General features: G+C 72.5%; 54 protein-coding genes and 2 riboswitches (1 of these 56 cut by a window edge). Of the genes, 33 read left to right on the plus strand and 21 right to left on the minus strand.

What is annotated here, in order from left to right; genetic code table 11:
• Positions 1-163: 163 nt before the first annotated feature.
• From clsA to ABD236_RS03940, 10 genes are all read left to right on the plus strand, one after another.
• Positions 164-772: a cardiolipin synthase ClsA gene (clsA, locus tag ABD236_RS03895; protein WP_067155476.1), complete on the plus strand. Its 609-nt coding sequence runs from the start codon at positions 164-166 to the stop codon at positions 770-772.
• Positions 773-883: 111 nt separating this feature from the next.
• On the plus strand, positions 884-3379 hold the full coding sequence (locus tag ABD236_RS03900) for a sugar phosphate nucleotidyltransferase (RefSeq protein ID WP_344070125.1): 2496 nt from the start codon (positions 884-886) through the stop codon (positions 3377-3379).
• A gap of 97 nt (positions 3380-3476) precedes the next feature.
• Positions 3477-4400 carry a DUF881 domain-containing protein gene (locus ABD236_RS03905; protein WP_344070129.1) on the plus strand — a complete coding sequence of 308 codons (924 nt, stop codon included), beginning with the start codon at positions 3477-3479 and terminating at the stop codon, positions 4398-4400.
• The gene (locus ABD236_RS03910; protein ID WP_003970459.1) at positions 4397-4729 is read left to right on the plus strand and encodes a small basic family protein; all 333 of its coding nucleotides are present in this window, start codon (positions 4397-4399) and stop codon (positions 4727-4729) included. Before ABD236_RS03905 ends, ABD236_RS03910 begins: the two co-directional genes overlap by 4 nt.
• A 5-nt stretch (positions 4730-4734) precedes the next feature.
• Positions 4735-5655 carry a DUF881 domain-containing protein gene (locus ABD236_RS03915; RefSeq protein WP_425543813.1) on the plus strand — a complete coding sequence of 307 codons (921 nt, stop codon included), beginning with the start codon at positions 4735-4737 and terminating at the stop codon, positions 5653-5655.
• Between the two features lie 82 nt (positions 5656-5737).
• Positions 5738-6679: an FHA domain-containing protein gene (locus tag ABD236_RS03920; protein WP_344071179.1), complete on the plus strand. Its 942-nt coding sequence runs from the start codon at positions 5738-5740 to the stop codon at positions 6677-6679.
• Between the two features lie 59 nt (positions 6680-6738).
• Positions 6739-7479, plus strand: coding sequence for a transcriptional regulator FtsR (gene ftsR, locus ABD236_RS03925; RefSeq protein ID WP_344070132.1), 741 nt, complete (start codon positions 6739-6741; stop codon positions 7477-7479).
• 53 nt (positions 7480-7532) lie between these two features.
• Entirely contained in the window at positions 7533-8006 is a 474-nt protein-coding gene (locus tag ABD236_RS03930) for a bifunctional nuclease family protein (RefSeq protein ID WP_006123076.1), read from the plus strand.
• Positions 8007-8190: 184 nt separating this feature from the next.
• Positions 8191-8820: a MerR family transcriptional regulator gene (locus ABD236_RS03935; RefSeq protein WP_344070135.1), complete on the plus strand. Its 630-nt coding sequence runs from the start codon at positions 8191-8193 to the stop codon at positions 8818-8820.
• A gap of 69 nt (positions 8821-8889) precedes the next feature.
• Positions 8890-10443, plus strand: coding sequence for a DNA polymerase IV (locus ABD236_RS03940; RefSeq protein WP_344070137.1), 1554 nt, complete (start codon positions 8890-8892; stop codon positions 10441-10443).
• On the opposite strand, the gene ABD236_RS03945 is transcribed toward ABD236_RS03940, so the two are convergent.
• A complete protein-coding gene (locus ABD236_RS03945; protein WP_344070139.1) occupies positions 10356-10736 on the minus strand; it encodes a PRC-barrel domain-containing protein in 381 nt (126 codons plus the stop codon). The genes ABD236_RS03940 and ABD236_RS03945 overlap by 88 nt on opposite strands.
• A gap of 111 nt (positions 10737-10847) precedes the next feature.
• A riboswitch (glycine riboswitch) is annotated at positions 10848-10945 on the plus strand.
• Positions 10946-11080, plus strand: a riboswitch (glycine riboswitch).
• A 60-nt stretch (positions 11081-11140) separates the two neighbouring features.
• Between ABD236_RS03945 and gcvP the strand changes: the two genes are divergently transcribed.
• On the plus strand, positions 11141-14026 hold the full coding sequence (gene gcvP / locus ABD236_RS03950) for an aminomethyl-transferring glycine dehydrogenase (protein ID WP_344070141.1): 2886 nt from the start codon (positions 11141-11143) through the stop codon (positions 14024-14026).
• A 107-nt stretch (positions 14027-14133) separates the two neighbouring features.
• On the opposite strand, the gene ABD236_RS03955 is transcribed toward gcvP, so the two are convergent.
• Both ABD236_RS03955 and ABD236_RS03960 read right to left on the minus strand, forming a co-directional pair.
• The gene (locus ABD236_RS03955; RefSeq protein WP_067155431.1) at positions 14134-14340 is read right to left on the minus strand and encodes a DUF5999 family protein; all 207 of its coding nucleotides are present in this window, start codon (positions 14338-14340) and stop codon (positions 14134-14136) included.
• Positions 14341-14675: 335 nt separating this feature from the next.
• Positions 14676-15263, minus strand: coding sequence for a hypothetical protein (locus tag ABD236_RS03960; protein ID WP_344070144.1), 588 nt, complete (start codon positions 15261-15263; stop codon positions 14676-14678).
• Positions 15264-15752: 489 nt separating this feature from the next.
• Here ABD236_RS03960 and ABD236_RS03965 point away from each other — a divergent pair, with 489 nt between their 5' ends.
• A complete protein-coding gene (locus tag ABD236_RS03965) occupies positions 15753-17261 on the plus strand; it encodes a glutamate-cysteine ligase family protein (protein WP_344070146.1) in 1509 nt (502 codons plus the stop codon).
• 49 nt (positions 17262-17310) lie between these two features.
• On the opposite strand, the gene ABD236_RS03970 is transcribed toward ABD236_RS03965, so the two are convergent.
• Positions 17311-19098, minus strand: coding sequence for a substrate-binding domain-containing protein (locus ABD236_RS03970; RefSeq protein ID WP_344070148.1), 1788 nt, complete (start codon positions 19096-19098; stop codon positions 17311-17313).
• Between the two features lie 163 nt (positions 19099-19261).
• On the opposite strand from ABD236_RS03970, the gene ABD236_RS03975 reads away from it, so the two are divergent.
• Entirely contained in the window at positions 19262-20065 is an 804-nt protein-coding gene (locus tag ABD236_RS03975) for a CPBP family intramembrane glutamic endopeptidase (RefSeq protein ID WP_344070150.1), read from the plus strand.
• Positions 20066-20164: 99 nt separating this feature from the next.
• Here the strand turns inward: ABD236_RS03975 and ABD236_RS03980 are convergent, their stop codons facing one another.
• Positions 20165-20980: a PhzF family phenazine biosynthesis protein gene (locus ABD236_RS03980; protein ID WP_344070152.1), complete on the minus strand. Its 816-nt coding sequence runs from the start codon at positions 20978-20980 to the stop codon at positions 20165-20167.
• A gap of 179 nt (positions 20981-21159) precedes the next feature.
• Between ABD236_RS03980 and ABD236_RS03985 the strand changes: the two genes are divergently transcribed.
• The gene (locus ABD236_RS03985; RefSeq protein ID WP_344070154.1) at positions 21160-21756 is read left to right on the plus strand and encodes a PadR family transcriptional regulator; all 597 of its coding nucleotides are present in this window, start codon (positions 21160-21162) and stop codon (positions 21754-21756) included.
• 101 nt (positions 21757-21857) lie between these two features.
• On the opposite strand, the gene ABD236_RS03990 is transcribed toward ABD236_RS03985, so the two are convergent.
• Together ABD236_RS03990 and ABD236_RS03995 are read right to left on the minus strand one after the other, a co-directional pair.
• Positions 21858-22286: a type II toxin-antitoxin system Rv0910 family toxin gene (locus ABD236_RS03990; RefSeq protein ID WP_344070156.1), complete on the minus strand. Its 429-nt coding sequence runs from the start codon at positions 22284-22286 to the stop codon at positions 21858-21860.
• A gap of 113 nt (positions 22287-22399) precedes the next feature.
• On the minus strand, positions 22400-22600 hold the full coding sequence (locus ABD236_RS03995; protein ID WP_344070158.1) for a hypothetical protein: 201 nt from the start codon (positions 22598-22600) through the stop codon (positions 22400-22402).
• 234 nt (positions 22601-22834) lie between these two features.
• Between ABD236_RS03995 and ABD236_RS04000 the strand changes: the two genes are divergently transcribed.
• The 3 genes from ABD236_RS04000 to ABD236_RS04010 all read left to right on the plus strand — a co-directional run bounded on the left by ABD236_RS04000 (position 22835) and on the right by ABD236_RS04010 (position 25562).
• Complete coding sequence (locus ABD236_RS04000; RefSeq protein ID WP_344070160.1) at positions 22835-23377, plus strand: Clp protease N-terminal domain-containing protein; 543 nt, start codon at positions 22835-22837, stop codon at positions 23375-23377.
• 31 nt (positions 23378-23408) lie between these two features.
• A complete protein-coding gene (locus ABD236_RS04005; RefSeq protein WP_344070162.1) occupies positions 23409-24440 on the plus strand; it encodes an EamA family transporter in 1032 nt (343 codons plus the stop codon).
• Between the two features lie 162 nt (positions 24441-24602).
• Complete coding sequence (locus ABD236_RS04010; RefSeq protein WP_344070164.1) at positions 24603-25562, plus strand: DMT family transporter; 960 nt, start codon at positions 24603-24605, stop codon at positions 25560-25562.
• Between the two features lie 51 nt (positions 25563-25613).
• Here the strand turns inward: ABD236_RS04010 and ABD236_RS04015 are convergent, their stop codons facing one another.
• On the minus strand, positions 25614-26276 hold the full coding sequence (locus tag ABD236_RS04015) for a pyridoxamine 5'-phosphate oxidase family protein (RefSeq protein WP_344070166.1): 663 nt from the start codon (positions 26274-26276) through the stop codon (positions 25614-25616).
• A gap of 36 nt (positions 26277-26312) precedes the next feature.
• On the opposite strand from ABD236_RS04015, the gene ABD236_RS04020 reads away from it, so the two are divergent.
• Complete coding sequence (locus ABD236_RS04020) at positions 26313-27653, plus strand: aminotransferase class I/II-fold pyridoxal phosphate-dependent enzyme (RefSeq protein WP_344070168.1); 1341 nt, start codon at positions 26313-26315, stop codon at positions 27651-27653.
• A 110-nt stretch (positions 27654-27763) separates the two neighbouring features.
• On the opposite strand, the gene ABD236_RS04025 is transcribed toward ABD236_RS04020, so the two are convergent.
• Entirely contained in the window at positions 27764-28708 is a 945-nt protein-coding gene (locus ABD236_RS04025) for a DMT family transporter (RefSeq protein ID WP_344070170.1), read from the minus strand.
• Positions 28709-28782: 74 nt separating this feature from the next.
• On the opposite strand from ABD236_RS04025, the gene ABD236_RS04030 reads away from it, so the two are divergent.
• A complete protein-coding gene (locus tag ABD236_RS04030; RefSeq protein ID WP_344070172.1) occupies positions 28783-29688 on the plus strand; it encodes a LysR family transcriptional regulator in 906 nt (301 codons plus the stop codon).
• A gap of 22 nt (positions 29689-29710) precedes the next feature.
• Here ABD236_RS04030 and ABD236_RS04035 read toward each other — a convergent pair whose 3' ends face one another.
• A complete protein-coding gene (locus ABD236_RS04035) occupies positions 29711-30193 on the minus strand; it encodes a pyridoxamine 5'-phosphate oxidase family protein (RefSeq protein WP_344070174.1) in 483 nt (160 codons plus the stop codon).
• A 121-nt stretch (positions 30194-30314) separates the two neighbouring features.
• On the opposite strand from ABD236_RS04035, the gene ABD236_RS04040 reads away from it, so the two are divergent.
• Positions 30315-30998 carry a cysteine hydrolase family protein gene (locus ABD236_RS04040; protein ID WP_344070176.1) on the plus strand — a complete coding sequence of 228 codons (684 nt, stop codon included), beginning with the start codon at positions 30315-30317 and terminating at the stop codon, positions 30996-30998.
• A gap of 18 nt (positions 30999-31016) precedes the next feature.
• Here ABD236_RS04040 and ABD236_RS04045 read toward each other — a convergent pair whose 3' ends face one another.
• Positions 31017-31505: a Rieske (2Fe-2S) protein gene (locus ABD236_RS04045; RefSeq protein ID WP_344070178.1), complete on the minus strand. Its 489-nt coding sequence runs from the start codon at positions 31503-31505 to the stop codon at positions 31017-31019.
• Between the two features lie 68 nt (positions 31506-31573).
• A complete protein-coding gene (locus ABD236_RS04050; protein WP_344070180.1) occupies positions 31574-33667 on the minus strand; it encodes a S9 family peptidase in 2094 nt (697 codons plus the stop codon).
• Between the two features lie 64 nt (positions 33668-33731).
• Between ABD236_RS04050 and ABD236_RS04055 the strand changes: the two genes are divergently transcribed.
• From ABD236_RS04055 to ung, 6 genes are all read left to right on the plus strand, one after another.
• Positions 33732-34601 (plus strand): HipA family kinase, encoded by an 870-nt coding sequence (locus ABD236_RS04055; RefSeq protein WP_344070182.1) that lies wholly within the window; start codon positions 33732-33734, stop codon positions 34599-34601.
• Positions 34598-34981: a DUF3037 domain-containing protein gene (locus ABD236_RS04060; protein ID WP_344070184.1), complete on the plus strand. Its 384-nt coding sequence runs from the start codon at positions 34598-34600 to the stop codon at positions 34979-34981. Before ABD236_RS04055 ends, ABD236_RS04060 begins: the two co-directional genes overlap by 4 nt.
• 150 nt (positions 34982-35131) lie before the next feature.
• Positions 35132-35893 (plus strand): 3-oxoacyl-ACP reductase FabG, encoded by a 762-nt coding sequence (gene fabG, locus ABD236_RS04065; protein WP_344070188.1) that lies wholly within the window; start codon positions 35132-35134, stop codon positions 35891-35893.
• 17 nt (positions 35894-35910) lie between these two features.
• Complete coding sequence (locus tag ABD236_RS04070) at positions 35911-36678, plus strand: SDR family oxidoreductase (protein WP_344070190.1); 768 nt, start codon at positions 35911-35913, stop codon at positions 36676-36678.
• 233 nt (positions 36679-36911) lie between these two features.
• Positions 36912-38456 carry an ABC transporter substrate-binding protein gene (locus tag ABD236_RS04075; RefSeq protein ID WP_344071181.1) on the plus strand — a complete coding sequence of 515 codons (1545 nt, stop codon included), beginning with the start codon at positions 36912-36914 and terminating at the stop codon, positions 38454-38456.
• 108 nt (positions 38457-38564) lie between these two features.
• Positions 38565-39248 (plus strand): uracil-DNA glycosylase, encoded by a 684-nt coding sequence (gene ung / locus ABD236_RS04080; protein WP_344070192.1) that lies wholly within the window; start codon positions 38565-38567, stop codon positions 39246-39248.
• Positions 39249-39320: 72 nt separating this feature from the next.
• On the opposite strand, the gene ABD236_RS04085 is transcribed toward ung, so the two are convergent.
• The 3 genes from ABD236_RS04085 to ABD236_RS04095 form a co-directional block, all read right to left on the minus strand.
• Positions 39321-39803, minus strand: coding sequence for a hypothetical protein (locus ABD236_RS04085; RefSeq protein WP_344070194.1), 483 nt, complete (start codon positions 39801-39803; stop codon positions 39321-39323).
• Between the two features lie 102 nt (positions 39804-39905).
• Positions 39906-40355 carry a hypothetical protein gene (locus ABD236_RS04090; protein ID WP_344070196.1) on the minus strand — a complete coding sequence of 150 codons (450 nt, stop codon included), beginning with the start codon at positions 40353-40355 and terminating at the stop codon, positions 39906-39908.
• A gap of 99 nt (positions 40356-40454) precedes the next feature.
• Entirely contained in the window at positions 40455-40976 is a 522-nt protein-coding gene (locus ABD236_RS04095; RefSeq protein ID WP_425543814.1) for a DinB family protein, read from the minus strand.
• Positions 40977-41120: 144 nt separating this feature from the next.
• Between ABD236_RS04095 and ABD236_RS04100 the strand changes: the two genes are divergently transcribed.
• Entirely contained in the window at positions 41121-42026 is a 906-nt protein-coding gene (locus tag ABD236_RS04100; protein ID WP_344070198.1) for a Gfo/Idh/MocA family protein, read from the plus strand.
• On the opposite strand, the gene lnt is transcribed toward ABD236_RS04100, so the two are convergent.
• On the minus strand, positions 41950-43554 hold the full coding sequence (lnt, locus tag ABD236_RS04105; RefSeq protein WP_344070200.1) for an apolipoprotein N-acyltransferase: 1605 nt from the start codon (positions 43552-43554) through the stop codon (positions 41950-41952). The two genes, ABD236_RS04100 and lnt, sit on opposite strands and share 77 nt — an antisense overlap.
• Positions 43555-43705: 151 nt before the next feature.
• Positions 43706-44188 carry a nuclear transport factor 2 family protein gene (locus tag ABD236_RS04110; protein ID WP_344070202.1) on the minus strand — a complete coding sequence of 161 codons (483 nt, stop codon included), beginning with the start codon at positions 44186-44188 and terminating at the stop codon, positions 43706-43708.
• A 110-nt stretch (positions 44189-44298) separates the two neighbouring features.
• Here ABD236_RS04110 and ABD236_RS04115 point away from each other — a divergent pair, with 110 nt between their 5' ends.
• Positions 44299-45087: a crotonase/enoyl-CoA hydratase family protein gene (locus ABD236_RS04115; protein WP_344070204.1), complete on the plus strand. Its 789-nt coding sequence runs from the start codon at positions 44299-44301 to the stop codon at positions 45085-45087.
• Positions 45088-45128: 41 nt separating this feature from the next.
• On the opposite strand, the gene ABD236_RS04120 is transcribed toward ABD236_RS04115, so the two are convergent.
• Positions 45129-46007, minus strand: coding sequence for an undecaprenyl-diphosphate phosphatase (locus tag ABD236_RS04120; RefSeq protein ID WP_344070206.1), 879 nt, complete (start codon positions 46005-46007; stop codon positions 45129-45131).
• A 120-nt stretch (positions 46008-46127) separates the two neighbouring features.
• A complete protein-coding gene (locus tag ABD236_RS04125; RefSeq protein WP_344070208.1) occupies positions 46128-46895 on the minus strand; it encodes a TVP38/TMEM64 family protein in 768 nt (255 codons plus the stop codon).
• 380 nt (positions 46896-47275) lie between these two features.
• On the opposite strand from ABD236_RS04125, the gene tuf reads away from it, so the two are divergent.
• The 3 genes from tuf (at position 47276) to ABD236_RS04140 (ending at position 50329) form a co-directional block, all read left to right on the plus strand.
• Entirely contained in the window at positions 47276-48445 is a 1170-nt protein-coding gene (tuf, locus tag ABD236_RS04130) for an elongation factor Tu (protein WP_344070210.1), read from the plus strand.
• Between the two features lie 75 nt (positions 48446-48520).
• Entirely contained in the window at positions 48521-49360 is an 840-nt protein-coding gene (locus ABD236_RS04135) for a patatin-like phospholipase family protein (RefSeq protein ID WP_344070212.1), read from the plus strand.
• Between the two features lie 123 nt (positions 49361-49483).
• The gene (locus tag ABD236_RS04140) at positions 49484-50329 is read left to right on the plus strand and encodes a spermidine synthase (RefSeq protein WP_344070214.1); all 846 of its coding nucleotides are present in this window, start codon (positions 49484-49486) and stop codon (positions 50327-50329) included.
• Here the strand turns inward: ABD236_RS04140 and ABD236_RS04145 are convergent.
• Together ABD236_RS04145 and ABD236_RS04150 are read right to left on the minus strand one after the other, a co-directional pair.
• Positions 50291-51604, minus strand: a complete 1314-nt coding sequence (locus ABD236_RS04145) for an MFS transporter (RefSeq protein WP_344070216.1) — start codon at positions 51602-51604, stop codon at positions 50291-50293. The two genes, ABD236_RS04140 and ABD236_RS04145, sit on opposite strands and share 39 nt — an antisense overlap.
• 91 nt (positions 51605-51695) lie before the next feature.
• Positions 51696-52763, minus strand: coding sequence for a DUF8017 domain-containing protein (locus ABD236_RS04150; protein WP_344070218.1), 1068 nt, complete (start codon positions 52761-52763; stop codon positions 51696-51698).
• Between the two features lie 110 nt (positions 52764-52873).
• Here ABD236_RS04150 and ABD236_RS04155 point away from each other — a divergent pair, with 110 nt between their 5' ends.
• Entirely contained in the window at positions 52874-53311 is a 438-nt protein-coding gene (locus ABD236_RS04155; protein WP_344071186.1) for a DUF4442 domain-containing protein, read from the plus strand.
• A gap of 231 nt (positions 53312-53542) precedes the next feature.
• A protein-coding gene (locus ABD236_RS04160; RefSeq protein WP_344070220.1) for a beta-glucosidase family protein crosses the window boundary here: on the plus strand, positions 53543-55462 show its 5' portion. The gene runs 564 nt beyond the window's last position; 1920 of the gene's 2484 nt are visible here — the first part of the coding sequence; it begins with the start codon at positions 53543-53545; the stop codon falls past the right edge of the window.

Raw genomic sequence — 55462 nt, forward strand, 5'->3', positions numbered from 1 at the left:
ACAATTTTTAGCCTCAACCCCCGTGCCCTTTTGGGCCGGGGGTTGAGGCATTTTTGCGTTCAGGACTCCTACCCCCGTGCACTCGTCACCCCTGTGCACTCGTCCCCGTGCGCTGCCGGTAAGGTCAGGGGGCATCGTTGGCACGTTCACAGGAGGCCCCCGGGTGGAGGTCCAGGAGACCCGCGTTCAGACGGACCGGGTGCTCACCATCCCCAACATCCTCAGCATGGCGCGCCTCGTCGGCGTACCCGTGTTCCTGTGGCTGATCCTCCGGCCCGAGTTCGGCGGGCCCAAGAGCGATGGCTGGGCATTGCTCGTACTGGCGCTGAGTGGTGTCAGTGACTACCTGGACGGGAAGCTCGCCCGGCGCTGGAACCAGATCAGCAGTCTCGGCCGGCTCCTCGACCCGGCGGCTGACCGGCTGTACATCCTTTCCACGCTTGTCGGCCTCACCTGGCGGGAGATTCTGCCGGTTTGGCTGACCGCTGCCCTTTTGGCCCGGGAGCTGATGCTTCTGGTGATGGTGGGAATCCTCCGCAGGCACGGCTATCCGCCGCCGCAGGTGAACTTCCTCGGTAAGGCGGCGACGTTCAACCTCATGTACGCCTTCCCGTTGCTTCTGCTGAGCGACGGAAGCGGATGGCTCGCCGACCTGGCGGCGATTTTCGGATGGGCGTTCGCCGGATGGGGTACAACTCTGTATTGGTGGGCAGGGATCCTGTATGTGGTTCAGGTCCGCCGGCTGGTCAAGGCGGACTCAGCGGCCGATTGAGCTCGTCGGCGGTTCTTCGGAGCAGAGGGATCCGCGGCTTGATGCCCGGGGGCCCACCCGGACGGGTGCAGTCGGCTAGACCGTTGTCTCGTCAAGGAGGACGCTTCCGACATGAAGGCCGTCGTGATGGCCGGTGGCGAAGGAACACGCCTTCGCCCCATGACCTCGAGCATGCCCAAGCCGCTCCTGCCGGTTGCCAACCGGCCGATCATGGAGCATGTGCTACGGCTGCTCAAGCGGCATGGGCTCCATGAGACCGTCGTAACCGTGCAGTTCCTGGCCTCTCTGGTCAAGAACTATTTCGGCGACGGTGAAGAGCTCGGGATGGAGCTCACCTATGCCAATGAGGAGAAGCCGCTCGGCACCGCGGGCAGCGTCAAGAACGCCGAGGAGGCACTCAAGGACGACGCCTTTCTCGTCATCTCGGGTGACGCCCTCACCGACTTCGATCTGACGGATCTCATCAACTTCCACAAGGAGAAGGGCGCACTGGTCACGGTGTGTCTGACCCGGGTGCCCAATCCGCTGGAATTCGGCATCACCATCGTGGACGAAGAGGGAAAGGTCGAGCGCTTCCTGGAGAAGCCGACCTGGGGCCAGGTCTTCTCGGACACGGTGAACACCGGAATCTATGTGATGGAGCCGGAGGTCTTCGACTACGTCGAGGCCGATGTGCCCGTCGACTGGTCCGGTGATGTCTTCCCTCAGCTGATGAAGGAGGGCAAGCCCATCTACGGCTATGTCGCGGAGGGCTACTGGGAGGACGTCGGTACGCACGAGAGCTATGTGAAGGCGCAGGCCGACGTGCTCGAGGGCAAGGTCGACGTCGACATCGACGGCTTCGAGATCTCGCCCGGTGTGTGGGTGGCGGAGGGCGCCGAGGTCCATCCGGACGCGGTGCTGCGCGGTCCGCTCTACATCGGCGACTACGCCAAGGTCGAAGCCGGTGCGGAGATCCGTGAGCACACGGTCATCGGGTCGAACGTCGTCGTCAAGGCGGGAGCCTTCCTCCACAAGGCCGTCGTCCACGACAACGTCTACCTCGGCCAGCACAGCAATCTCCGCGGCTGTGTGATCGGCAGGAACACCGACATCATGCGGGCGGCCCGGATCGAGGACGGCGCTGTCATCGGGGACGAGTGCCTGGTCGGTGAGGAATCGATCATTCAGGGCAACGTCCGGGTCTACCCGTTCAAGACCATCGAGGCGGGCGCGTTCGTCAACACCTCGGTGATCTGGGAGTCGCGGGGCCAGGCGCATCTCTTCGGGGCGCGCGGGGTCTCCGGCATCCTGAACGTGGAGATCACGCCGGAGCTGGCGGTACGGCTGGCCGGTGCGTACGCCACGACCCTGAAGAAGGGGGCGACGGTCACCACGGCCCGCGACCACTCACGTGGCGCGCGTGCCCTGAAGCGGGCGGTGATCTCGGCCCTCCAGGCCAGCGCCATCGACGTACGGGATCTGGAGAACGTACCGCTGCCGGTGGCCAGACAGCAGACGGCGCGGGGCAGCGCCGGCGGGATCATGATCCGGACCTCGCTGGGTGTGCCGGACTCCGTGGACATCATGTTCTTCGACGAGCGCGGCGCGGACCTCTCGCAGGCCGGGCAGCGCAAGCTGGACCGGGTCTACGCACGTCAGGAGTACCGGCGGGCGTTCCCCGGGGAGATCGGCGACCTCCAGTTCCCGAACAGCGTCTTCGACTCGTACACCGGGTCGCTGCTGCGCAAGGTCGATACGACCGGGGTCGCGGAGGCCGGGCTGAAGGTCGTGGTGGACGCGTCCAACGGCAGTGCGGGGCTGGTTCTGCCCAGTCTGCTCGGGCGGCTCCAGGTGGACTCGCTCACCATCAACCCGGGCCTCGACGAGTCGCGGCCGACCGAGACCGCCGACGCGCGGCGGGCCGGTCTGGTGCGGCTCGGGGAGATCGTGGCGTCGGCGCGGGCCGCGTTCGGCGTGCGGTTCGACCCGGTCGGCGAGAAGCTGTCGCTGGTCGACGAGCGCGGGCGGATCGTCGAGGACGACCGGGCGCTCCTGGTGATGCTGGACCTGGTGGCGGCCGAGCGGCGCAGCGGGCGGGTGGCGCTGCCGGTGACCACGACCCGTATCGCCGAGCAGGTCGCCGCGTACCACGGGACGCAGGTGGACTGGACGACCACCTCGCCCGACGACCTCACCCGGGTGGGCCGGGAGGAGTCGACGATCTTCGGTGGCGACGGGCGCGGCGGGTTCATCATTCCCGAGGTCAGCAGCGTCTTCGACGGCGCCGCCGCGTTCGTCCGGCTGATCGGCCTGGTGGCGCGTACGCAGCTGACGCTCAGCCAGATCGATGCGCGGATACCGCGTGCCCATGTGCTGCGGCGTGATCTCGCGACCCCGTGGGCCGTCAAGGGCATGGTCATGCGGCGGGTGGTGGAGGCGGCCGGGGACCGGTCGGTGGACACCACTGACGGCGTACGGGTCGTGGAGGCCGACGGGCGTTGGGTGATGGTGCTGCCCGACCCGGCCGAGGCGGTCACCCATCTGTGGGCCGAGGGGCCCGACGACGCCTCCGCGCAGGCGCTGCTCGACGAGTGGTCGGCGATCGTGGACAGCGCAGGTCACTGAGGTCGTCCCAGGGTGCCGGGCGGGGTCGTGGGACGCCGCCCGGCACACCGGTGGGGCCATTCGGCGGCAGGGGCGCCGACGTGCGACGATGTGCGGCATGTCGCAGCAGCCCCCCGTTCGGAGCACACCTTCTCCGCCGTCCCGCCCGGACGCGTCCATGTCGCTGCTGACCAATGTGATGGACCACGCGCTCGACGACGGGTACGCGGAGGCGACGGCCCGGCGCAAGGCCGAGGGCAAGGAGGGCCTGCCCCGTACCCTGAGCGCGAAGCTGGGGCTGGCCGCCGGTCTGGTGCTGGCGGCCGTGGTGGTGACGATCGGGGCCGCGCAGGCGCGGATAACGGCACCGGTGGTCGCCAAGGAGCGCCAGGAGCTGATCGGGCGCGTGGAGGCCGAGACGAAGGCGGCCGACGACCTTCAGAAGAAGGTCGACTCGTTGCGCCGTGAGGTCGGCGACCGCCAGCGCAAGGCGCTCGAGAAACACGGCGGTGACCAGGGCGAACTGGTCGCGCTGCTGTCCGGGGCCACCGAGGTGCGCGGCCCCGGGGTGAAGCTGGTCGTCGACGACGCCAAGAACACCGAGTCGGGCGGGGGCGGCGGTCCGCGCGAGAACACCAGCTTCGCGGACACCGGCCGGGTGCGCGACCGGGACATGCAGCGCATCGTCAACGGGCTCTGGCAGTCGGGCGCGGAGGCCGTCGCCATCAACGGGCAGCGGCTGACCGCCCTTTCGGCGATCAGGGCGGCGGGCGACGCCATACTGGTCGACAACAGGCCGCTGGTGCCGCCGTACACGGTGCTCGCGGTCGGGGACGGGAAGAAGCTCAGCACCGCCTTCCAGGACAGTGCCGACGGCCAGTACCTCCATGTGCTCCAGGAGAACTACGGCATCCGCTCCAGCATTTCGGACCAGTCCCAGGTGCGCCTGCCGGCCGCGCCGAGCCTGATCGTACGTACAGCACAGCCGCAGGCCACGGGCGCCGGCAGGGGCGCGGCCGCCAGAGGGAAAGGTACATCGTGATCGCCGTACTTGGCCTCGTCGTGGGAGTCGTGGTCGGACTTTTGGTCCGGCCCGAGGTGCCCGCGGTGGTCGAGCCGTATCTGCCCATCGCCGTCGTCGCCGCGCTGGACGCGGTCTTCGGCGGTCTGCGGGCCATGCTCGACGGCATCTTCGTCGACAAGGTCTTCGTGGTGTCCTTCCTGTCGAACGTCGTGGTGGCGGCGCTGATCGTGTTCCTCGGTGACAAGCTGGGCGTGGGCGCGCAGCTGTCGACCGGTGTGGTGGTCGTCCTCGGCATCCGGATCTTCTCCAACGCCGCGGCCATCCGTCGCCATGTCTTCCGGGCGTGAGGCCGATGAGCAGCGAAGACACACCTGAGCAGGGTCCGGGGCGCACTCCGGGGCCCGGCGCCGGAAGCACTCCTTCCACGCCGGAGCCCGCGGGGCCCGCCGGGGCCGACACGCCGAGGGCGGCCGGGCTGCCCCCAGCGCCCGAACCGTCTGCCCCGGAGTCCGGGACATCTGCCCCCGCGGCTGCGGAACCCTCGCCTGTCCAGGTGACGGGCCGGCAGCGGCTGGCGGCCGGGCTGTGGCCGCCTCGGGTGACCCGGGCCCAACTGATCGTCGCCGTGCTGCTGTTCGTGCTGGGTCTGGGGCTGGCCATCCAGGTCCGTTCGAACAGCGACAACAGCGCGCTGCGCGGGGCGCGCCAGGAGGACCTGGTGCGCATCCTGGACGAGCTCGACTCCCGTACCAAGCGGCTGGAGGACGAGAAGACGCGTCTGGAGGGGCAGCGCACCGAGCTGGAGACCAGCTCCAACCAGGCGGCGGAGGCGCGCAAGCAGACCCTGGAGAAGGAGCGCCAGCTGGGCATCCTGGCCGGTACGGTCGCGGCGCAGGGGCCGGGGATCACGCTGACCATCACCGACTCCAAGAAGGCGGTCGAGGCGGACAAACTGCTCGACACCATCCAGGAGCTGCGTGCGGCGGGCGCGGAGGCGATCCAGGTGAACGACGTCCGGGTGGTCGCCAACACGTACTTCTCGGACGCGGACGGGGGAATCGAGATCGACGGCCACAAGACCACGGCCCCCTACGTCTTCAAGGTGATCGGGAAGCCACAGGATCTCGAACCCGCGCTCAACATCCCCGGCGGCGTGGTGCAGACTCTGGAGAAGGAGCAGGCCACGGCCACTGTGGTCCGTTCCGAGAAGATCGTCGTGGATGCCTTGCGACCGGCGAAGCGGCCTGACTACGCTCGGTCGTCCTCGCGGTGACGCGGGGCCGCATGCCAGCGACCGCACAAGGGCATGAGCTTGCGGGGGGTCGACGCACCCAACTCGTGGTGCGTGGTGGAAACTGTTTGGCGGATACGGACGTTGTGAGGATGTCCGGGTCGGCCGGTGTGTTGATTCTGGGTTCGTCCTGCCCCACGGGCGGGTCTGTTTCGGTCAAGGGGAATCGCCCGTGAAGTTGTTTGCGAAGTTGTTCGGCAAGAGCGCACGTGAGGACGGTGCCAGTGGCTCCGCCCGGCACCGTGCCCGAGGCCGTGGACAGGCGGAGGAGCAGGGCGGCGAGCGCCCGCTGTTCCGCGATGAGGTGAGCCGCCCCGGGGGTGACATTCCGGGCGGTCCGGGCGCGTCTTCTGTTGACCCTGCCGGTCCCGGCCGCATAGGTTTCGGGAACCCTTCGCGTACGGAGGGTGGCCACACGCCCGATCCGTACGCGACCAGCGCCCACGCGGTCCAGCCCGGGCAGGAGGATCCGTCCATGCCGGTGTGTACGAGGTGCGGGCACAGCAACGCGGCGGCGAGCCGCTTCTGTTCCAACTGCGGCGCCCCGCTGCGCCCGGGCGCGGTCCCGGAGCGGGCCGCGGAGACCACGTCGACGATCTCGATCTCCGGCCTGGAGGCGTACGACTCCGAGGTGACGGGCCAGACGGCGCTGCCGTCGCTGTCTCCGGAGGCGCAGGCCGCGGTCGACGCGCTGCCGCTGGGCTCCGCCCTGCTGGTGGTGCGCCGCGGGCCCAACTCGGGCAGCCGCTTCCTGCTGGACGGCGAGCTGACCACGGCGGGCCGGCATCCGCAGAGCGACATCTTCCTCGACGACGTGACCGTGTCGCGCCGTCATGTGGAGTTCCGCCGCAACCCGGACGGCCGTTTCACCGTCTCGGACGTCGGCAGCCTCAACGGCACGTATGTGAACCGGGAGCGGATCGACTCGATCGACCTGTCCAACGGCGACGAGGTGCAGATCGGGAAGTACCGGCTGGTGTTCTACGCGAGCCAGCACGGCGTCTGACCCTCTCCCAGATCCGTTCGGGGGGTCCCTCAGGGGGAAGACCCATCCAGGGAAGGCCCATGCTGCACACACCGACGGGCGGTGCCGGAAACGGCACCGCCACCGCGGGCGACCGGCTGATGAGCATCGGCACCGTGCTCAACCAGCTGCGCGAGGAGTTTCCCGAAGTCACCATCTCCAAGATCCGCTTCCTGGAGTCCGAAGGCCTGGTGGAGCCGCGGCGCACGCCGTCGGGGTACCGCAAGTTCAGCCCCGAGGACGTGGAGCGGCTCGCCCAGGTCCTGCGGATGCAGCGGGACCACTATCTGCCGCTGAAGGTCATCCGCGAGCATCTGGACGCGCTGAGCCGGGGAGAGCAGCCCGTGCTGCCCGCCGCGGGCACCGGGCGCGATCTGGCGGACGGCGGCGAGGACGGCCAGGAGCGCCCCACGGCGTCCCGTGTGGGGCGTACGGAGCTTCTCGTGGCCGCCGAGGTCACCGAGGCGGAGCTGACCGAGTGGGAGTCGTACGGGCTGATCTCGGCCGGTCCCGAGGGCGGGTACGACGCGGAGTCGGTGAATGTGGCACGTCTTGTGGCGGACCTGGGCCGATTCGGTCTGGAACCGCGTCATCTTCGCGCCATGAAGGCGGCCGCCGACCGCGAGGCCGGTCTCGTCGAACAGGTGGTCGCACCCCTGCGGCTGCACCGCAACCCGCAGACCAGGGCGCATGCGGAGGCGACCGTCAAGGAGCTCGCGGCGCTGTCCGTACGGCTCCACGCGGCCCTGGTCCAGACCGCTCTCGGGGTCCGGCTGCACTGACCTCGGGGGTCCCCGACTACCCAAACCGGCCGGGCACGTCCTAGGGTTGCTGTGTGAACGAGCTCGACGTCGTGGGTGTCCGGGTGGAAATGCCCTCCAACCAACCGATCGTGCTCCTGCGTGAAGTGGGAGGCGATCGGTACCTCCCCATCTGGATCGGTCCAGGGGAGGCGACCGCGATCGCCTTCGCCCAGCAGGGGATGGCTCCGGCGCGGCCGCTGACGCACGACCTTTTCAAGGACGTGCTGGAGGCCGTGGGTCAGGAGCTGACCGAGGTCCGCATCACGGACCTGCGCGAAGGGGTCTTCTACGCGGAGCTGGTCTTCGCCAGTGGTGTCGAGGTGAGCGCGCGTCCGTCCGACGCCATAGCGCTCGCCCTGCGCACCGGAACGCCGATCTACGGCAGTGACGGGGTGCTCGACGACGCGGGGATCGCGATCCCGGACGAGCAGGAGGACGAGGTGGAGAAGTTCCGCGAGTTCCTCGACCAGATCTCGCCCGAGGACTTCGGCACCAACAGCCAGTGAGCCGCCGCCGGGAGCCCCCGCACACCGGGCGGCTCCGGCGCATTCGAGTAGCCTTTCCCCGAAGAGGGGTACGCGAAACCACTCTCAGGGTGATTATCACTCGGCGTGCCGAGTGTGGCGATCGTTGACGCACCCCGAGTGACTGCCTACCGTCGTGAGGGCAGTTCTAGGACGGAGGGTCGGCGTGAGAAGCAGCGGCGACAGTACGGCAGGGGAGGCCCCCGGACGTCCGGGGGAGAGCGGGCCGTACCCGCCTGTGAACTCCCGGCCGGTTTCGAGCAGTGGGTTCCCCCTTCACGACAGCGCGGCCGACTCCGGCGCGGACACCGTCGGCTACCGGGGGCCGACCGCGTGCGCGGCGGCGGGGATCACCTACCGGCAGCTCGACTACTGGGCGCGCACCGGTCTGGTCGAGCCGAGCGTGCGTCCGGCGTACGGATCGGGCACCCAGCGGCTGTACAGCTTCAAGGACGTCGTCGTCCTCAAGATCGTCAAGCGTTTCCTGGACACCGGGGTCGCCCTCCAGAACATCCGCACCGCCGTCCAGCACCTGCGGGAGCGGGGCTTTCGCGATCTGGAGCGGATGACGCTGATGAGCGACGGGGCCACCGTCTACGAGTGCTCCTCGCCCGACGAGGTGGTCGACCTCCTCCAGGGCGGCCAGGGCGTCTTCGGCATCGCGGTCGGCGTGGTGTGGCGTGACGTCGAGGCGGCCCTGTCGCAGTTGCACGGCGAGCGGGTCGACACCGGCGAGACGCTGGTCGGGCACAACCCCGCCGACGAGCTCGCCCGGCGCCGCAACCGCGCGGTCTGAACGGCCCCGGCAAGGGGCCGCCGGTCCGCCGGGGGCCGATTGTCAGTGGCGTGAGGCAGCATCGGTGATGTGAGAGCCGCGCCGACCATTCTGCATCTGGACATGGATGCCTTCTTCGCCGCCGCAGAGCAGGCGTCGAAGCCGAGCCTGCGCGGAAAGCCCGTGATCGTGGGCGGTCTCGGACCGCGCGGTGTGGTGGCCACCGCGTCGTACGAGGCTCGGCGCTTCGGTGCGCGCTCCGCGATGCCGATGGCCCAGGCGAGACGGCTGTGTCCCAATGGCGCCTATCTTGTCCCGCGCTTTGGCTTCTACCGCTCGATCAGCGAGCAGGTGATGGAGTTGCTGGGGCGGCTGTCGCCCCTGGTGGAGCCTCTGAGCCTCGACGAGGCCTTCGTGGACCTGGAGGCCGGGGGAGTCGCGTGGGACGCGCAGACGGCCCGTGAGGCCGGTCAGAAGCTGCGTGCGGACATCTTGGCCACCACGGGTCTGACGGGGTCCGTGGGGCTGGCCGGGTCCAAGATGCTGGCGAAGATCGCCTCGGAGGAGGCCAAGCCCGACGGACTGGTGCTCATCGACCCCGGCACCGAGCGCGAGCTGCTGGCCCCGATGCCGGTCAGGACGCTGCCGGGGGTGGGGCCGGCGACCGGGGAGCATCTGCGCCGGGCCGGGATGACCACGGTCGCGGATCTGGCCGAGGCGGGCGAGGACGAGCTCGTACGGCTGCTGGGCAAGGCTCACGGCGCCTCGCTGCACAGGATGGCGCTCGGGCTCGACGACCGGCCGGTGGTGGCCGAGCGGGACACCAAGTCGGTGTCGGTGGAGGACACCTTCGACGTGGACCTGCACGACAGGGTGCGGGTGACGAACGAGGTGGGGCGGCTCGCCGACCGGTGTGTGCAGCGGCTCCGGGCGTCCGGGCACTCGGGCCGCACGATCGTCCTGAAGGTCCGCAGATACGACTTCTCGACGCTGACCCGGTCGGAGACGCTCCGGGGCCCCACCGACGACCCGGCGGTGGTGCGTGAGGCGGCCGGCCGGCTGCTCGACTCCGTGGACACCACGGGCGGCGTGCGCCTGCTGGGCGTCGGGGTCAGCGGCCTCGCCGACTTCACCCAGGAGGACCTGTTCGCCCAGGCGGCGGCCGGTGAGCAGGGCGCGGCCGAGGAGGCGGCGGCCGAGGCGGAGGCGGATCCGGCCGCTCCCGAGCAGCCCTCGGCGGTCGACCCGGCCGAGCGGCGCTGGCTGGCCGGGCACGATGTGCACCACCGCGAGTTCGGCCCCGGCTGGGTGCAGGGCAGCGGGGTGGGGCGGGTCACCGTCCGGTTCGAGACGCCGCTGTCCGCCGTGCCCGGGCGGGTGCGGACCTTCCGGATGGACGACCCCGACCTCGAGCCGTCCGAGCCGCTGCCGCTGGTGGCCGGGCCGGAGGAGCCGCAGGGCCCCTCCGAGCCGCTGCCGCCGCTGGTGGCCGGGCCCGGGGAGACCGAAGGAGGGGGGACGGGGACCGGGCCCGGGGCGACGACCGGCGCGGTGGATCAGGCGTCGTCCTCCTCGCCCGCGAGCCGCCCGAAGTCCCGGTCGGCGCCGGGCAGGGGATCGGGGGCGGCGATGTCCAGACCGTAGTGGTGGTAGAGCTGGAGCTCCTGTTCGGGGGAGAGGTGGCGGCCGACGCCGAAGTCCGGGGCGTCCTTGATCAGCGCGCGGTCGTAGGGGATGTGCAGGGCCTCGTCGACGAGGCTGCTGGGCTCCAGCGGGACGAAGGCGTCCCGGCTGAACAGGCCGGTGCGCACGGCCGCCCACTCGGGCACTCCGGTGGCGTCGTCGAGGTAGACCTCGTCCACCGTGCCGATCTTGTTGCCGTTGCGGTCGAACGCCTTGCGGCCGATCAGGCTGCGCGGATCGATATCGGTCTGCACGGTCCCTCCAACTGGTCGCAACTGCTCGTAAGACTACGAAAGTGCACAACGCGGGCGTCGGCCACTCGAAGGATCAGGGCCGGGCCGCGCTGGTACGCTGGCGATGGCTGCTGACCCCGTGCGGGAGAGTCCTTCGGAATGATGTCCGAAGGCGCCGAAGGAGCAAATCCTCCCCGGAATCTCTCAGGCCCACGTACCGCGCGGACGAGGTCACTCTGGAAAGCAGGACGGGGGACGTGCGGGCGGACGCCTGTGCGCGCACCCCGTCCTCACCGACGGTGAAAGCCGGGAAGCCCCCACGCGACCCGGTGAAGCTCTCAGGTTGAGATGACAGAGGGGGAGGCCGTCCGGGCACCCGCGCCGTGGTGCCCCTCGCAGGTCGCGCAGACCAGGAGGCCTCCGTAATGACCGCCAACCGCATGCCGCTCACCGAGCTCGAGCGGGGCATTCCCTTCGAGCAGCGCCACATCGGGCCCGACGCCGAGGCCCAGGCGAAGATGCTCGCGCAGGTCGGCTACGGCTCGCTCGACGATCTGACCGCCGCGGCGGTGCCGGACGTGATCAAGAGCGCCGAGGCGCTGGGTCTGCCCGGCGCCCGCACCGAGGCCGAGGTCCTGGCCGAGCTGCGCTCGCTCGCCGACCGCAACAAGGTCCTGGCCCCGATGATCGGCCTGGGCTACTACGGCACCTTCACCCCGCCGGTGATCCTGCGCAACGTCATGGAGAACCCCGCGTGGTACACGGCCTACACGCCGTACCAGCCGGAGATCTCGCAGGGCCGGCTGGAGGCGCTGCTCAACTTCCAGACGGTCGTCGCCGACCTCACCGGGCTGCCCACCTCCGGCGCCTCGCTGCTCGACGAGGGCACCGCGGCGGCCGAGGCCCTCGCGCTCTCCTGCCGGGTCGGCAAGGTCAAGGGCGGGGTCTTCCTCGTCGACGCCGACACCCTGCCGCAGACGGTCGCCGTCATAGAGACGCGTGCCGAGCCGACCGGTGTCGAGGTGGTCGTCGCCGACCTGAGCCACGGCATCCCGGCCGAGGTGGCCGAGCGCGGTGTCTTCGGTGTGCTGCTCCAGTACCCGGGCGCCTCCGGTGAGGTCCGCGACCTCAAGCCGGTCATCGACGAGGCCCACGAGCTGGGCGCGGTCGTCACCGTCGCCGCCGATCTGCTCGCCCTGACCCTGCTGACCTCGCCCGGCGAGCTCGGCGCGGACATCGCGGTGGGCACCACCCAGCGCTTCGGCGTCCCGATGGGCTTCGGCGGCCCGCACGCCGGCTACATGGCGGTCCAGGAGAAGTTCGCCCGCAGCCTGCCCGGCCGACTGGTCGGCGTCTCCGTGGACGCGGACGGCAACAAGGCGTACCGCCTGGCCCTGCAGACCCGTGAGCAGCACATCCGCCGCGAGAAGGCCACCAGCAACATCTGTACGGCGCAGGTCCTGCTCGCCGTCATGGCGGGGATGTACGCGGTCTACCACGGCCCCGACGGCCTGCGGCAGATCGCCCGGCGCACCCACCGCTACGCGGTGATCCTCGCCGAGGGGCTGCGCGCCGCCGGTGTGGAGGTCGTGCACGGCTCGTACTTCGACACGCTGACCGTCCGGGTGCCGGGCAAGGCCGCCGACGCCGTCGCCGCCGCCCGGGACGGCGGGGTCAACCTGCACCTGGTCGACGCCGACACCGTCTCGATCGCCTGTGACGAGACCACCGACCGCGACCGCGTCGCCGCCGTCTGGGCCGCCTTCGGCGCCGAGGGCGACATCGAGGCGCTGGACGCCACGGCTGCGGACACGCTGCCGGGCGCGCTGCTGCGCTCGGACGAGTTCCTCACCCACCCGGTCTTCCACCAGCACCGCTCCGAGACCGCGATGCTGCGCTATCTGCGCAAGCTCGCCGACCGCGACTACGCGCTGGACCGCGGCATGATCCCGCTCGGCTCCTGCACCATGAAGCTGAACGCGACCACCGAGATGGAGCCGGTGACCTGGCCCGAGTTCGGGCAGATGCACCCCTTCGCGCCCGTCGAGCAGGCCGGGGGCTACCTCACGCTCATCCACGAGCTGGAGGAGCGCCTCGCCGAGGTCACCGGGTACGACGCGGTGTCCATCCAGCCCAACGCCGGTTCGCAGGGCGAGCTCGCGGGTCTGCTCGCGGTGCGCGCCTACCACCGCGCCAACGGCGACGAGCAGCGCACGGTCTGTCTGATCCCGTCCTCGGCGCACGGCACCAACGCCGCCAGCGCCGTGATGGCCGGGATGAAGGTCGTCGTGGTGAAGACCGCCGACGACGGCGAGGTCGACATCGCGGACCTGCGCGCCAAGATCGAGCAGTACCGCGACGAGCTCTCGGTGCTGATGATCACCTACCCGTCCACCCACGGGGTGTTCGAGGAGCACGTCGCCGACATCTGCGGCGAGGTGCACGACGCGGGCGGCCAGGTCTACGTCGACGGCGCCAACCTCAACGCGCTGGTGGGCCTCGCCAAGCCGGGCAAGTTCGGCGGCGACGTCTCGCACCTGAACCTGCACAAGACGTTCTGCATCCCGCACGGCGGCGGTGGCCCCGGTGTCGGCCCGGTCGGTGTGCGCGCGCACCTCGCGCCGTACCTGCCCAACCACCCGCTCCAGCCGACCGCCGGTCCCGAGACGGGCGTCGGCCCGATCTCGGCCGCCCCGTGGGGCTCGGCCGGCATCCTGCCGATCTCGTGGGCGTACGTCCGGCTGATGGGCGGCGAGGGCCTCAAGCGCGCCACCCAGGTGGCGGTGCTGGCCGCCAACTACATCGCCAAGCGCCTGGAGCCGCACTACCCGGTGCTCTACACCGGCCCCAACGGGCTGGTCGCGCACGAGTGCATCGTGGACCTGCGCCCGCTGTCGAAGTCGACCGGCGTCAGCGTCGACGACATCGCCAAGCGTCTGATCGACTACGGGTTCCACGCGCCCACGATGTCGTTCCCGGTGGCCGGCACGCTGATGATCGAGCCGACCGAGTCCGAGGACCTGATCGAGATCGACCGGTTCTGCGAGACGATGATCGCGATCCGTGCCGAGATCGAGAAGGTCGCCTCGGGCGAGTGGCCCGCCGACGACAACCCGCTGGCCAACGCCCCGCACACGGCGGCCGCGCTCGGCGGCGAGTGGAACCACGCGTACAGCCGCGAGGAGGCGGTCTTCCCGGCCGGTGTCTCGGCCGCCGACAAGTACTGGCCGCCGGTGCGCCGGATCGACGGTGCCTTCGGCGACCGCAACCTGGTCTGCTCCTGCCCTCCGCTGGACGAGTACGACAACTGATGTAGGTCCGTCCACGGCTGACATGCGTCGGGGCCGGTTCGGGGGTTCCTCCCCGGGCCGGCCCCTTCTTTGTTGTGGTGCTGTGCGGTCTGTGCCCGCGAGGCCGGCTAGGCGGCCTTCGCCACCTGTCCGGCTGTCAGCGCCCGGTGCGGGGCGATGATCCGCCCGTCCGGCAGCAGCTCACCGGTGTCCTCGAAGATCAGGACGCCGTTGCACAGCAGGCTCCAGCCCTGCTCCGGGTGGTGCGCCACGAGCTGCGCGGCCTCCCGGTCGGCGGAGTCGGCTGTCGGGCAGGCTGGCTGGTGCTGGCACATGGATGCGTTCTTTCGCTGCGTCGTAGAGTTGAGTGTCCTGCGGCTCGATGCGGTGTTCATGGCCGCCCCCCGTTGGTAAGTCGGTCGGTCCGCTCCCAGTGTTGCCCTACGGGCGTCAATCCGCAGGGATTTCGCGGCACCACTTCCTACTGCATATTGACGCATCACTCGTGCGGCCGGTTCAACTCAACTGCCCTGCCTCTTCGGGTGGTTCGCGGTGGCCGTTACGGGCTAGCCCGTACGGAGGAGGGCGCGCGCGGGCGCACAGCGCGGCGCCCCGGGCCGGGTGGGCTCCGGGGCGCCGCGGGCGGCTCTCGCGGGTGGGCGGCCGGGTGTCAGACCGGCTGGCTGAGCAGCGGCGCGGGGGTGAGCCGCAGGGTCATCACCGGCAGCAGCTCGGAGACCCGGTGCGGGCGGTGGGCGCAGATGCCGGGCGGCGCGGGCGCCAGCGGCACCAGCAGATCGGCCGGGTCCAGCTCCCCCGAGGCGGGGTCGGCCGTGAGGTCGCGCCGCAGCCACAGGGTGAGCATGTAGAGCTCGGGCACCGAGAGCAGACGGGGCTCGAAGTCCACGGTGAGCGCCTCCGCCTGGCGCAGGGCGTGCTGGGTCGAGGCGAGGTAGGGGCCCTCGAAGAAGTGCGAGAAGGCCCAGCCGTCCGGGGTGAGCACGGTGTCCGCGGCGGCGACCGCGCTTCCCGCGTCGCTGATGAGGAACCGCCAGCCGGCCAGTCGGCTGTGCGGGGCGCGGGCGCTCGGGGTGATCCGGTCCAGCACATGGACGGGCAGCGGGAGTTCGGGAGTCAGCGGGCCCTGCGCGGCTCGCAGGGCGGGGGTGCGCGCCGCGCGGACGGCGGTGGGGGAACCGAGTGCCGCGAGGACGCTGCGCAGGGCGGGCGCGGGAGCCGGGGGAACATGCAGCGGCATGGTGGGTCGCCTCTCACTTCGGAGACACGGTGGTGCGTGGGCGGTGCGGACGGCGCTGTCTGCGGTGACGCGGGGTCAGAGGGGGGCCGGGGGGCAGTGGCCGGGCGCCAACTCTCTGCCTCGTTCGCAAAGTTTATACGACACGTGTTCACGGCGGGTTTCCGCTAGCTGTCGGCAGTATTTCGGGCAAGTCCGAATCAGGTCCTGCTGATGCGGCATTCATCCCGATTCGCGGAACGGGGTACGCGGCCTGCCTGGAAAGGTCCCGCTACGCCGGTCGGCCGAAACCCGTCTGTGTTTTTCACCATTCCCGAAGCGGTGGTATCCGCCGGTTGCTGTATGCCGAATGCATGTGCCCGAGGCCGGTTCGTACCAGCTTACTACGCGGCCCGCCCGGATGGGACGTTATGGATCAGCCAGCCTGGGCATTATCGACCGTGACGCACGCGGCCGGCCGGGCCGGCTGCCCATTCGAGGAGGGACGCTTCGATGGGTGAGAAGGTCGTGGCGGGCGAGTTCGACCTGTCCGATCGGCACGCGTACCGCCAGAAGCTCCAGCAGTGCCTGGAGGGGCTGGGGCGACTCCTTACCGAACGGAGGTTCGATCGCCCGAGGAATCTGATGGGCGTGGAGATCGAGCTGAATCTCGTGGGGTCCGACGGTATGCCGCGCATGATGAACGCGGAGGTTCTGGAGCGGATTGCGAGCAAGGATTTCCAGACCGAACTCGGGATGTTCAACCTCGAGGTGAATATCGCCCCGCACCCGCTCGGCGGCCGGGTTTTCGATCAGCTCTCCGAGGAGCTGCGGACCGGCCTCGGGTACGCCGAGCGCAAAGCCGGCGAAGTCGGCGCCGGGATCCTGATGATCGGAATTCTTCCGACGCTCAGCCAGCAGGACCTGGTATCCGCGAACCTTTCCGACGCCGACCGCTATGTCCTGCTCAACGATCAGATCGTGGCGGCCCGCGGCGAGGATTTCACCCTCGACATCGAAGGCGTCGAACGCCTCGTCTGCACCTCCGGTTCCATCACCCCGGAGGCCGCCTGCACCTCGGTGCAGCTGCACCTCCAGGTCACTCCTGCCCGCTTCGCGGCGGTGTGGAACGCGGCCCAGGCCATCGCCGCCGTACAGATCGCGGTGGGGGCCAACGCGCCCTTCCTGTTCGGCAAGGAGCTGTGGCGCGAGTCGCGTCCGCCGCTGTTCGAGCAGGCCACCGACACCCGGCCGGCGGAGCTGCGCGCCCAGGGCGTGCGCCCGCGCACCTGGTTCGGCGAGCGCTGGGTGAGCTCCGCGTACGAGCTGTTCGAGGAGAACCTGCGCTACTTCCCGCCGCTGCTGCCCATCTGCGACGAGGAGGAGCCGCTGCGGGTGCTGTCCGCGGGCGGGGTCCCCAGCCTCCAGGAACTCGTCCTGCACAACGGGACGATCTACCGCTGGAACCGCCCGGTGTACGGGATCGCGGACGGTGTGCCGCATTTGCGGGTGGAGAACCGGGTGCTGCCGGCCGGGCCCACCATCACCGACGTCATCGCGAACGCGGCCTTCTACTACGGCCTGGTGCGCTCGCTGGCCGAGGACAGCAGGCCGGTGTGGACCCGGCTGCCGTTCGCGGTGGCCGCCGCCAACTTCGAGACGGCCTGCCGCCAGGGCATCGACGCCGAACTGCTGTGGCCGGTGCCGCGCCGGGCGGGCGGCGTCGCGCGCGTACCGGCCGTCAAGCTGGTACGCGACGAGCTCCTGCCGCTGGCCCACGCCGGGCTCGACGCGTGGGGGGTGGAGCCGGCCGACCGGGACCACTACCTCGGCGTGATCGAGGAGCGCTGCCAGCGGCGCGTCAACGGCGCCTCCTGGCAGGTCGACACCTACCACCGCGCCCGCGACGCCGGGCTGACCCGCGAGGCGGCCCTGGCGGCCACCACCCGCCGCTACCGCGATCTCACCCACACGGGCGAGCCGGTGCACACCTGGCCGATGGGGTTCCCCGCGCCCGGATGAGAGGAAGAAGCAGGAGAGGAAGGAGCAGGAGAAAAAGGAGACAGCGGCCTCAGTTCGCCCGGCTGCCCTGACCCACCGTCATGATGGCCTTCAGGATCACCGCCTGGATCTCGGCCGGGTCGGTGACCTGGTACCCCGCGCCGCCGGTGGCGCGGGCGATCTCCCTGACCGACTCGCCGTCCGCGTCCGGGCCGACCGCGATGGCGATCATCGGGACCGGCTTCGCGGGGTCGGCGAGCCGCCGGAGCCTGGTGATCAGCTCGCCGCGCGAGATGCTGCCCGGGTCCTCGTTGGCGCCGTCCGTGAGGATCACCAGCGCGTTGAACCTGCCCGGCCGATAGCTCGCGGTGGCCTGCTTGTACGCGGCGAGCGTCGTGTCGTAGAGGCCGGTCGCCCCGTCCGGCACCGGCTGGAGCGCGCCGAAGGCGGCGGTCAGCCGGTCGCGCTGGGTGCGCCCGCCCTCGACCGGGTCGCCGAGGCGGGCGGTCGGCACCAGCTCGCGGTAGTCGCGCGAGCCGTCCAGGCGGGTGGCGAAGTCCCACAGGCCGATCTCGTCCTCGGGCGTGAACTGCGCCAGCGCCCGCAGCAGTGAGGCCTTGGTGACGTCCATCCGGGACCGGCCGCCCGCGCCGGGCACCGGCGCCGCCATCGACCCCGAGGCGTCCACGACGGTGGTGAGCCGGGCGCTCTGCACGATGATCGTCCACATCCCGAGGGCTTCCTGGAGCTCCTTGGCGGACGGGGTCTCGGCGGTCGAGCCGGCGTAGGGCTGCGGCGAGGCCGCGCCGGCCTTCTTCACGGCCGCCTCGTCCGCCGCCTCGCCCGGGGTGCGAAAGCCGCTCCGGCCCAGCGTCCGCCGGGACTCCGGCTCGCCCAGCAGCGTCAGGAACCGCATCGCGGCGCGGCTGCGGTCGGTGCTCAGCCGGTTCTCGCGGACGATCGTGTACGGGTAGTCGAGCAGCGGCGCCCCGTCCTTCGGGTAGAAGAGGTCGAGCCCCCGCTTCGCGCCCCGGCCGGTGTTGTACGCGTACGCCGCCTGCTCGGAGAGGACGACGGCCTGGTTGCGGCGCGGATCGCCCCTCCCGGCGCCCGAGCCGTCCCGGGCGAGCGTCTCGACGACCTGGGCGTCGGTGTCGGCGGTGCGCTGAGCGAGCGCCTTGGCCAGGGTGGCCGCCCCGGTGCCGCCGTCGGCGCCCTCGTGGGCCGCGGAGCGCCCGACGCTGCTCAGCGCGAGCAGGGCGGCGGCCGAACGGGCCGGGTCGGCCGCGCCCAGGCGCAGCGCGTCCGAGCGGGTGGCGGCCGCGGCGAGCTCCGCCCAGGTGTACGTCCTGGACGGCCAGCCCAGGGACTTGGCGGCGGGCGCCACCAGCGCGAGCGCCACCGGCGAGGCGGCGACATGGCCCGCCGTGGCGACCGGGACGCTCTCGCCGCCCTCCTTGGCGCGGTCCACCCACAGCGCCGAGTCCGGTATCCACACCGCGAAGTCGGGTTCGCGGCCCGCGCCGAGCGCGGCGGCCACCTTGTACGGCTCGCGGGCGGTGACCCGGACGTCGATACAGGAGCCGTCGGAGGTCACCTTGTCGGCGCGCGCCCGCTCGGCGACGGAGCGGACGGCGGGGGCGAGGTCGGGGGAGGCGACGAGATCCAGCCGTACCGCCGAGTCCCGGCACGCGTCGCCGAAGGAGAGCAGTCCGCTGCTCGCGGCGACGGCCGCGCCGCCCGCCACGACGAGCACGAGCAGGGTGGCGACGACGACCGTTCGACGGCGGCCGGCGGCGGCCGGGCCGCCCCGGGTTCCCTCGGTCGCGTGCTCGTCGGGCAAGCTGTGACGTCCCATGGCGGTGGTGCCCTCCTTGAACCCTGAACAAGGAAAAAGGGGGACCGCACCATCGAAATGGCGCTCGCCCCCCGGCCTGTCGCGCACGATCTTCGTACTTTCATTCGAGACCCTAGCGGGGCAGTGGTGGGCTTGGGACGGGTTCGGTCAACTGGAGGCAGGTGTGCAGGTGGAGGCGGGGCGTGTGGCTGATTCTCTTCCCGAACAGGGGGTGTCACCGCGGATCTTGCGGTCCGAGACGGTGCTCGTGCTGGCGCTCTCGCTCGGTGCGAGCGGTGTGTCGGCGCTGATCAGCTTTGTCGGGTCGGTGACCAAGCCGGGCGGCCTCAAGGACCAGGCGGCGAAACTCAACACCTCGTACGCCCCCGGGCGGCCCTGGCTTGATCTCGCCTGGCAGCTCTTCGGTATCGCCACCGCCCTCGTGCCCGTGGCGCTCGTGGCGCACCTGCTGCTGCGGGAGGGGGCGGGGGGACTTCGGGTGCTCGGCTTCGACCGCAGGCGGCCCGCGCCGGACCTCGGGCGGGGCGCGCTGATCGCCGCCGGGATCGGCAGCGCGGGACTCGGTTTCTATCTGCTGGCGCGCGCGGCCGGGGGCAATCTCACGGTCGTCCCCGAGTCGCTGCCGGACGTCTGGTGGAAGTACCCGGTGCTCGTCCTGTCGGCGGTGCAGAACGCCGTACTGGAGGAAGTGATTGTCGTCGGGTATCTGCTGCGGCGGCTAGGCCAGTTGGGGTGGACGCCGCTCGCGGCGCTGGCGGCGAGCTCGGTCCTGCGCGGCTCCTACCACCTCTACCAGGGCATCGGCGGCTTCCTCGGCAACATGGCGATGGGCGTCGTGTTCGTCCTGCTCTACCGGCGCTGGCAGCGGGTGGGACCCCTGGTCGTGGCCCATTCGCTGCTCGACATCGGGGCGTTCGTGGGGTACGCGCTGCTCGCGGGGAAGGTGAGCTGGCTGCCCACGGTGTGAGCGGGCGCGGCGGCGCACGCGCGCGTGGACGAACGGGTAAGGGGCGTACCGCTATTGCGTACGCCCCTTACGCATTCCCTCTCACGCGATCGGCCGACGCTACGGCGCCGTGAGCAGTTCGCCCTCGATGACCGTGACCGCCGTACCGGTCAGCAGGGTGCGCTCGCCGCGCAGGGAGGTGTGCACCAGACCGGTCCGGGTGGAGGCCTGGAGGCCGGTGAGCTCGGTGCGGCCCAGCCGCTCCGACCAGAACGGCGCCAGCGCGGTGTGCGCGCTGCCCGTCACCGGGTCCTCGTCGATGCCGACGCCCGGGAAGAAGCCCCGCGAGACGAAGTCATAGCCCAGGGACGGGTCCTCGGCCGCCGCCGTGGCGATGACACCGCGCTTGGAGTACGCGGCCAGTGCCTTGAAGTCGGGCGTCAGAGCGCGCACGGTCCGCTCGTCCGCGAGCTCGACGACCAGGTCGCCGATGAACTCCGAGGTGTCGTGCACGGACCGGGGGCGCGCCCCGAGCGCCTCGGACACCCCGGCCGGGACCTCCACCGGGGTCAGCGGCGAGGTGGGGAAGTCGAGCGTGATCGATCCGTCCGCGTGCGCGGTGGCCGCGAGGACGCCGCACCGGGCCGCGAACCGGACCGTGCCGGTCGCGGCGCCGGTCGTGTGCAGCACATGGGCGGTGGCCAGAGTGGCATGCCCGCACATGCCGACCTCGGTGGCCGGGGTGAACCACCGCAGCGCCCAGTCGGCCTCGCCGCCCGGCGGCAGCGGATGCGCGAAGGCGGTCTCGGAGAGGTTGACCTCGCGGGCCACGTCCTGAAGCCAGGCGTCCTCCGGGAACGCGTCGAGGAGCAGGACCCCGGCCGGGTTTCCGGCGAACGGGCGGTCGGTGAAGGCGTCGACGATTCGGATCTGCATGGCAGGACGGTACGGGCCGGAGCAGTCCACTGACCAAGGCCAATCCGGGGTTGTTGGCCTCCTCGGTGGCCCTTTTTCCGACGGCCTTCCTCGGAGAGTCATATCGGTGCTTGCTCACCGAACGGTTCCGATATATCGTTGAGCCATCGCGACGGATCAACGATGGAAGGAGCGTAGCGATGCGTTCACATGGACATGGGTACGGACAGCACGGACCCGGCCATCGCGGTCGGGGCGACTTCGAGGGGCGGCGTGCCGCCTTCGGTCCCTTCGGTCCAGGCTTCGGCGGCGGACCGTTCGGGCCCGGCCGAGGCGGCCGGGGCGGTCCGCGGGGCAGGGCGCGGCGCGGGGATGTCCGCGCGTCGATCCTGGCCCTGCTGAAGGACCGGCCGATGCACGGCTACGAGATGATCCAGGAGATCGGCGAGCGCAGCGGCGGGGCCTGGAAGCCCAGCCCCGGCTCGGTCTATCCGACCCTCCAGATGATGGAGGACGAGGGCCTGATCACCAGTGAGAGCGAGGGCGGCAAGAAGCTGTTCACGCTCACCGACGCCGGGCGCGCCGAGGCCGAGTCGGGGTCCGAGGCCCCGTGGGAAGAGGCCGGGCGCGGAGTCGACTGGGAGAGCATGAACGAGATCCGCCAGGCCGGGTTCGGTCTGATGGAGGCGTTCGGTCAGGTCTGGAAGACCGGCACCGCCGAACAGCGCCAGAAGGCGCTCGGGGTCATCAACGACGCCCGTAAGAGGCTGTATCTGATCCTGGCCGACGAGGACTGACCCCGCCGGCCGCCGAGAGCCCCGCGACCACCCGGTCGCGGGGCTCTCCCGTGTCTGCGGGCGGCCGTGGCGGTCAGGCCACCGGGCTCAGGCCACCGGGCTCAGGCCACCAGGCCGCCGAGCTTGCGCAGTGACTCGTTCAGCGCGGCCGTCGCCGAGTCCTTGAGCTTGCCCGCCATCAGCGAGACGGCGGCGCCGGTGAACTCGCCGTCGATCCGGACCACCGTGGCGTTCCCGTCGGGCGTGAGCGTGTAGCGGTTGCCGACGACGACCCCCATCGGACCCTTGCCCCTGACACCGAGCAGCCGGCCCGCCTCGAACTCGTCCACGGTCCACAGGACTTCGGCGGGGAAGCCCATGAGCTTCATGTTCTCGGTGTAGGTCGCGCCGAGCTCCAGCTTCTCGGGGCCGCCCCGCGGGAAGCCGGTGTGGGTGGCGTTCCACTCGCCGTACGCGGTGAAGTCCGTCAGCCGGGCCCAGACCTTCTCCGCCGGAGCCTCCAGACGCGCCTCGGCGCTGACCTCGGCCATACGACCACCCCTTCGAGTCGGGAACGTGTCGCGGAACGTAGCCGGGGTGCCGTGAACATTCAATACTGATGAACCGTCAGACAGTGGGGCGCTTCCCGCACGGCCGGGCCCTGTCAGCTCACCGACGAGCCGGTGACCGGCAGCGCCCATATCTGCGCCGAGTCGAAGAGGTCGCAGGCGCGCGGGCGCGCGGACTCGTCGTGGCAGTGGAAGGCGGCCCAGAACAGATCGCCGCGCAGGGCGTCCCCGGGCGCGTACACGCGGTACACGTACTGCAGCCCGTCCTCGGCCAGCAGGGCGACCATCCAGCACATCGGACCCCCTCCCGCGGTTGCCGGGGCGGCTGTGTCGTACGGGAGGGGACGTGTCGGGCGGCGGTGCGGTTGCGCGCCGGGCGTACGGGCAGGTGGTGCGCGCCCCCGAGGTGTAAACCGTGGAATCTCATCCGGAAGGAGGAGAACCCGGTCATCCGTCCCCACCCCACGTCGGACGCGGAATGCTTCCCGGCGGGGATGCCCGGGGGGCCGGGCCCCTGATGGGGTAGGAGGGTGCACTCCCCGATCCCGCGGGTCCCGGCCGTCCCGGCTCCGGTCCCCGCCGCCCCCGACCTCGAAGCCCGGCTCACCGACGAGATGGCTTCGGTGGTCGCGGGTGCCCGCAGACGGGCGCTGCGCGACGGGGACCGGCAGCTCGACACGGCCCATCTGCTGCACTCGCTGATGGAGAGCGACCCCGAGGTGCGGGCCGCGTTCGACGGCGCTCCGCAGGTGGCGCGGGTGCTCGGCTATCTCGTCCAGCGCTCCATCGGGTACGGGCTGCGCTGGCAGGGGTCGGTGGAGGACTCGGGGGCGCTGCCGCTGCTCGCCCAGCCCGGCTGGTCGCCCGCCGCGGTCACCGCGATGGAGGGCGCGCTCGCCAGGGCGGCCGCCCGCGGCGACGCCCACGCCTGCGGAACCGACCTGCTCGCGGCGCTCGCGGCCGACCCGGAGTGCCGGGCCGTGGAGGTCCTCGACCACGCCGGAGTCGAGTCCCGGGAGCTCTCCGGGCGGCTTGCCGAGCCCCCGCCGTCTCGACAGGTGTCACAGGGGTGACGCTCCTGACTTCTCCTGTCATGATGTGCCGATGCAGGCGTCTCAGGGGAGAAACGTCGGCCTGGGACTGGCCCTGGCCTCGGCGTTCTCATTCGGTGGATCAGGTGTCGCGGCCAAGCCGCTGATCGAGGCGGGCCTCGACCCGCTGCACGTGGTGTGGCTGCGGGTGACGGGCGCCGCGCTCGTCATGCTGCCCGTCGCCTGGCGCCACCGGAGGCTGCTCGTGCGCCGGCCCGCGCTGCTCGCCGGGTTCGGTCTGCTCGCCGTCGCCGGTGTCCAGGCCTGCTACTTCGCCGCGATATCCCGTATCCCGGTCGGCGTCGCCCTGCTCGTCGAATACCTGGCGCCCGCGCTCGTCCTCGGCTGGGTCCGGTTCGTCCAGCGCAGGCCCGTGACCCGGGCCGCGGCCGTCGGCGTGGTGCTCGCCGTCGGCGGCCTCGCCTCCGTCGTCGAGATCTGGTCCGGGCTCAGCTTCGACCTCTTGGGACTGCTGCTCGCCCTCGGCGCCGCCTGCTGCCAGGTCGGTTACTTCGTCCTGTCCGACCAGGGCGGCGACGCGGACGACGCGCCCGACCCGCTCGGCGTCATCGCGTACGGCCTGCTCATCGGCTCCCTCCTGCTCACCGTGGTCGCCCGGCCCTGGGGCATGGACTGGTCGGTGCTCGGCGGCAGCGCCGACATGAACGGCTCGGACGTGCCGGCGGCCCTGCTGCTCGGCTGGATCGTGCTGATCGCGACCGTGATCGCGTACGTCACCGGAGTGATCTCGGTACGCAAGCTCTCCCCGCAGGTCGCCGGTGTCGTCGCGTGCCTGGAGGCGGTCATCGCGACCGTCCTGGCCTGGGTGCTGCTCGGCGAGCACCTCTCCGCGCCGCAGATCGCGGGCGGCGCGGTGGTCCTGGTCGGCGCCTTCATCGCGCAGTCCTCGGCGCCGAAGGACGCCTCCGGGCCGGTGGCGGGCGGGGACGGCCACCCGTTGCCCGTGCGGGAAACGCCCGCCCGGGAAGCACCTGTCCGGGAAGGCTCCGAGGGTGAGTTGTCGGCCGGCCGGACCGCGCCGTAGGGTGGCGATCATGCACGCGACCGTCCTGCCGCCTCCCGCCGCGTAACGCGGGCGGCCGCCACCCCTGACGAAGACCGGGCTCGGGCAGTCCCCGAGCGGCTCGTCGCTGCCCGCGTACTCCAGGCAAGCGACCTTTCCCGTCTTCCTCTCCGGAGTACGTACGTGTCGAACGCACCGACTTCCACAGGCCTGCCCGTCGGGCGCGGCCTGCTCTATCTCGTCTTCGCCGGTGTCGCCTGGGGCACCGCGGGCGGCGCGGCCGCGCTGGTCTTCGACGCCAGCGACCTGGGCCCGCTCGCCCTCTCCTTCTGGCGCTGCGTCGGCGGTCTGGCGCTGCTGCTCGGCGCCCGGGCGCTGCGCCGGCGCCCGGTCGGCAGGCCCGCCGAACCGCTGGGCCGGCGGCTGCTGCGGATCCTCGGCAACGGTGTCGGCCTCGCGGTCTTCCAGAGCGCCTACTTCGCCGCCGTCGCCTCGACCGGGCTCGCCGTCGCGACCGTGGTCACCCTCGGCGCCGGTCCCGTCCTCATCGCGCTCGGCGCCCGGCTCACCCTGGGTGAGCGGATCGGCGGCGCCGGGCTGACCGCCGTGGCCGGGGCGCTCACCGGCCTCGCGGTGCTCGTCCTCGGCAACGGCGGCGGCGCCGTCCGCCCCGCCGGAGTGCTCCTCGCGCTGCTCTCGGCGGCCGGATACGCGGGGATCACCCTGCTCACCCGGTGGCTCGGCCGCGACGGCGAGGCCGCCGACCCCTCCTCGACCACGGCCTGGGCGTTCGCCGTGGCCTCGGTCCTGCTGCTGCCGCTCGCGGGCGCGGAGGGCCTGGTGCCGCACACCGCCGAGCCGGTGCGGGTGGCCGTGCTGCTGCTGTACGTGGCGGCGGTGCCCACGGCGCTGGCGTACGCGCTCTACTTCGCGGGCGCGGCCGTCGTGCGGTCCGCCACCGTCTCCGTGATCATGCTGCTCGAACCGGTGAGCGCGGCGCTGCTGGCGGTCGCGGTGCTCGGTGAGCGGCTGAGCGCCGCCACGGTGGCGGGCACGCTGTTGCTGCTGGTCGCGGTGGTGGGGCTGGCCGGAGCCGAGGCGCGGCTCGCCGCGCGGGCCCGCCGCGAGCCGGTCGCGGTCTGACCCGCCGGGGGCCTGCGGACGCTTGCGCGGGCCCCCGGCAGTGTCCGGCTGTCAGAGCGCGGCCAGGTAGTCGGGCAGCGCCACGGACGGGTCGAGGTCGTCGGCCGGGAGCGGCGTCCCGTACGTCCGGGCCAGCGGGATCACCCCGGTCCAGTGCGGCAGGGCGCTGTCCTCGGGCTCGTCGTTGGGGCCGCCGGTGCGCACCTTCGCCGACACCTCCTCGAGGTCGAGCCGGATGACCGAGGTCGCGGCGAGCTCCTTGGCGTTGGCCTGCCGCGAGTCGTAGGACCGGCCGGGCACGACCTGGTCGACCAGCGCGTCCAGCGCGCTGCGCCGCTCCTCGGGGTCGGTGACCTGGTACGCGAGGCCGTGGACCACGACGGAGCGGTAGTTGAGGGAGTGGTGGAAGGCCGAGCGGGCCAGCACCAGGCCGTCGACGTGGGTGACGGTGAGGCAGACCGGGAGCCCGGGGTCGGCCCGGCCGGCCATCCGCAGCGGCCGCGACCCCGTCGAGCCGTGCACATAGAGCCGCTCGCCGATCCGGCCGTACAGCGTCGGCAGCACCACCGGGGCGCCGTCGCGCACGAAGCCGAGGTGGCACACGTATCCCTCGTCGAGTATTCCGTGCACCAGCTCGCGGTCGTACGAGGCCCGCTCGCGCGAGCGGGTCGGCACGGTGCGCCCGGTGGGCTCGTAGCTGGCGGTCTCGGCCATTTGCCTTCTCCATTGCACTAGTGCATAGTTGTGTTTGTGCTAGGAGAGTATCGGATCGTGGGGCGTCGCGCATCGGAGATCGCCGCCGACGTGGAGCGCGCGGTGGGCGCGGGGGAGCTGGAGCCGGGGCAAGCGCTGCCGCCGCTGCGGGAGTTGGCGAGCGAGCTCGGGGTGAATCCCAATACGGTCGCGGCCGCCTACCGGCTGCTGCGGGACCGGGGGGTCATCGAGACGGGGGGCCGCCGGGGCAGCCGGGTGCGTCCGCGCCCCGCCAGCACGGCCCGCGACGCCCAGCGCATCGACGTGCCCGCCGGGGTGCGCGACATCTCCGACGGCAATCCCGACCCCGCGCTGCTGCCGCCGCTCGGCGAGGCGCTCGCGGCCGCCGCGCGCGACCACGCCGAGCGGCCCTCGCTCTACGGGCAGGACCCGGTGGACCCGGAGCTGGCACGGCTCGCGCGGGCGGCCCTGGACGCCGACGGGGTGCCGCAGGGGCCGGTCGGCGTCCTGTCCGGCTCGCTCGACGCGATCGAGCGGGTGCTCGCCGCGCATCTGCGGCCCGGTGACGCCGTCGCCATCGAGGACCCGGGCTGGGGCGCCCTGCTCGACCTCGTCCCGGCCCTCGGGCTGCGGCCGGTGCCGGTGGCGCTCGACGACGACGGGCCGCTGCCCGAGGCCGTGGAGAGCGCGCTGGCGGGCGGGGCGCGGGCGCTGGTCGTCACCTGCCGGGCGCAGAACCCGACCGGCGCGGCCGTGAGCGCGGAGCGCGCGCGTGCGCTGCGGGAGGTGCTGCGGGCCCACCCCTCGGTCCTGCTGATCGAGGACGACCACGGGCACGGCATGGTCGACGTGCCGCTCGCCCCGCTGTCCCCGGTCGTCGGACACTGGGCTTTCGTACGGTCGGTGGCCAAGGCGTACGGGCCGGATCTGCGGCTCGCCGTGCTCACCGGGGACGCCGTCACGATGGACCGGGTGCGGGGGCGCCAGCGGCTCGGGCCCGGCTGGGTCAGCCGGCTGCTCCAGCGGACCGTCGTCCATCTGTGGACCTCGGGCGTGCTCGACCCGGCCGCCGTGGCCCGCTCCTACGGCGAGCGCCGCGACGCCCTGGTGCGCGCGCTGCGCTCACGGGGGGTCGCGGCGCACGGCCGCAGCGGGTTCAGTGTGTGGGTGCCGGTGCCGGACGAGACGGCGGCGGTGGCGCGGTTGCTGCACGCGGGGTGGGCGGTGGCGCCCGGTGCGCGGTTCCGGATGTCGGCCGCGCCCGGGATCCGGCTCACCGTGTCCCGGCTCGGGCCGGCCGACATCGGCGCTGCGGCCGACGCGGTGGTGGCGGCGACGGGGTCGTTGCCGTCTTCGCCTGGGCGGCGCTACGACTGACTTCGGCGGGTGCGTGGTCGTCTGCGGGCCGGTGGGGGCTGGCCGCGCAGTTCCCCGCGCCGCCCCTGAAGGGTTGCCCCGGGCCGCAGCCGTCGGCCACAAGAGAAGCGCTACAGCGCCTTCTTGGGCGTGCGGCCCTGTGTCAACGCCGCTCCCGCCAGGACTATCGCCGCACCCACCGGGGTGTTCCAGCTCAGGCTCTCGCCCAGGAGCAGGACTCCGGCCGCCGTGGCGATGACCGGGATGAAGTACGTGACCATCTGCGCGGTCGTCGGGCCGACCTCGTTGACCAGGCCGTACTGGACCAGCACCGCGAAGCCGGTGCCGAGGGCGCCGAGCGCGGCGACCGCGAGCAGCGGGAGCGGGTGGAACGCGGTCGGGAAGCCCGCGAACAGCGGCGTGACCAGGGCGAGTTGGAGGGTGGCGACGCCCAGCTGAGAGCCGATCAGCGACAGGTTCGAGTGGCCGCTGCCCGCGAGGTTGCGGCGGACGTAGATCCAGCCGACCGGGTAGCAGAGCGAGGCGAGCAGGGCCATCGCCGTGCCCTTCGGGTCCAGGCCGTCGAAGCCCTGCCAGGCGCCCAGGACCGTGAGCACCCCGAGGAAGCCGAGGCCCAGGCCCGCCACCCGGCGCCGGGTCGGCCGGTCCTCGGAGAGCGCCACCAGGGAGAGCGCCATGCCCCACAGCGGCGAGGTCGCGTTGCAGATCCCCGCGAGGGTCGAGGGGATCGTCAGCTCCGAGTAGGCGAACAGCGAGAACGGCAGGGCGTTCAGGAGCAGGGCGGCCACCGACAGATGGAGCCAGGTGCGGCCGCCGCGCGGCAGCCGCTCCCGCTTGACGGCCATGGCGACGGCGAGCACCGCCGTACCGAAGAAGAGCCGTCCGAAGGTGACCTGGAACGGGGCGTAGCCGTCCGTGCCCACCTTGATCAGGAGGAAGCTGAACCCCCAGACCAGCGAGAGCACCGCGAACCGGACACGCCAGTCCAGGGCCGGGCGGCGGAGGGTGGGGGAGGGGGCCGTGAGGGACGACCGGGGCGGGGTGACGGTGCTCATGGCGGCAAGCCTGGCCTGTTCGATCACGTAGCACAAGCGAGAAAAGGTGGAGGGGATCGGTTAGCATTCCTTATATGTTGAACTTGGAGCGCCTGCGGACCCTCGACGCCTTGGCCCGCCATGGCTCGGTAGGCGGCGCCGCAGACAATCTGCACGTCACGACCTCGGCCGTGTCCCAGCAGCTCGCGAAACTGGAGCGGGAGGCGGGGCAGCCGCTGCTCGCCAAGAACGGGCGGGGCGTGCGCCTCACCGACGCGGGCCGGCTGCTCGCCGAGCACGCCGCACGGATCCTCTCCCAGGTCCAGGTGGCGCAGGCCGATCTGGAGGCCCAGCGCGGCCGGGTCGTGGGCGAGCTGCGGATCGCGGGCTTCGCCACCGCCGCGCGCGGCCTGTTCCCCGCGGCGCTCACCGCGCTGCGGACCGCCCACCCCCAACTGTGCGTGCGGTCGGACGAGTTGGAGGCCGAGGACTCGGTACGGGGCGTGCTCCTCGGCGACCTCGACCTGGCCGTCGTCCTCGACTGGTACAACAAGCCGCTGCCGCTGCCCGACGGGCTGGCCAAGCGGTCGGTCCTGGACGACCAGGCGGACGTGGCGATGCCGGTGGGGCACCCGCTCGCGGGGCGCGAGAGCGTGGACCTGGAGGAGTTCGCCTCGGACGAGTGGGTCACCTGGCCCGAGGGCGAGTTCTGCCACGAGTGGCTGATGTTCACGCTGCGGGGCAAGGGCGTCGAGCCGCGCATCGGGCACGTGGCGCGTGAACACGCCACCCAGCTCGCCCTGGTGGAAGCCGGACTGGGCGTGAGCGTCGCGCCCCGGCTGGGGCGGGGCCCGGTGCCCGAGGGGGTCCGGGTGGTGCCGGTGCGCGACGCGATGCACCGGCATGTGTACGCGGTGTGGCGCGCGGACGCCGACCGGCGCCCCTCGATCCGGGCGGCGGTGGAGGCGTTGGCCTCGGCGGGGCGCGACCTGACCGATTGAGTCCTGAACGGGGCGCTGCCTCTCAGCCGCCGGACGGCCCCGGCAGGCCCAGCTTGCGGAAGTCCCACGACACGATCGTCTCCGGCGTCAGCCGCAGCCAGGCGTGCCGGCCGTCGTGGACCATCTCCTCCAGGCCGAAGTTCTTGCGCGCGAACTCCCGCTCGGGCCCGTCCAGTTCGGCACACGGCTCGCCCGTGCGCGGCACCTCGCCGACCGGGACCGCACTGCCCCGCAGCTCGACGCCGCGCAGCTCGCCGTAGGACTCGCCGGCGTCCACCACCACCGCCGTCCTGGGGTCCTTGAGCAGCTGGGACCAGCGCAGGCTGCGGGTGATCGAGTAGAGCCACAGCGCGCTCCCGTCCCAGACGTACCAGAGCGCGCCCACGTGCGGATGGCCGTCGGGGGAGACGGTGGCGACCCGGCAGGTGCGCTGTTCCGCGAGGAACGCGTCCCGTTCGGCGTCCGTCATCATGATCCGGCGGCCCCGGCGCTGGGTGGCGGTCATCGGGCGGCTCCTCCCGTGGGTCGGCGCGGCCGACGCGTTCCGGCCGAGCCGAGCTGACTGAGTGTCAGGAATCATGGCGCGGCCTTCCCCCCTCGCGCAATGGCCACTAGCCTGCCGCGCCATGGCGACGAACGAGCGAGCGGCACAGCACGACGAGCGGCGGACCGAGCGGCTGGCCGGGCTGTTGGAGCCCGCCTCGACGGTGCTGATGACCGTGGAGTGCCAGCAGGGGGTCGTCGGCCACGACAGCGCGCTGCCCGAACTCGCCAAGGAGGCGCGGTCGTCGGGCGCGCTGCACAACATCGCCCGGCTGGTCGCCGCGGCGCACGAGACGGGCGTCCAGGTCGTGCACGCGGTGGCCGAGCGCAGGCCGGACGGGCGCGGCGCCTCCACCAACGCGCGTCTGTTCCGGGCCGCCGAGCGCCTGCCCGTGCAGCAGTACTCCGGTTCGACGGCGGTACGGATCGTCGAGGGCATCGACGTGGCGGACGAGGACCTGGTGGTGCGCAGGCTGCACGGCCTCTCGCCGATCGCGGGGACGGGCGTCGACCCGCTGCTGCGCAACCTCGGCTGCCGCACCCTGATCGTCAGCGGTGTCTCGGCGAACGTGGCGATCCCCAACGCCGTCTTCGACGCCGTCAACCTCGGCTACACGGCCGTGGTGCCCGTGGACGCCGTTGCGGGGGTGCCCGCCGAGTACACCCCCGCGATGATCCGCCACACGCTGGCGCTGGTGGCCACGGTCGCCACCACCGACGACATCGTGGCGTGCCTCAAGGGGCCGCGCCGGCCCAGGCGGTTCTGAGCGGCACGGCCCCACGGTTCACGCCAGTTTGATCGAATCCCCCTCCACCTTGATCGTCTTGGCCGGGAGCGGCCGCGGCGCCGGGCCCCCGGTGACAGCGCCGGTCGCCGGGTCGTACTTGCTGCCGTGGCAGGGGCAGTTGATGGTGCCGCCGCCGACGTCCTTCACCGTGCAGCCCTGGTGGGTGCAGATGGCCGAGAACGCCTTGAAGGTGCCGGCCGTCGGCTGCGTCACCACCACGCCCTGGTCGGGGAAGACCTTGCCGCCGCCCTGCGGGATGTCGGCGGTCTTCGCCAGCACCGCGCCGCCGGCCGCCCCGGCGCCGCCCCCTCCGGTGGCGCCGCCCGTTCCTCCGGTCCCTCCGTCACCGGAGGACTTGGCGGCGCCGTCGGACGTGTCCGAGTCGCCGCAGGCGGCGAGCGCGGCCGCGAGCCCGACGCCGCCGACCGCCGCGACGACGGTACGGCGGGCCGGGCCCGGCTCGGACGGAAGAGCTTGGGTGCTCATACTGGCGTTCCCTTCACCTTGCTACACGGGGGCTGCGTGAAGGGGTACGGCCCGGCGCGGCCGGTTGTTCAGGCGTTCAGGGATTTCTTCAGAAACTCCAGATTCAGCCACAGCAGTGTGTCGGCCACACCCTCCCTGGTGACCATGTGGCTCTCGCCCACCAGTGGCAGCACGGTGTGCGGCTTGCCCGCCGCGAGCAGCGCCTGTGAGAACCGCAGCGTGTGTGCGGGCACCACATTGTCGTCCGCCATTCCCTGGACGAGCATCAGCGGCCGGGTCAGCTTGTGGGCGTGCGCGACCAGCGAGCAGCGCTCGTAGTTCTCCGGCTGGACGTCCGGGTGGCCGAGATAGCGCTCCTTCCAGTGGGTGTCGTAGAGCGTGAGGTCCGTCGGGGCCGCCCCCGCCACGGCCGCGTGGAACACATCGGGCCGGTGCAGCACGGCCGCCGCCGCCAGATACCCGCCGAACGACCAGCCCCGGATGCCCACCCGGTCCGTGTCCAGGTCCGAAAAGCGCTCGGCGGCCGCCCGCAACGCGTCGACCTGGTCCTCCAGGACCGGGGTGAGCTGGTCGCCGTGGATGCTGACCCGCCAGGCCTCGCCGCGCCCCGGGGTGCCGCGCCCGTCGACGGACAGGACCGCGAACCCCTGCTCGGCGAACCACTGGTTCACCGCGTGGAACCAGGCGCCGGCCCGTACGACGGTCTGCAGGCCCGGACCGCCGTACGAGTGGATCACCACGGGCAGCCGGGCCGCGCCCTCGCGGTGCCAGGACGGCAGATAGAGCGCGGTGCGCAGTTCGCGCTCGCCCAGCGACAGGAACAGCGGTCGCGGCGTCAGCACCGGCCGCTCGCTCAGCACACCGATCCGGCCCGTCGGTTTGCCGCCGCGCAGGACCGTCACCGTGTGCGCGTCCAGGGTGCGGCTCTCGAGGACGAGGGCGTCGCCGCCGACGGTGGCCGTGTGCACCCCGGGCTCCTCGGTGACACGGGTGCAGCCGGAGCCGGGCGCGTACGCCCACACATGGGTCTCGGTGGGCTCGTCGCTCGCCGTGAAGTAGACCGTGTCGCCGGACGAGCCGAGTATCGCGCGCACGTCGAGCCCGGCCGGGGGCCCGTCCCCGAGGGCGTCCCTGAAGCGGGACAGCGGCATGCCGCCCGGGGTGAACTCCAGCCAGTGGTCGTCGTGGTGGCGCTCCAGCACCTCGGTCCCGCCGCTCGCCGGGTCGACGGCGAGCCGGTACGCGGTGCGCTGGTCCCGGGTCTGGACGGTGGCGTACGGGCCCGTGGCGTCCCAGCCACCCTCCACCAGGTACTCGAAGGCCGGGTCGGTCCAGGCGCCGGCCGGGTGCGAGGCGGCTTCCGCCGCCTCGGGCAGCCGCACCGGGACCCGCTCGCCGTCGACGCCGACGACGACCAGCGACACCTCGGCGTTGGCCGTGCCGGCCGCCGGGTACGGCAGCACGCGCGGCTCCTTCGCCGGATCCGAGGGGTCGCCCAGATACCAGCGCCGCACGGGCGACTCGTCCACCCGCACCACCAGGAGCGCGGAGCTGTCCGGGGCCCACCAGGAGCTGCGCGCGCGGCCGATGGACTCCGCCGAGACGTGGTCGGTCAGCCCGTAGGACACCTGTGGGCCCTCCGGGGCGAGCAGTCGCCGGTCGCCGGTGCCGTCGGCGCGCACCACGTGCAGGGCGCGCCCGGTCACGTACGAGACGAGCGTGCCGTCGGGGGACAGGCGCGGGTCGACCGCCGGGCCCGCCGTGCGGAGCGGGCGTGGGGCGCTTCCGTCCGTACCGGCCAGCCAGAGGGCGCCATGGAGGGCGAAGACGACGGTGCGGACGGCCGCGTCGGTGGCGTAGGAGACGATGCCGCCGCCCGTCTCGCGGGCCCGCTCGCGGCGGATCAGCTCCGCCTGCGGCACCTCGCCGGGCTCGCCGAGCGCGAGCGGGTCGACGAGGACGCGCTCCTCGCCGTTCTCGAACAGCCACAGCGAGCCGAGCGCGGAACGGCCGCCCGCGGTGCGCAGGAACAGCACCCGTTCGCCGTCGGGCGAGACGGTGAAGGCCTTGGGCACGCCGAGCGAGAAGCGCCGGGTGCGGGCGAACTGGAGCGGGAAGTCCTCGGTGGTGTGCGGCTGGTCGGCCGTGCGGTCTGCGGGCATGGCGAAGCGTCCCCTCGGGGTCGGAGTGATCGAACGGTCGCGTCCGTCCCAGTAGCCTGGGCGGATGCTCAATGAAGTGACAGCGACCCGCTATGTCACGCCCTTGCGTGAGGGCGGCTCGCTCCCGGGGATCGTCGAGGCCGACGATCTCGGTACGTACGTCATGAAGTTCACCGGCGCCGGACAGGGCCGCAAGACCCTGGTGGCGGAGGTGATCTGCGGAGAGCTGGCCCGACGGCTGGCTCTGCGCGTGCCCCGACTGGTCACCATGCAGCTCGATCCCGTCATCGGGCTCTCGGAGCCGGACCAGGAGGTGCAGGAGCTGCTGAAGGCGAGCGGTGGGCTGAATCTCGGAATGGACTACTTGCCCGGTTCGATCGGGTTCGACCCGCTTGCGTATCAGGTGAGTTCCGCTGAGGCGGGCAAGGTCGTCTGGTTCGACGCGTTGATCAACAACGTCGACCGTTCGTGGCGGAATCCTAACATGCTGGTGTGGCACGGTGATCTTTGGCTGATCGACCACGGCGCCACGATGATCTGGCACCACAACTGGCCGGGCGCGCAGGCCTCGGCCGCCAAGCCCTACAACGCCTCGGACCACGCGCTCGCCCCGTTCGGGCCCGATGTCGCCTCCGCCGCCGCCGAGTTGGCACCCCTGGTGACCGAGGAGCTGCTGACCGAGGTGACCGCGCTGGTGCCGGACGAGTGGCTGGTGGACGAGCCCGGCTTCGACACCACGGACGCGCTGCGCCGGGCGTATGTGGCGCCGCTGCTGGCCCGTGCCGCCGACATCCACGAGCGGATCACGCTGGACGCGCCCGCCAAGGCCACCCCGTCGCAGGCCCCGGGCTGGCTCACCGACCACCTCAAGCCCTGGCCGCACCCCACCAAGGACAGCAAGACCGGCCAGCCCGGCGAGAAGGACGGCAAGTGAGCGACCGCGACGTCTTCGAGTACGCGCTGCTGCGCGTGGTGCCGCGCGTGGAGCGCGGCGAGTGCTTCAACGCCGGGGTGCTGGTGTACTGCCGGGCCAAGTCGTTCGTCGCGGCCCGTACGCATCTGGACGAGGCCAAGCTGATGGCGCTCGACCCGCGTGCCGACGTGGCCGGGGTGCGGGCGGCGCTGCGGGCCGTCGAGGGGGTCTGCGGCGGCGGCGAGGCGGCCGGGCAGGCGGCGGGCGACGACGCCGGGCGGCGCTTTCGCTGGCTGATCGCGCCCCGCTCGACCGTGGTGCAGCCCGGCCCGGTGCACACCGGGCTCACGGCGGATCCGGCGGCCGAGACCGAGCGGCTGCTGGACCTGCTCGTTCGCTGACGGGGCGGGCCGTGCGGGTGTGACCTTCGCCGGGGCGATCCGTGGGCCGTTGACACCGGGTGCCAGGGCTTCTAGCGTCTCGTCTGCTGAAGCTACTAAGCGGTTGCTCAGGGACGAGGAGCCGCGGATCCCCAGGGCGAGGAGAACAGCATGTCCACCACCGAGCAGCGCGTAGCCATCGTGACCGGGGCGGCCCGGGGCATCGGCGCCGCGACCGCCGTCCGGCTCGCGGCCGAGGGCCGCGCGGTCGCCGTACTCGACCTCGACGAGGCGGCCTGCAAGGACACCGTCGAGAAGATCACGGCGGCGGGCGGCAAGGCGATCGCCGTCGGCTGCGACGTCTCCGACAGCGCCCAGGTGGAGGCCGCCGTGGCGCGCGTCGCCGCCGAGCTCGGGGCGCCCACGATCCTCGTCAACAACGCGGGCGTGCTCCGCGACAACCTGCTCTTCAAGATGACCGAGCTGGACTGGGACACCGTGATGAACGTGCACCTCAAGGGCGCGTTCCTGATGGCCAAGGCCGTCCAGAAGCACATGGTGGACGCCGGCTGGGGCCGTATCGTCTCGCTCTCCTCGTCCTCCGCGCTCGGCAACCGCGGCCAGGCCAACTACTCCGCCGTGAAGGCGGGCCTCCAGGGCTTCACCAAGACCCTCGCCAAGGAGCTCGGCAAGTTCGGCGTCACCGCCAACGCCGTCGCCCCCGGCTTCATCGTCACCGAGATGACCGCGCAGACCGCCGCCCGGGTCGGCATGGGCTTCGAGGACTTCCAGGCCGCGGCCGCCACCCAGATCCCCGTGCAGCGCGTCGGCACCCCGGACGACATCGCCAACGCCATCGCCTTCTTCACCGGCGACGACGCGGGCTTCGTCTCCGGCCAGGTGCTGTACGTGGCCGGCGGACCCCTCAACTGAAGCCGGGAGAGCACATCATGACGGACATTCAGCTTCCGGAGCTCTCCGGCAGGGTCGCCCTGGTCACCGGCGCCAGCCGGGGCATCGGCTACGGCGTCGCCGAGGCGCTCCTCGCCCGCGGCGACCGCGTCTGCATCACCGGCCGGGGCGAGGACGCCCTCAAGGAGGCCGTAGAGCGGCTCGGCGCGGACCGCGTCATCGGCGTCGCCGGCAAGGCCCACGACGAGGCCCACCAGGCCGTCGCGGTCGAGCGCACGATGGAGGCCTTCGGCCGGGTCGACTTCCTGGTGAACAACGCGGGCACCAACCCGGTCTACTCGCCGATGGCCGAGCTCGACCTGAACGTGGCGCGCAAGGTCTACGAGACCAATGTGGTCTCCGCGCTCGGCTTCGCCCAGCAGACCTGGAAGGCCTGGCAGAAGGAGAACGGCGGCGCGATCGTCAACATCGCCTCCGTCGCCGGCCTCGCCCCCTCGCCCTTCATCGGCGCGTACGGGATGAGCAAGGCGGCCATGGTCAATCTGACCCTCCAGCTGGCGCACGAGTTCGCGCCGGACGTGCGGGTCAACGCGATCGCCCCCGCGGTGGTCAAGACCAAGTTCGCCCAGGCGCTCTACGAGGGCCGCGAGGAGGAGGCGGCCGCGGGCTACCCCCTCAAGCGCCTCGGGGTGCCCTCCGACATCGGCGGAGCGGCCGCGTTCCTCACCTCCGAGCAGTCCGCCTGGGTGACCGGGCAGACGCTGGTGGTGGACGGCGGGCTCTTCCTCGGCGCCGGAGTGCACTGACGGCCCGCGCGCACCGGCCGGTCGGGAGTTCGCTCACCGCCCAGCGGGTACGCTGATCTTCATACCGGTGAGTAGTGTTCCGGTTTGCCCCTCGATGCCCCAAGTGCCCCGTCCCGTCCTCCAGTTGACCGGGCGGGGCGCTGCGGTATGGTCTGCCGACCCATGGCTGAACGAGGAGCGTGCACGTGTTCAACCGGACCATATGCCTGCGCACCACCGCGGCCCTTGCGTCCATGTCGTCGTTGGCCCTGCTGAGCGGCTGCGGACTGCTTTCCGGGAGCGGTTCGGAGGCCGATCAGACGATCAAGGTCGGCACGGTGAGCGAGCCGAGCACCCTCGATCCGGCCGCCTCCTGGGACGGCTCCTGGGAGCTGTTCCGCAACGTCTTCCAGACCCTGCTGTCCTTCCCGACGGGCAGCAGCACGCCCCAGCCGGACGCGGCGGAGAGCTGCAAGTTCAAGGACTCCGACAGCCGTACGTACCAGTGCACCCTCCGCAAGGGCCTGGTGTTCTCCAACGGCGACAAGATCGACGCCGCGGCCGTGAAGTACTCGATCGACCGCATTGTGAAGATCAATGTGAAGGCGGGCCCCAAGGGCCTGCTCACCAGCCTGGACCGGGTCACCGCCGACGACGAGCGGACGGTCACCTTCCATCTGAACAAGTCGGACGCCACCTTCCCCTTCGTGCTGGGCGCGCCCGCGATGTCCCTGGTGGACCCCCGCGACTACCCGGCGAACGCGCTGCGCGACGACGGCGGGCTCACCGGCTCCGGCCCGTACACCCTGGAGTCGTTCCACGCGGGCGACCGGGCCGAGCTGAAGAAGAACACCCACTACGCCGGGTTCGCACAGCTCAAGAACGACGCCGTCTCGATCCGCTACTTCAAGGACTCCGGCGACATGGTGGAGTCCCTCAAGAAGAAGCAGATCGACGTCACCTACCGGGGTCTGACCGCCGACGAGGTGGTGGACGTCCAGAACGAGAAGTCCGCGGGCAAGCCGCTCCAGCTGGTCGAGACGGTCGGCACGGAGATCCGCTTCCTGGTCTTCAACCCCAAGGACCCGCTCGCCGCCAACCCGGCCGTACGCCGGGCGGTTGCCCAGCTCGTCGACCGGGACGCGCTGGTGGCCAAGGTCTACAAGGGCGCGGCCGAGCCGCTGTACTCGATGGTGCCCAGGGGCGTGGCCGGGCACACCGTGAGCTTCTTCGACACCTTCGGCGCGCCCAGCGTCCCCAAGGCGAAGGCGATCCTGCGCCGGGCCGGGATCACCGAGCCGGTGCCGCTGACCCTCTGGTACACCACCGACCGGTACGGCTCGTCCACGGCCCTGGAGTTCGCCGAGATCAAGCGGCAGCTGGAGGCCTCGGGGCTGTTCAAGGTCACCCTGGAGAGCCGGCCGTGGAAGTCCTACACCCAGGGGATGCAGGCCGGTGAGTACCCCGTCTTCGGGCGCGGCTGGTTCCCCGACTTCCCCGACCCGGACAACTTCATCGCGCCCTTCGTCGGCAAGGAGAACGCGGTCGGCACCCCGTACGAGCCCAAGGAGATCACCGACCAGCTGATCCCGCAGACCCGCGAGGTCTCCGACCGGGGCGCGGTCAGCAAGAAGTTCGAGCGGGCCCAGGACGTGCTCTCCGACGATGTGCGGCTGCTGCCGCTGTGGCAGGGCAAGCTCTATGTGGCGGCCAGCGACGAGATCGCCGGCGGCGAGCGGGCCATCGACCCCCAGACGGTCATGTGCATGTGGGAGCTGCACCGCAAGACCAGCTGGTAGGAGGCCCGGGACCCGGGCGTGGCGGGCGTTGTCAGTGGCGGCCGGTAGGTTTTTCGGTATCTCGCACCGCAGGGTGCGGGAACCGAACGTCCCACGGAGGTTGTTGACGTGACCGACATCGCCATGCTGCCCGAGTCCTGGCGCGGCGTCCTCGGCGAGGAGCTCCAGAAGCCCTACTTCAAGGAGCTCACCGACTTCGTCGAGGAGGAGCGGGCGAAGGGTCCGGTCTATCCGCCGCGCGAGGAGGTCTTCGCCGCGCTGGAGGCGACTCCGTACGACAAGGTGAAGGTCCTGGTCCTCGGCCAGGACCCGTACCACGGCGCGGGCCAGGGCCATGGGCTGTGCTTCTCGGTGCGGCCGGGCGTCAAGACCCCGCCGTCGCTGCGGAACATCTACAAGGAGATGAAGGAGGAGCTCGGCCACCCGGTGCCGGACAACGGCTATCTGATGCCGTGGGCCGAGCAGGGCGTGCTGCTGCTCAACGCGGTGCTCACGGTCCGCGAGGGCGAGGCCAACTCGCACAAGGCCAAGGGCTGGGAGAAGTTCACCGACGCGGTGATCCGCGCGGTCGCCACCCGCCCGGACCCCGCCGTCTTCGTGCTCTGGGGGAACTACGCGCAGAAGAAGCTCCCCCTGATCGACGAGGAGCGGCACATCGTGGTGAAGGGCGCCCACCCCTCGCCGCTGTCGGCCAAGCGGTTCTTCGGCTCGCGGCCCTTCACCCAGATCAACGAGGCGGTCGCGGCCCAGGGCCACGAGCCGATCGACTGGCGCATCCCGGACCTGGGCTGACCCGGTCGGGCGCCCGCGCCACGGGGGTCGCGGGCGCCCGCAGGCGCGGCTGGCCCGGCTGAGCGCGGGTGCTCAGGCGCCCTCCAGCCGCCGCTCCAGCCGGTCGAGCGCCCCCCGGATCCCGTTCCCGTACGCGTCGTCCGCGAGCGCGTCCAGGGCGGCGTGCGCCCGGTCCAGATGGACGCGGGCGGCGTCCGGGCGGTGCAGCTTCACATAGTCCGCCGCCAGGTTCAGATGCAGCGAGGGGTAGAAGGCACGGACCGCCGACGAGGGATGGTGCGCGTCGAGCCGGTCCTGGCCCAGGCGGCCCAGGCCGTCGGCGGCGGCCAAGGCCCTCAGATCCCAGGCCAGTTCGTCGCCCGCGTCGTCCTGCGCGTCCGCCATGTAGTGCGCCAGCGTGCAGCGGTGCAGCGGGTCGCCGTGCTCCCCGATCTCCGCCCAGAGGGCGCCGAAGCGGTTGCGCGCCTCCTCCCGGTCGCCGCCGTGCAGGAGCATCAGCGCCTGCCCGATCCGGGTCATGACGACGTCCTCCGACGACGCCTCCTGCTGCTCCATCACTGCGGCCTCCGCGAGCCTGTCGTACGCATCCCGTCGGCCCGACGCTAGCCGCCCGCACCGACAATCGGGCTGAGGCTCGGGCGCGGCCCCGGCCTGTCGCTACTTCCCGTACGCCCCCTCGCAGATGCGTGCCTCCGGGCTGTCCGGACGCCAGCCGCCGAAGGACCGGCCCAGGTCGCAGACGTCGTCGCCGATGAACGGCGGGGGAGTGGGCACCTCGGGCACGGCCGGGTGCGGCACGGGGTGCGGGCGCGGATGCGGATGTGGATGCGGCGGCGCCAGATGGGCGCGTGGACGCGGTACGGGGACGGCGGAGCGCGGGGCCGTGGGGCGGGGCGCCGGGGTGGGCGGCAGCGCCGCCTCCAGCGCCTCGCGGACGGGGGCCTGGACGATCTGCGGCCGGACCTCGCGGTCGGCCTGCCCGCTGATCGGCCGGGGCGGCGCCGCGGGCGGCCCCGGGGCGGGGCCGTGCTGGACGGTGACACATCCGGAGGCGGCCAGGGCGGCCATCCCGACGAGGAGTCGCGCGGTGGTTCGGGTTCGATGCACCTGCTCAACTCTGCTGGGTGCGGGGCCGGTTGCGCGCGTGTGCGGGCCGGGATTGGCCCGCACGAGTGACGGCGCGGGGTGACGCCCGGCGGCGCCCGGTCAGTCGCCGGTGGAGCCGTCGACGCCCTCGCGCAGCAGGTCGGCGTGGCCGTTGTGGCGCGCGTACTCCTCGATCATATGGGTGTAGATCCAGCGCAGGTTGAAGTGCTTGCCGCCGCGGGAGGTCCCGGTGCTCAGGTCGTCCAGGGAGTGCCCCTCGGCGTGGGCGCGGGCCTTGGCGATCTCGCCGCGCCAGGTGGCGAGCGCCTCCTCGATGGTGTCCTCGGGCCCGACGTGGAAGTCGCCGTCCGGGTCCTCGTCGGTGAAGTAGTGCGGCGCGCCCTGCTCACCGCCGAAGACATTGCTGAACCAGTGCTGTTCGACCTCCGCCATGTGCCGCACCAGACCCATCAGGGTGAGCCCGGAGGGCGGCATCGAAGGGGTCCTGAGCTGTTCGTCGGTGAGCCCCGCGCACTTGAGGGCGAGGGTCTCTCGGTGGTACTCCAGCCACCCCACGAGCATCGACAGCTCATCGGCGTCGAGGGCGGGTTCCTGGCGTTCGGGCGTCTCGGCAGTCGTCATGGCGGCCATCCTCACGGATCGCACCCGTGCGCGCCACGGGTTATCGCGGCCCGGCCCCGCTCGTCACCCCGGTCGGCGGCACCCTCGGCCCACGTATGCTGACCAGGCAAGGAAGCAGGAAGCCGGACGGCGACAGGAGACTTCGTGAAGGTCGGCTGCATCGGACTCGGGGACATCGCGCAGAAGGCCTATCTGCCGGTCCTCACCACCCTGCCGGGAACGGAGCTGCATCTGCAGACCCGCACCCCCTCCACCCTCGCGAGAGTCGCCGACACCCACCACGTGCCGCTCGAGCGGCGCCACACCGAGCTCGACGCGCTCCTCGCGCAGGGCCTGGACGCGGCCTTCGTGCACGCGCCGACCGCCGTGCACCCGCAGATCGTGACCCGGCTGCTCGAAGCGGGCGTACCGACGTACGTCGACAAGCCGCTGGCGTACGAACTCGCCGACTCCCGGCGGCTGGTGGAGCTCGCCGAGGAGCGCGGGGTGAGCCTGGCCGTCGGCTTCAACCGGCGACTGGCGCCCGGTTACGCGCAGTGCGCCGAGCACCCGCGCGAGCTCATCCTGATGCAGAAGAACCGCGTCGGCCTCCCCGAGGACCCGCGCACGCTGGTGCTGGACGACTTCATCCACGTCGTGGACACCCTGCGCTTCCTGGCACCGGGGCCGGTCGAGCACACGGTGGTGCGGGCCCGGATCCGCGACGGCCTGATGGAGCACGTCGTCCTCCAGCTCTCCGGCGACGGCTTCACCGCCATCGGCACGATGAACCGGATGAACGGCTCCACCGAGGAGGTCCTGGAGGTCTCCGGGCAGGACACCAAGCGGCAGGTGCTCAACCTGGCCGACGTCGTCGACCACAAGGGCCAGCCGACGCTGCGCCGGCGCGGCGACTGGGTGCCAGTGGCCCGCCAGCGCGGCATCGAGCAGGCCGTGCACTCCTTCCTCGACGCCGTACGGGCCGGGAAGACACTCAGTGCACGGGACGCTCTTGCGACGCACGAGCTGTGCGAGCGGGTGGTACGGGAGGCTCTGGAGCAGGCCTCCTGAGCGAGCGCCGGCCGGTGAGGGCGCAGTACACGGCGACCACGAGCAGCGCCGTGTACACCGCCCAGTCGCCGAACCGGAGGTAGAGGGTGCTGCCGTCGGCGAGCGGCACGTCGTAGACCCGGGCCGCGCTGGCCTCGGTGCCCAGCCAGTGGCCGACGCGCTCGCCGTCCGGGCCGTACACCGCGCTGATCCCGGTGAGCGTGGCGTGCACGGCCGGGCGGCCCGTCTCGGCGGCGCGCAGCGCGGCCAGCGAGGCGTGCTGCGCGGGCGCCCAGCTGTGCTGGAACGACGAGGTCGAGGACTGGGCGACGACCAGCCGGGCGCCCTCGCGCACCAGATGGCGGCTCATGTCGGGGAACGCCGACTCGAAGCAGACCAGCGGGCCGATCCGCAGCCCGTCCGGCAGGGTCATCACCACCGGCGACGAGCCACGGCGCCGGTCCTCGCCCGCGGCCTTGCCCACGGAGGTGGCCCAGCCCAGCAGCGAGCGGGCCGGGATGTACTCGCCGAACGGCACCAGCCGCATCTTGTCGTAGCGGTCGCCCGTCGGCCCGTCCGGTCCGACCAGGACCGAGCTCTTGAAGATGCCGGGCCGGTCGGCGCGGCGGGCGTCCACGTTCACCAGGATGTCCGCGCCCACCGCCCGGGAGAGCGAGGCGATCCTGGCCGCCAGGTCCGGGCGGGCCGTCAGGTCCGAGCCGACACTGCTCTCGCCCCACACCACCAGGTCCACGTGCCGGCCCGCCAGCGACCGGGTCAGGGCCTCGCTGCGGGCGAAGCGCGCGTCCGGCCCCTCGTACACACCGGGCTGGACGACGGCGACCCGCACCCGGCCCGCTTTTTCGGGGCGCGGCGCCCACGCCCACACGGCCCCGGCGGCGACGGCCGCCGCGAGCAGCGCGGCCATCACGGGCGTCCGCGCCGGACGGGAGACCAGCAGCACCGTCACGGCGACGTTGGCGCCGACCACCGCCAGGCTCACCAGCCAGACCCCGCCGACCGAGGCGAGGCGCAGCGCCGGAGCCACCTGCCACTGGCTGGAGCCGAGCAGTCCCCACGGGCCGCCAAGGCCCTGCCAGGAGCGGACCAGTTCGACCATCAGCCAGCCCGAGGGCAGCACGGCGAGCGCGGCCGTGGCCCGCCGCGCCGAGGGCCTGCCTTCCCCGAGGCCGCCGAGCGTGGAGCGCACCAGCACACCCCACGGCGCCCACAGCAGCCCGAGCAGCGCGGCCAGCACGACGATGAAGACGGTCAGGCTCGGCATCAGCCAGTGGTGCACCGCGAGCATGAACCCGGTGCCGCCCAGCCAGCCGTCCAGCGCGGCCCGCCGCCGGTCCCGGGCCGACCGGATCAGCAGCAGCCACGGCACCAGGGCGACATAGGCGAACCACCACAGCCCGGGCGCCGGGAACGCCAGCGCCGGGAGCGCCCCGGCGAGCACGGCCGCCGTGCCGCGCCACCAGCGCGACACCATCAGTAGCTGGCGCAGCCCCGTGAGACGGTGCCGCAGCCCGACCGGAACCCGCATCCCGCGCCCTCCTCGCCCCGCCCGTCAGCGGTGGTTTCCGCCCGAGCGTGTCCCCTAGTGTGCGCCCTCGGCCTGCGACGACGCGTTCGGCCGCGCCCGACCGGGCCGCACACCGGGCGAGTCTGCCCCCGCCGCGCTCCGGTACGCCCGCTCACGTCGTGCCGAGCGCCCCCGACACATGCCGCCACTTCTCGTGCACGGTCACCTCGCGCAGCCGCCAGCCCGCGTCGCCGCGCAGCAGCGCGAAGGTGTACCGGCCGCCGGAGAGGAAGTTGGGCGCCACCGGCCCGTCGCCGTCGTCCCGCGCGCCGAACCGCATGGGGTTGAGGTAGTCGGCCCGCACCCGTGCCCGGTCGCCCGGATAGCCGCCGAGGTCCTGGAGGGTGAGCAGCCGGTTGACGATCAGGTGCTGGCGGACCGGGAAGAGCCGCAGGGTCTGCGCGAGCCAGGCCGCGACCTCCGCCGCCGGCCCCTCCATCCCGCCCGCCGCGCGGTAGTCGGCGCGCCCGTCGGGGGTGAACAGCTCCCCGTACGCGGACCAGTCGGCGTCGTCGACGGCGGCGGCGTAGCCGGTGACGATCTCATCGATGGCGAGGCGGTCCATCACGGTCGCGAGTTCCACACGCTGGGTCATCGCCTCAGTGTCGGGCAGCGGCGGCGAGCGGCCAAGGGCCCCGACGGCCCCATGGCCCCCGGGCGCCCGCTCTTGTCGGCGCGCGGCGGCGCGTGCTACCCGTGGGCGCCATGACCGTATCCGGCGAACCCGCCCGCCCCGCCGTCCGCAGCGAGCGCACCGGCCCCGTCACGACCGTGGTGCTTTCCCGCCCCCACGCGCGCAATGCCGTGGACGGGCCCACCGCCCGCGCGCTCGCCGACGCCTTCCGCGCCTTCGAGGCGGACGAGGAGGCGGCGGTCGCGGTGCTGTGGGGCGAGGGCGGCACGTTCTGCGCCGGAGCCGACCTCAAGGCGATCGGCACGCCGACGGGCAACACGGTGACCGAGGACGGCGACGGCCCCATGGGACCGACCCGGATGCGGCTCACCAAGCCGGTGATCGCGGCGGTCTCGGGGCACGCGGTCGCGGGCGGCCTGGAGCTGGCGCTCTGGTGCGATCTGCGGGTGGCCGAACAGGACGCGGTCTTCGGCGTCTTCTGCCGCCGCTGGGGCGTGCCGCTGATCGACGGCGGTACGGTACGGCTGCCCCGGCTGATCGGGGCGGGCCGGGCCATGGACCTGGTGCTGACCGGCCGCCCGGTGGAGGCGGCCGAGGCGCTCGCGATCGGTCTGGCCGACCGGGTGGTGCCGAACGGCACGGCCCGCGCCGCCGCCGAGAAGCTGGCGGCGGAGATCGCCGCGTTCCCCCGGCTGTGTCTGCGCGAGGACCGGCTCTCCCTGCTCGAACAGGAGGGGCTGCCGGAGCCCGAGGCGCTGCGCGGCGAACTCGCGCACGGCCTGCGCTCGCTGGAGCGGGCGGCCGAGGGGGCGGCGCGGTTCGCGGGCGGTGCGGGGCGGCACGGGGCCTTCGGGGAGTGAGGGCCCGGCTTTGAACCCCCTGCTCCGAGCGGCCCCGGGGGTCAGCTGCCCGAGAGCTCGCCCGCGTGCGGGCTGAGCACATCCGCGCCGACCAGGGCGAACAGGGCGATGCCGAGCACGATCCGGTAGACGACGAACGGCATGAAGCTCTTGCTGGAGATGAACTTCATGAACCAGGCGATCACGACATATCCCACACCGAAGGCGACCACCGTGGCGAACAGCGTCTGTGCCATCGGGGCCTGGCCCTCGCCGCCCGCGTCCTTCAGCTCGAAGACGCCGGAGGCCAGCACCGCCGGGATGGCGAGCAGGAAGGAATAGCGGGCCGCGGACTCACGGGTGTAGCCCATCAGCAGACCGCCGCTGATCGTGGCGCCGGAGCGGGAGACGCCCGGGATCAGTGCCATGGCCTGGCACATCCCGTAGACCAGGCCGTCCTTGACGCTCAGCTCCTGGAGCGACTTGCGCTGCTTGGCCGCGCGGTGGCGGCCGCCCGCCTCGTCCCGGGCGGCGCGCCGGTCGGCGACGCCGAGGACCACGCCCATCACGACCAGCGTGGTGGCGATGACCCGCAGATCGCGGAAGGTGGTGTCGATCTGGTCCTTGAGGACGATGCCGAGCACACCGATCGGGATCGAGCCCACGATGACCAGCCAGCCCATCCGGGCGTCCGGGTCGGCGCGCATCCCCCGGTCGGTGAGCGAGCGGAACCAGGCCGAGATGATCCGGACGATGTCCTTGCGGAAGTAGATGAGGACGGCCGTCTCGGTGCCGATCTGGGTGATCGCGGTGAACGCGGCCCCCGGGTCCTGCCAGTCGGCGAAGGCCGCGGTGAGGCGGAGGTGCGCGCTGGAGGAGATCGGCAGGAACTCCGTCAGTCCCTGGACGAGCCCGAGGATGAACGATTCGAACCAAGACATGGGGCGTGGGCCATCCCGGGTGCTGAAGACGGTTGCGGGCACGACGAGCCGACGGCCGGTGTGATGGTCTGATCGACGGCCGGTCGCAGGGCAGCGTACAGGCCCCGGATGAAGGGGAAGTTATGCGGTCCGGTCGGGCGCGGGCTCCCCGTCGGCACCGGCGGTCCCCGGTCCCGGGGCGGTCGCGCCGCCGCCCAGCCGGTGCCGCTTGCGCCACGCCACGGCCGCCGCCCCCAGCCCCGACACCGCGATGAAGGCCATCGCGACCAGGAACACCGGTGAGGTCGGCGACGCGGCCCGGCTGCCCGCGACCACGTACGCCGCCGTGTTGGGCACTGAGCCGAGGCCCGTCGCCAGCAGGAACGGCAGCCAGCCCATCCGGGAGACGGCGGCGCAGTAGTTGGCCGCCGCGAACGGCACCCCGGGGAAGAGTCGGATCGCCATCATCGACCGGAACCCGTGCCGGCTGAGCTGGCCGTCGGCCGCCTTGAGCCAGCGGCCCCGCAGCAGCGGCCGCAGCGCGTCCTGGCCGAGCACCCGGCCGAGCCCGAACGAGATCCCGGCCCCGAGCACCGTGCCGGCCAGCGCGGACGGCAGCCCCGCCTGCGATCCGAAGATCGCGCCGGCGGCCAGGTTGAGCAGGGGGCGGGGTACGAAGGCGGCGGTGCACAGCCCGTACGCCACTGCGAACAGCACCACCGCGGCGCCGCCGCTCAGCCGGTGCGGCCAGCCGTCGGCGAGCAGCCGCTGCGGCTCCAGGAGCAGCACGGTCGTGGCGGCCGCCGCGAGCACCAGCACCAGCAGGGCGAGGCGCGACCAGGGCGAGAACAGGGCCCTGGTGCAGCGCACGGCGAGCCCGGCGGACGGGCGGGCGACGTCGTCGAGCATCCGGGGAGACTAACCGACGCGGGCATGTGATCGCCGTAACGGGCGTCGCGTTACGGCCGTATACGAGGTGAACAGCGCCCCTCGGGCCCCAAGAACCCCCTGGGTAGCGCCCAACTCCGCGCCACCGAAAACCATTCGACGCCCGCCCGGCGCCGGGGCATGATCGGCCACATGTTCCGGCACGCCTTCCCCGCAGCGCCGTCCGCAGTCGCGGACGCGCCGAAGGCTGCCCTGGTCGCAACGCCTGTCACCGTTGCCGCGGCGCTGCTCGACGGCGCTCGAAGCTGACCCTTCCCGGAGAGACCGGCGGACCCCGCAGGGGGAGGGTCGGCCGGACTCAGGGGTCCCACCTCCTCGCAGGGACACACAGGGACACAGCCATGCCCAAGACGGCGTACGTACGCACCAAGCCCCACCTCAACATCGGCACGATGGGCCATGTCGACCACGGCAAGACCACCTTGACCGCCGCCATCACCAAGGTCCTCGCCGCGCGCGGCACCGGCACCTTCGTGCCCTTCGACCGGATCGACCGGGCGCCGGAGGAGGCCGAGCGGGGCATCACCATCAACATCGCGCACGTCGAGTACGAGACCGACACCCGCCACTACGCCCACGTCGACATGCCCGGGCACGCCGACTACGTCAAGAACATGGTCACCGGCGCCGCCCAGCTGGACGGGGCGATCCTCGTCGTCTCCGCGCTCGACGGGATCATGCCGCAGACCGCCGAGCACGTGCTGCTCGCCCGCCAGGTGGGCGTCGACCACATCGTGGTGGCGCTCAACAAGGCCGACGCGGGTGAGGAGGAGCTGACCGACCTGGTCGAGCTGGAGGTCCGCGACCTGCTCTCGGCGCACGGGTACGGGGGCGACTCGGTGCCCGTCGTCCGGGTCTCCGGGCTGCGGGCGCTGGAGGGCGACCCGCGCTGGACGGCGGCGGTCGAGGCGCTGCTCGACGCCGTCGACACCTATGTGCCGATGCCGGTCCGCTACACGGACGCGCCGTTCCTGCTGCCGGTGGAGAACGTGCTGACCATCACCGGCCGCGGCACGGTCGTCACCGGCGCCGTCGAGCGCGGCACCGTCCGCGTGGGCGACCGGGTCGAGGTGCTCGGCGCGGGGGTGGAGACGGTGGTCACCGGCCTGGAGACGTTCGGCAAGCCGATGGAGTCCGCCGAGGCGGGGGACAACGTGGCGCTGCTGCTGCGCGGGGTGCCGCGCGGCGCGGTGCGGCGCGGCCAGGTGGTCGCGGCGCCCGGCAGCGTCACCCCGAGCCGGCGCTTCACCGCGCGGGTGTACGTCCTGTCGGCGCGCGAGGGCGGCCGGAGCACCCCGGTCACCACCGGCTACCGGCCGCAGTTCTACCTCCGCACCGCGGACGTGGTCGGTGACATCGACCTCGGCGAGAGGGGCGTGGCGCGGCCCGGCGACACGGTCACCATGACCGTCGAGCTGGGCCGGGACACCCCGCTGGAGCCCGGTCTCGGCTTCGCGATCCGCGAGGGCGGACGCACGGTCGGCGCCGGGACGGTCACCGGCCTGCTCTGACCGGCGCCCGAACGGCCCGCCGCCCCCGGCACCCCCGGGGGCGGCGGGTCCGGCGCGTTCCGTCACACTGCGGGCATGGGAGACACGGCACTGGTGCTCGGCGCGGGCGGGATCACCGGCGTGGGCTGGGAGATCGGCATGCTGTACGGGCTCGCCGAGGCGGGCGTCGACGTGACCGGCGCCGAGCTGGTCGTCGGCAGTTCGGCGGGCTCGGTGGTCGCCGCGCAGATCACCTCGGGGCGGATCGGGCTCTTGGAGCTGTACGAGCGTCAACTGGCCCGGCCGGACGGTGAGATCCCGGCCCAGTTCGGCCCGGCCGCCGTCTTCCGGTTCGCCCGCGCGGCGCTGACCTCCCGTACGCCCGAGGAGTACGGCAGAAAGCTGGGCCGGGTGGCGCTCGCCGGGGCCACGGGGTCGGAGGCGGCCCGGCGCGAGGTGATCGCCAAACGCCTCGTGACGCACGAGTGGCCCGCGCGGCGGCTGGACATCACGGCGGTCGCGGCGGACACCGGCGAGCTGCGGATCTTCGACGGGGACAGCGGGGTGGAGCTGGTGGACGCGGTCGCCGCGAGCTGTGCGGTGCCCGGGGTGTGGCCGGCCGTCACGGTGGAGGGGCGCCGGTGGATCGACGGGGGTGTGCACTCCCCGGCCAACGCGCAGCTCGCGGCCGGGTACGACCGGGTCCTGGTCCTCGCGCCGCTGGCACTCGGCGGCGGCCCACTGGACTCACCGCGCACCCAGGTGGCCAAGCTGGTGGCGGCGGGCGCCCGCGTCGAACTCATCACCCCCGACGCCGCGGCCCGCCGGTCCTTCGGCCGCAACTCCCTGGAACCGTCGCGCCGGGCCCCGGCGGCCCGTGCGGGCCGCACCCAGGCCGCCGCACACGCGGCGGCGGTGGCCGAACTCTGGAGGTAGTGGAGCGGACCCGCGGGGCGCCCCTTCGAGGGGCGCGGGGGACTGCGCGACCAGCCGGCGATGGCCCGCACCCGAGGACACCGCCCTCCCCGCGGGGCGGCCGGCGTCCCCCACAATGGGAGCGTGAACGAGCCCATACCCGTCAGCCGCGCAGTGGACCACGGCACCGCCAAGCTGATGCCCGACGTGGACCGGGAGCGGGCCTGGCTGCTCACCGTGAACGGCGCGCCGCAGTCCTACGTCGACCTCGACGACCCGACGTACATCGAGTTCGAGTACGCCCGCCGGCTCGCCCATGTCGTCGACTGCGCGGGAGAGCCGGGCGAACCGCTCGACGCGCTGCACCTCGGCGGCGGCGCCCTCACCCTGCCGCGCTATCTGGCGGCGACCCGCCCGGGCTCGCGCCAGGACGTGGTGGAGGCCGACCGGGGGCTGCTCACCCTGGTCACCGAGCATCTGCCGCTGCCCGACGCCGGCGGCATCCGGGTGCACGCGGCCGACGCCCGCGCCTGGGCCGAGGCGGCCCCGGCGGACTCGGCCGACCTGCTCCTCGCCGACGTCTTCGGCGGCTCCCGGGTGCCCGCGCATCTGACCTCGGTCGAGTACGCGCGGGTCGCCGAGCGGGTGCTGCGCCCCGGCGGGCTCTATGCGGCCAACCTGGCCGACGGCGCGCCCTTCGCGTTCCTGCGGCCCCAGCTGGCCACCTTCCGGGCGGTGTTCGACCAGGTCGCCCTGATCGCGGAGCCCTCGGTGCTGCGCGGGCGGCGGTTCGGCAACGTGGTGCTGCTCGCCTCGCAGGGGCCGCTGCCGCTGGCGCCGCTCGCCCGGCTGACCGCCGGGGACGCCTTTCCCGCCCGGGTCGAGCACGGCGACGCGCTGCGGCGGTTCACCGGGGACGCGGCGCCCGTACCGGACAGCGAGGCGCGGCCGTCACCCGAGCCCCCCGAGGGGGCGTTCGGCATCGGCTGAGACGGGAGCCGCGACGGGGGCCGCCGTCGCGCCCGCCACGGGCGCGGTGCGGCGCCGCAGGTTCCGTACGTCCGGGACCGTGAGCACCGCGGCCGTGAGGACCACGATCACCACCGCGCAGCCCCACAGCGCCGAGGTCCGCCCGACGGCGCTCTCGGCGGGGCCCGCCAGCGCGGTCGCGAGCGGCACCACGGCGAGCGAGCCCAGCCAGTCGTAGGCGGAGACCCGCGACAGCTTCTCCTCCGGTATCTCCTGGTGCATCGCGGTCATCCAGGAGACGCCGAACACCTCGATCGACACCCCGGTCAGGAACATCACCGCGACCAGCACCCCGATCGGTACCGGCACGGCGAGCGCGGCGGAGGGCAGGGCGAGCGGGAAGACGCAGAGCGAGCCCACGAACAGCAGCCGGCGCGGCTTCCAGCGCGTCATCACCAGCGCGCCGCCGACCGTGCCGGCGCCGAACGCGGCGAGGGCCAGGCCCCACGGCCCCGGCCCGCCCAGGTGGTCCCGGGCGACCAGCGGCCCGTACACCGCGTCGGCCGCCACCACCACGGCGTTGACGACCGAGAACTGCGCCACGATCGCCCACAGCCAGGGGCGGCCGGTGAACTCCCGCCAGCCGTCGCGCAGATCGGCGAGCATGCCGCCGCCGGGCTCGCGCGGCGGGAGGTGGGTGACGTCGATGAAGGCGCGCAGCGCGCCCGCGACGGCGAAGGCGGCCGCGTCGACCGCGAGCACCCAGCCGGGACCGACGGCGGCGATCAGGGCCCCGCCCAGCGCCGCGCCGCCGATGCCCGCGCCCTGCATGGCCATCCGGTAGAGCGCGAAGGCGCGTCCGGCCTCCTCGCCCTCCACGCTCGACATCAGCATGCCCTCGGAGGCGGGGCCGAAGAACGCCTGGCCCACCCCGCCCAGCGCGCTGAGCGCCAGCATCTGCCAGAGCGCGGGGGTGCCGGTCAGGACGAGGAGCGCGAAGGCGCCCTGGGAGAGGAAGTTGAGGGTGTTGGCGGCGACCATGACCCGGTGCCGGGGTATGCGGTCCGCCAACGCGCCGCCGACGAGCAGGAAGAGGACCAGCGGCACCGTGCGGGCCGCCGCCACCAGACCCACGTCGCCGCCGTCGCCGCCCGACTGGAGCACCGCGAACGCCGAGGCGATGAGCGCTCCCTGGCTGCCCAGGTTGGTCACGATCGCGGCGGCGGTGAGCAGCTGGTAGTTGCGGCCCGCCCAGGCGGGGCGGCGGAGACGGGAAGCGGCGGCGGCAGAGGTCACCTGTGGACTATCGCCGCCGCCGCCTCGAAGTGCCAAACCGGTCGCCGTGCCGTACGCGGTGCCGGGGGTGTCACCGCGTACGGACGGAGGGTCAGCCGGTGGGCGCGCCGGCGAGCCGGACCGTGCTGAGGATCTTCTGGATGGTCGCCTCGTCGACCGCGCCGCTGACGCCGGTGGCCGAGTAGAGGCTCCAGGCCACGAAGTCGCCCTTGGCGTTCTTGAACCCGAAGGTGATCGCCTGGCCGTCGGTGTCGCACTTGCTGGTCTTCTTGACCCCGGTCGCCGAGGCCCGGGCGACGCTGCCCGTGATGCCCGCCTTGGTGGTGTACGGGACCGGCTTGGTGGTCTTGATGATGTTCTTGTCCGGCTGGGTGTACGCGCCGTAGACCCACCACGGCACCTGGTTCCCGGCCACCTCGTCGGTGTTCTTGGCGCCGTTGGCGCCCTTGGTGCCGGCGCCCGCGAGCTCGGTGTCCTCGGTGTTGCCGTCGTGGTTGGAGTCCTCGGTGCACCACTTGGGCTTGTAGTACGCGGGCGCCGACTGCATGATGATCGGCTTCCCGGTCGGGTTGGCGTGGTCCTCGAAGCCGCCGGCCCAGCTCGGGCCCTTGAACTCCCAGTCCGAGGGGACGTCGAAGGCCGTGCCCCACTTGGGGTTCACGATGACCTTCCAGCCCTCGATGGTCGGCTTCATCTCCTCGGTGGAGCCGCCGCGCGGGTTGGGCTGGGCGGAGGGCGAGGAGTCCTGCGCCGGAGCCGAGGAGGAGCTCTTGGACGGCTTGCTGTCGGCCTTGTCGTCCTTCTTGCCGTCGTCCTTCATCACCACGACGCCGGTGACGACCGCCGCCACCACGACCGCGGTCGCCGCGACGATGGCGATCAGGGTCGTCTTCTTCTTGCCGCCGTCGTCGTTCTGCGGCGGCATCGGCGGTCCGGGCGGGGCTCCCACCGGGTACTGCGGCACGGTGGGCTGCTGGTACGGGTTGGGCTGCTGCGGGTAGCCGTATCCCGGCTGCTGGTAGCCGCCGACCGCGGGCTGGGCCGGCTGTGTCGGCTGCTGGTACGGGTTGGGTGCCTGGTACCCCGGCTGCTGGTACGGGTTCTGGTTAGGGTCCTGCGGATTCTGCTCGCCCCCGGGCGGCTGCTGTCCTTGCCACATGGCGAGTAACCATAGAGGGGACGGGTGGCCCCTCCAACGTCCGCCCCTGTGAGGGGATGGTCAAGGTCTACTACTCGCGGGTAACATCCGATGCCATGAGCGCTGATCAGATGTCCGTCGGCGAGATGCTCGCCGCGACCGTTCCCATGGCCAGGACCCTCAAGCTGGAGTTCCTGGAGACCACCCCCGAGCGGGCCGTGGTGCGGTTGCCCGACCAGGCCGACTACCACAACCACCTGGGCGGACCGCACGCCGGCGCGATGTTCACGCTCGCCGAGTCCGCCAGTGGCGCCATCGTGATCGCCGCCTTCGGCGACCAGATGGGCCGTGCCGTGCCGCTGGCCGTGAAGGCGGAGATCGGCTACAAGAAGCTCGCCATGGGCGTGGTCACCGCCACCGCCACGCTGGGCCGCCCGATCGCCGACGTCGTCGCGGAGCTGGACGCGGGGGAGCGACCCGAGTTCCCGGTGGCCATCGAGATCGCCCGCGAGGACGGCGCCGTCACCGGCGAGATGACCGTCGTCTGGACCCTGCGCCCCAACAGCTGATCCACGCGGTTCCCGAGCGTTCCGGCCCCGAGTGCACCGCACTCGGGGCCGGATCTGTTTCTTGTTCAACTTATTGACTCCGCTGCGGGCCGGTCCTAGCTTTCTCGGGCAACACGTCCTTCCTGACGAGGCGTCAACCGGGCTCTGGCGCATGGTGTGTTCAGAAGCCGAAGCACGTCCTGCCGTTTGCACGTGTCACCTCGCCGTGCCCGCACCAAAGGAGTGACGGTCATGTCCGACACCGTTCCCCGCAGGTCCGCCCTGTGGCTGCTCGGCGGCGCCGTCACGGTCGCCGCCGCCGCGACCGGCTGGAGTGCCCGGCCCGCCGGAGCCGCCCGCCGCCCGCCCGCCGTGACCGGCCCCGCCAGCCCGCGGGTCGAGTCGCTGATCCGCCGCCTCACCCTCGACGAGAAGCTGTCCCTGCTGCACGGCGCCGACGACCCGGACAGCCTCGGCCAGGCCGGCTACGTCCCCGGTGTGCCCCGCCTAGGCATCCCGCCGCTGCGCCTCGCGGACGGCCCCGCCGGGGTCCGGGTCACCGCGCGCGCCACCGCACTGCCCGCCCCGGTGCTGCTCGCCTCCGCCTTCGACCCCGCGCTCGCCCGGGAGTACGGGGAGGTCATCGGCCGCGAGGGACGCGCGCTCGGCCAGGACGTGCTGCTCTCGCCCATGGTCAACCTCATCCGCACCCCCTACGCGGGCCGCAACTTCGAGACCTTCTCCGAGGACCCGCTGCTCTCGGCCGACCTCGTCGCCGAGGAGGTGAGCGGCATCCAGGCCCAGGGCCTGATCGCCACGGTCAAGCACTTCGCCCTGAACAACCAGGAGAAGGACCGGATGTCCATCGACGTCCGGGCCGACGAGCAGACCCTGCACGAGACGGAGCTGCGCGGCTTCGAGGCGGCGGTCGCCGCCCGCGTCGGCGCTGTCATGGGTGCGTACAACAAGGTCGACGGCACCTTCGCCTGCGAGAGCGCGGACCTGCTCACCGGGGTGCTGCGACAGGGCTGGGGCTTCGACGGCTGGGTGATGACCGACTGGTTCGCCGCCCACTCCACGGCCGCCTCGATCCGTGCCGGGCTCGACATGGAGATGCCGGGCGGCACCTACTACGGCGACGCCCTGCGGGACGCGGTGCGCGGGGGCGGTGTGGAACGGTCGCTCGTGGACTGGTCGGTGCGCCGGGTGCTGACCGTCATGGAGCGCTTCGGGCTGCTCGACGGCAGCGCTCCGGCCCGACCCGTACGCGACCCGGAGGCCGGGGCCCGTACCGCCCTGAAGGTCGCCAAGGCCGGGGCCACCCTGCTGCGCAACGAGCGCCGGGCCCTGCCGCTCACCGGCGCCGCCGCCCGCTCCCTCGCGGTGATCGGCCCGACCGGCTCGCTCCCCTTCGTGAGCGGCGGCGGCAGCGCCCATGTGGTGCCGGACCGGGCCGAGAGCCCGCTGGACGCCATCAGGAAGCGCGCGGGCGACGGGGCGCGGGTGCGCCACGCGCTGGGCGAGGACCTGTTCGGCCGGGCCCTGCCCACCGGAGCCGTCTCGCCCGGCGCCGACTTCGAGGGGCAGCGCGTCGACGCGGGCGCCACCTGGACGTACGACGGCACCCTCACCGTCGACGAGGCCGACGAGTGGACCCTGGTGATCCACTACTCCGGGCGCGAGCGGCCGGTCGTCCTGCTCGACGGCACCGAGCTCTTCCCGCTCGCCCCGGGCTACGGCGAGTACTTCGCGGGCGGCCTGGTCAGCGCCGCCCCCGACGGACTCGCCGTGCGCCGGGCCACCCTGAGGCTCGCCGCCGGGCCGCACACCCTGAGGATCACCGCGAAGGGCGGCGCCGACGGGCAGCTGTTCCGGCTGCGCCGGATCACCGGGGCGACCCGCGCGGCCGACGTCGCCGAGGCCGTGCGGGTGGCGCGGGCCGCCGAGAGCGTGATCCTCTTCGCCTACGAGGACGCCACCGAGGGCGCCGACCGCACCACCCTGGCCCTGCCCGGCCACCAGAACGCGCTGATCGAGGCGGTCACCGCCGCCAACTCCCGTACCACCGTGGTCCTCAACACCTCCTCCAGCACCACCATGCCCTGGCTGGAGCGGACCGCCGCGGTGCTCCAGATGTACTACCCCGGCCAGGAGGGCGCGGCGGCCACGGCC

This window comes from Streptomyces crystallinus, from assembly GCF_039521265.1.
Classification (GTDB): Bacteria; Actinomycetota; Actinomycetes; order Streptomycetales; family Streptomycetaceae; genus Streptomyces; species Streptomyces crystallinus.

Coding starts and splice junctions, on each gene's coding strand:
- ABD236_RS04040 (WP_344070176.1), top strand. CDS start 30,315: ATGGCGACGAACGAGCGAGCGGCACAGCACGACGAGCGGCGGACCGAG.
- ABD236_RS04005 (WP_344070162.1), top strand. CDS start 23,409: ATGCAGGCGTCTCAGGGGAGAAACGTCGGCCTGGGACTGGCCCTGGCC.
- lnt (WP_344070200.1), bottom strand. CDS start 43,554: ATGCGGGTTCCGGTCGGGCTGCGGCACCGTCTCACGGGGCTGCGCCAG.
- ABD236_RS03990 (WP_344070156.1), bottom strand. CDS start 22,286: ATGGCCGAGGTCAGCGCCGAGGCGCGTCTGGAGGCTCCGGCGGAGAAG.
- ABD236_RS04030 (WP_344070172.1), top strand. CDS start 28,783: ATGTTGAACTTGGAGCGCCTGCGGACCCTCGACGCCTTGGCCCGCCAT.
- ABD236_RS04050 (WP_344070180.1), bottom strand. CDS start 33,667: ATGCCCGCAGACCGCACGGCCGACCAGCCGCACACCACCGAGGACTTC.
- ABD236_RS03905 (WP_344070129.1), top strand. CDS start 3,477: ATGTCGCAGCAGCCCCCCGTTCGGAGCACACCTTCTCCGCCGTCCCGC.
- ABD236_RS03995 (WP_344070158.1), bottom strand. CDS start 22,600: ATGTGCTGGATGGTCGCCCTGCTGGCCGAGGACGGGCTGCAGTACGTG.
- ABD236_RS04070 (WP_344070190.1), top strand. CDS start 35,911: ATGACGGACATTCAGCTTCCGGAGCTCTCCGGCAGGGTCGCCCTGGTC.
- ftsR (WP_344070132.1), top strand. CDS start 6,739: ATGCTGCACACACCGACGGGCGGTGCCGGAAACGGCACCGCCACCGCG.
- ABD236_RS03960 (WP_344070144.1), bottom strand. CDS start 15,263: ATGCCGCTGCATGTTCCCCCGGCTCCCGCGCCCGCCCTGCGCAGCGTC.
- gcvP (WP_344070141.1), top strand. CDS start 11,141: ATGACCGCCAACCGCATGCCGCTCACCGAGCTCGAGCGGGGCATTCCC.
- ABD236_RS03915 (WP_425543813.1), top strand. CDS start 4,735: ATGAGCAGCGAAGACACACCTGAGCAGGGTCCGGGGCGCACTCCGGGG.
- ABD236_RS03970 (WP_344070148.1), bottom strand. CDS start 19,098: ATGGGACGTCACAGCTTGCCCGACGAGCACGCGACCGAGGGAACCCGG.
- ABD236_RS04115 (WP_344070204.1), top strand. CDS start 44,299: ATGACCGTATCCGGCGAACCCGCCCGCCCCGCCGTCCGCAGCGAGCGC.
- ABD236_RS04110 (WP_344070202.1), bottom strand. CDS start 44,188: ATGACCCAGCGTGTGGAACTCGCGACCGTGATGGACCGCCTCGCCATC.
- ABD236_RS03955 (WP_067155431.1), bottom strand. CDS start 14,340: ATGTGCCAGCACCAGCCAGCCTGCCCGACAGCCGACTCCGCCGACCGG.
- ABD236_RS04035 (WP_344070174.1), bottom strand. CDS start 30,193: ATGACCGCCACCCAGCGCCGGGGCCGCCGGATCATGATGACGGACGCC.
- ABD236_RS04075 (WP_344071181.1), top strand. CDS start 36,912: ATGTCGTCGTTGGCCCTGCTGAGCGGCTGCGGACTGCTTTCCGGGAGC.
- fabG (WP_344070188.1), top strand. CDS start 35,132: ATGTCCACCACCGAGCAGCGCGTAGCCATCGTGACCGGGGCGGCCCGG.
- ABD236_RS04125 (WP_344070208.1), bottom strand. CDS start 46,895: ATGCTCGACGACGTCGCCCGCCCGTCCGCCGGGCTCGCCGTGCGCTGC.
- ABD236_RS03980 (WP_344070152.1), bottom strand. CDS start 20,980: ATGCAGATCCGAATCGTCGACGCCTTCACCGACCGCCCGTTCGCCGGA.
- ABD236_RS04055 (WP_344070182.1), top strand. CDS start 33,732: ATGCTCAATGAAGTGACAGCGACCCGCTATGTCACGCCCTTGCGTGAG.
- ABD236_RS03900 (WP_344070125.1), top strand. CDS start 884: ATGAAGGCCGTCGTGATGGCCGGTGGCGAAGGAACACGCCTTCGCCCC.
- ABD236_RS03985 (WP_344070154.1), top strand. CDS start 21,160: ATGCGTTCACATGGACATGGGTACGGACAGCACGGACCCGGCCATCGC.
- ABD236_RS04095 (WP_425543814.1), bottom strand. CDS start 40,976: ATGACGACTGCCGAGACGCCCGAACGCCAGGAACCCGCCCTCGACGCC.
- ABD236_RS04135 (WP_344070212.1), top strand. CDS start 48,521: ATGGGAGACACGGCACTGGTGCTCGGCGCGGGCGGGATCACCGGCGTG.
- ABD236_RS04085 (WP_344070194.1), bottom strand. CDS start 39,803: ATGGAGCAGCAGGAGGCGTCGTCGGAGGACGTCGTCATGACCCGGATC.
- tuf (WP_344070210.1), top strand. CDS start 47,276: ATGCCCAAGACGGCGTACGTACGCACCAAGCCCCACCTCAACATCGGC.
- ABD236_RS04120 (WP_344070206.1), bottom strand. CDS start 46,007: ATGTCTTGGTTCGAATCGTTCATCCTCGGGCTCGTCCAGGGACTGACG.
- ABD236_RS04015 (WP_344070166.1), bottom strand. CDS start 26,276: ATGGCCGAGACCGCCAGCTACGAGCCCACCGGGCGCACCGTGCCGACC.
- ABD236_RS04045 (WP_344070178.1), bottom strand. CDS start 31,505: ATGAGCACCCAAGCTCTTCCGTCCGAGCCGGGCCCGGCCCGCCGTACC.
- ABD236_RS03965 (WP_344070146.1), top strand. CDS start 15,753: ATGGGTGAGAAGGTCGTGGCGGGCGAGTTCGACCTGTCCGATCGGCAC.
- ABD236_RS04155 (WP_344071186.1), top strand. CDS start 52,874: ATGTCCGTCGGCGAGATGCTCGCCGCGACCGTTCCCATGGCCAGGACC.
- ABD236_RS04025 (WP_344070170.1), bottom strand. CDS start 28,708: ATGAGCACCGTCACCCCGCCCCGGTCGTCCCTCACGGCCCCCTCCCCC.
- ABD236_RS04150 (WP_344070218.1), bottom strand. CDS start 52,763: ATGTGGCAAGGACAGCAGCCGCCCGGGGGCGAGCAGAATCCGCAGGAC.